49 protein-coding genes (1 of these 49 running past the window's edge) are annotated in these 57,671 nt (G+C 68.0%); 35 read left to right on the top strand and 14 right to left on the bottom strand.

Features of this window, described 5'->3' with window-relative positions; translation table 11 throughout:
* Both ACQ3HB_RS19630 and ACQ3HB_RS19625 read left to right on the top strand, forming a co-directional pair.
* On the top strand, positions 1-233 hold the 3' end of the coding sequence (locus ACQ3HB_RS19630; protein WP_430922458.1) for a hypothetical protein. The gene continues 841 nt to the left of window position 1, outside the view; the window shows 233 of its 1,074 coding nt (coding positions 842-1,074); its start codon lies beyond the left edge, outside the window; its stop codon occupies positions 231-233.
* Between the two features lie 71 nt (positions 234-304).
* Positions 305-2,065: a proline--tRNA ligase gene (locus tag ACQ3HB_RS19625; protein ID WP_430922457.1), complete on the top strand. Its 1,761-nt coding sequence runs from the start codon at positions 305-307 to the stop codon at positions 2,063-2,065.
* Positions 2,066-2,070: 5 nt separating this feature from the next.
* Here ACQ3HB_RS19625 and ACQ3HB_RS19620 read toward each other — a convergent pair whose 3' ends face one another.
* Positions 2,071-2,820, bottom strand: a complete 750-nt coding sequence (locus ACQ3HB_RS19620) for a response regulator transcription factor (RefSeq protein ID WP_430922456.1) — start codon at positions 2,818-2,820, stop codon at positions 2,071-2,073.
* The gene (locus ACQ3HB_RS19615) at positions 2,817-5,075 is read right to left on the bottom strand and encodes a sensor histidine kinase (protein ID WP_430922454.1); all 2,259 of its coding nucleotides are present in this window, start codon (positions 5,073-5,075) and stop codon (positions 2,817-2,819) included. The genes ACQ3HB_RS19620 and ACQ3HB_RS19615 overlap by 4 nt, the downstream gene beginning before the upstream one ends.
* 218 nt (positions 5,076-5,293) lie before the next feature.
* Here ACQ3HB_RS19615 and nusA point away from each other — a divergent pair, with 218 nt between their 5' ends.
* The 4 genes from nusA to rbfA all read left to right on the top strand — a co-directional run bounded on the left by nusA (position 5,294) and on the right by rbfA (position 10,326).
* Positions 5,294-6,295, top strand: a complete 1,002-nt coding sequence (nusA, locus tag ACQ3HB_RS19610; RefSeq protein WP_430922453.1) for a transcription termination factor NusA — start codon at positions 5,294-5,296, stop codon at positions 6,293-6,295.
* Positions 6,296-6,302: 7 nt separating this feature from the next.
* Positions 6,303-6,668 carry a YlxR family protein gene (locus ACQ3HB_RS19605; protein ID WP_430922452.1) on the top strand — a complete coding sequence of 122 codons (366 nt, stop codon included), beginning with the start codon at positions 6,303-6,305 and terminating at the stop codon, positions 6,666-6,668.
* 324 nt (positions 6,669-6,992) lie between these two features.
* Positions 6,993-9,773 (top strand): translation initiation factor IF-2, encoded by a 2,781-nt coding sequence (gene infB / locus ACQ3HB_RS19600; protein ID WP_430922451.1) that lies wholly within the window; start codon positions 6,993-6,995, stop codon positions 9,771-9,773.
* Between the two features lie 115 nt (positions 9,774-9,888).
* Positions 9,889-10,326: a 30S ribosome-binding factor RbfA gene (gene rbfA, locus ACQ3HB_RS19595; protein ID WP_430922450.1), complete on the top strand. Its 438-nt coding sequence runs from the start codon at positions 9,889-9,891 to the stop codon at positions 10,324-10,326.
* A 243-nt stretch (positions 10,327-10,569) separates the two neighbouring features.
* Here the strand turns inward: rbfA and ACQ3HB_RS19590 are convergent, their stop codons facing one another.
* The gene (locus tag ACQ3HB_RS19590; RefSeq protein WP_430922486.1) at positions 10,570-11,433 is read right to left on the bottom strand and encodes an HhH-GPD family protein; all 864 of its coding nucleotides are present in this window, start codon (positions 11,431-11,433) and stop codon (positions 10,570-10,572) included.
* Between the two features lie 224 nt (positions 11,434-11,657).
* Between ACQ3HB_RS19590 and ACQ3HB_RS19585 the strand changes: the two genes are divergently transcribed.
* The 6 genes from ACQ3HB_RS19585 to ACQ3HB_RS19560 all read left to right on the top strand — a co-directional run bounded on the left by ACQ3HB_RS19585 (position 11,658) and on the right by ACQ3HB_RS19560 (position 16,187).
* Positions 11,658-12,332: a nucleoside/nucleotide kinase family protein gene (locus ACQ3HB_RS19585; RefSeq protein ID WP_430922449.1), complete on the top strand. Its 675-nt coding sequence runs from the start codon at positions 11,658-11,660 to the stop codon at positions 12,330-12,332.
* Between the two features lie 274 nt (positions 12,333-12,606).
* Positions 12,607-13,548: a tRNA pseudouridine(55) synthase TruB gene (truB, locus tag ACQ3HB_RS19580; protein WP_430922447.1), complete on the top strand. Its 942-nt coding sequence runs from the start codon at positions 12,607-12,609 to the stop codon at positions 13,546-13,548.
* Positions 13,545-13,913 (top strand): hypothetical protein, encoded by a 369-nt coding sequence (locus tag ACQ3HB_RS19575; RefSeq protein ID WP_430922446.1) that lies wholly within the window; start codon positions 13,545-13,547, stop codon positions 13,911-13,913. Before truB ends, ACQ3HB_RS19575 begins: the two co-directional genes overlap by 4 nt.
* A 98-nt stretch (positions 13,914-14,011) precedes the next feature.
* The gene (locus tag ACQ3HB_RS19570) at positions 14,012-14,431 is read left to right on the top strand and encodes a hypothetical protein (protein WP_430922444.1); all 420 of its coding nucleotides are present in this window, start codon (positions 14,012-14,014) and stop codon (positions 14,429-14,431) included.
* The gene (locus ACQ3HB_RS19565) at positions 14,428-15,360 is read left to right on the top strand and encodes a bifunctional riboflavin kinase/FAD synthetase (protein WP_430922485.1); all 933 of its coding nucleotides are present in this window, start codon (positions 14,428-14,430) and stop codon (positions 15,358-15,360) included. The genes ACQ3HB_RS19570 and ACQ3HB_RS19565 overlap by 4 nt, the downstream gene beginning before the upstream one ends.
* A gap of 146 nt (positions 15,361-15,506) precedes the next feature.
* Positions 15,507-16,187 (top strand): hypothetical protein, encoded by a 681-nt coding sequence (locus ACQ3HB_RS19560; RefSeq protein ID WP_430922443.1) that lies wholly within the window; start codon positions 15,507-15,509, stop codon positions 16,185-16,187.
* Positions 16,188-16,247: 60 nt separating this feature from the next.
* Here the strand turns inward: ACQ3HB_RS19560 and ACQ3HB_RS19555 are convergent, their stop codons facing one another.
* Positions 16,248-16,904 (bottom strand): maleylpyruvate isomerase family mycothiol-dependent enzyme, encoded by a 657-nt coding sequence (locus tag ACQ3HB_RS19555; protein WP_430922442.1) that lies wholly within the window; start codon positions 16,902-16,904, stop codon positions 16,248-16,250.
* 22 nt (positions 16,905-16,926) lie between these two features.
* On the opposite strand from ACQ3HB_RS19555, the gene ACQ3HB_RS19550 reads away from it, so the two are divergent.
* The 8 genes from ACQ3HB_RS19550 (at position 16,927) to ACQ3HB_RS19515 (ending at position 26,698) form a co-directional block, all read left to right on the top strand.
* Positions 16,927-18,174, top strand: a complete 1,248-nt coding sequence (locus ACQ3HB_RS19550; protein ID WP_430922440.1) for an MFS transporter — start codon at positions 16,927-16,929, stop codon at positions 18,172-18,174.
* Between the two features lie 292 nt (positions 18,175-18,466).
* Positions 18,467-19,417, top strand: a complete 951-nt coding sequence (locus tag ACQ3HB_RS19545; protein WP_430922439.1) for a sugar-binding transcriptional regulator — start codon at positions 18,467-18,469, stop codon at positions 19,415-19,417.
* Positions 19,418-19,502: 85 nt separating this feature from the next.
* The gene (gene deoC / locus ACQ3HB_RS19540) at positions 19,503-20,534 is read left to right on the top strand and encodes a deoxyribose-phosphate aldolase (RefSeq protein WP_430922437.1); all 1,032 of its coding nucleotides are present in this window, start codon (positions 19,503-19,505) and stop codon (positions 20,532-20,534) included.
* Positions 20,535-20,543: 9 nt separating this feature from the next.
* Positions 20,544-22,085 (top strand): aldehyde dehydrogenase family protein, encoded by a 1,542-nt coding sequence (locus ACQ3HB_RS19535; RefSeq protein WP_430922436.1) that lies wholly within the window; start codon positions 20,544-20,546, stop codon positions 22,083-22,085.
* A gap of 61 nt (positions 22,086-22,146) precedes the next feature.
* Positions 22,147-23,007: an aldehyde dehydrogenase family protein gene (locus tag ACQ3HB_RS19530; protein WP_430922435.1), complete on the top strand. Its 861-nt coding sequence runs from the start codon at positions 22,147-22,149 to the stop codon at positions 23,005-23,007.
* 42 nt (positions 23,008-23,049) lie between these two features.
* Positions 23,050-24,630 (top strand): SDR family oxidoreductase, encoded by a 1,581-nt coding sequence (locus tag ACQ3HB_RS19525; protein ID WP_430922433.1) that lies wholly within the window; start codon positions 23,050-23,052, stop codon positions 24,628-24,630.
* 76 nt (positions 24,631-24,706) lie between these two features.
* Positions 24,707-25,336, top strand: a complete 630-nt coding sequence (locus ACQ3HB_RS19520; protein WP_430922431.1) for a DUF4232 domain-containing protein — start codon at positions 24,707-24,709, stop codon at positions 25,334-25,336.
* A 363-nt stretch (positions 25,337-25,699) separates the two neighbouring features.
* Positions 25,700-26,698 (top strand): malate dehydrogenase, encoded by a 999-nt coding sequence (locus ACQ3HB_RS19515; protein ID WP_430922429.1) that lies wholly within the window; start codon positions 25,700-25,702, stop codon positions 26,696-26,698.
* Here ACQ3HB_RS19515 and ACQ3HB_RS19510 read toward each other — a convergent pair.
* On the bottom strand, positions 26,695-28,329 hold the full coding sequence (locus tag ACQ3HB_RS19510) for a class I adenylate-forming enzyme family protein (RefSeq protein WP_430922428.1): 1,635 nt from the start codon (positions 28,327-28,329) through the stop codon (positions 26,695-26,697). The two genes, ACQ3HB_RS19515 and ACQ3HB_RS19510, sit on opposite strands and share 4 nt — an antisense overlap.
* Before the next feature lie 128 nt (positions 28,330-28,457).
* Here ACQ3HB_RS19510 and ACQ3HB_RS19505 point away from each other — a divergent pair, with 128 nt between their 5' ends.
* The 4 genes from ACQ3HB_RS19505 to ACQ3HB_RS19490 are packed head-to-tail and all read left to right on the top strand — an operon-like array spanning position 28,458 to position 33,182.
* Positions 28,458-29,084 (top strand): TetR/AcrR family transcriptional regulator, encoded by a 627-nt coding sequence (locus ACQ3HB_RS19505; protein ID WP_430922426.1) that lies wholly within the window; start codon positions 28,458-28,460, stop codon positions 29,082-29,084.
* Entirely contained in the window at positions 29,081-30,721 is a 1,641-nt protein-coding gene (locus ACQ3HB_RS19500; RefSeq protein ID WP_430922424.1) for an acyl-CoA dehydrogenase family protein, read from the top strand. The genes ACQ3HB_RS19505 and ACQ3HB_RS19500 overlap by 4 nt, the downstream gene beginning before the upstream one ends.
* Positions 30,722-30,774: 53 nt before the next feature.
* Entirely contained in the window at positions 30,775-31,443 is a 669-nt protein-coding gene (locus ACQ3HB_RS19495; RefSeq protein WP_430922422.1) for an ABC transporter ATP-binding protein, read from the top strand.
* Positions 31,440-33,182, top strand: a complete 1,743-nt coding sequence (locus tag ACQ3HB_RS19490; RefSeq protein ID WP_430922421.1) for a hypothetical protein — start codon at positions 31,440-31,442, stop codon at positions 33,180-33,182. Before ACQ3HB_RS19495 ends, ACQ3HB_RS19490 begins: the two co-directional genes overlap by 4 nt.
* A 177-nt stretch (positions 33,183-33,359) precedes the next feature.
* Here the strand turns inward: ACQ3HB_RS19490 and ACQ3HB_RS19485 are convergent, their stop codons facing one another.
* The 6 genes from ACQ3HB_RS19485 to ACQ3HB_RS19460 all read right to left on the bottom strand — a co-directional run bounded on the left by ACQ3HB_RS19485 (position 33,360) and on the right by ACQ3HB_RS19460 (position 38,651).
* Positions 33,360-34,220, bottom strand: a complete 861-nt coding sequence (locus tag ACQ3HB_RS19485; protein ID WP_430922419.1) for a MurR/RpiR family transcriptional regulator — start codon at positions 34,218-34,220, stop codon at positions 33,360-33,362.
* On the bottom strand, positions 34,201-35,103 hold the full coding sequence (phnE, locus tag ACQ3HB_RS19480; protein WP_430922417.1) for a phosphonate ABC transporter, permease protein PhnE: 903 nt from the start codon (positions 35,101-35,103) through the stop codon (positions 34,201-34,203). The genes ACQ3HB_RS19485 and phnE (ACQ3HB_RS19480) overlap by 20 nt, the downstream gene beginning before the upstream one ends.
* Positions 35,100-35,945, bottom strand: coding sequence for a phosphonate ABC transporter, permease protein PhnE (phnE, locus tag ACQ3HB_RS19475; RefSeq protein ID WP_430922416.1), 846 nt, complete (start codon positions 35,943-35,945; stop codon positions 35,100-35,102). The genes phnE (ACQ3HB_RS19480) and phnE (ACQ3HB_RS19475) overlap by 4 nt, the downstream gene beginning before the upstream one ends.
* Entirely contained in the window at positions 35,942-36,766 is an 825-nt protein-coding gene (phnC, locus tag ACQ3HB_RS19470; RefSeq protein ID WP_430922414.1) for a phosphonate ABC transporter ATP-binding protein, read from the bottom strand. The genes phnE (ACQ3HB_RS19475) and phnC overlap by 4 nt, the downstream gene beginning before the upstream one ends.
* A 3-nt stretch (positions 36,767-36,769) precedes the next feature.
* On the bottom strand, positions 36,770-37,747 hold the full coding sequence (locus ACQ3HB_RS19465) for a phosphate/phosphite/phosphonate ABC transporter substrate-binding protein (RefSeq protein ID WP_430922412.1): 978 nt from the start codon (positions 37,745-37,747) through the stop codon (positions 36,770-36,772).
* A gap of 214 nt (positions 37,748-37,961) precedes the next feature.
* Positions 37,962-38,651 (bottom strand): HAD family hydrolase, encoded by a 690-nt coding sequence (locus ACQ3HB_RS19460; protein WP_430922410.1) that lies wholly within the window; start codon positions 38,649-38,651, stop codon positions 37,962-37,964.
* 289 nt (positions 38,652-38,940) lie between these two features.
* Here ACQ3HB_RS19460 and ACQ3HB_RS19455 point away from each other — a divergent pair, with 289 nt between their 5' ends.
* From ACQ3HB_RS19455 to ACQ3HB_RS19430, 6 genes are all read left to right on the top strand, one after another.
* Positions 38,941-40,020, top strand: coding sequence for a hypothetical protein (locus ACQ3HB_RS19455; RefSeq protein WP_430922409.1), 1,080 nt, complete (start codon positions 38,941-38,943; stop codon positions 40,018-40,020).
* A gap of 424 nt (positions 40,021-40,444) precedes the next feature.
* Positions 40,445-42,016, top strand: a complete 1,572-nt coding sequence (locus ACQ3HB_RS19450) for an HNH endonuclease signature motif containing protein (RefSeq protein ID WP_430922407.1) — start codon at positions 40,445-40,447, stop codon at positions 42,014-42,016.
* 367 nt (positions 42,017-42,383) lie between these two features.
* Complete coding sequence (locus tag ACQ3HB_RS19445; protein WP_430922405.1) at positions 42,384-43,667, top strand: GAF domain-containing protein; 1,284 nt, start codon at positions 42,384-42,386, stop codon at positions 43,665-43,667.
* Between the two features lie 126 nt (positions 43,668-43,793).
* Complete coding sequence (gene exaC / locus ACQ3HB_RS19440) at positions 43,794-45,317, top strand: acetaldehyde dehydrogenase ExaC (protein WP_430922403.1); 1,524 nt, start codon at positions 43,794-43,796, stop codon at positions 45,315-45,317.
* Between the two features lie 258 nt (positions 45,318-45,575).
* Complete coding sequence (locus ACQ3HB_RS19435) at positions 45,576-46,019, top strand: DUF779 domain-containing protein (protein WP_430922401.1); 444 nt, start codon at positions 45,576-45,578, stop codon at positions 46,017-46,019.
* A 233-nt stretch (positions 46,020-46,252) separates the two neighbouring features.
* Positions 46,253-48,439: a DEAD/DEAH box helicase gene (locus ACQ3HB_RS19430; RefSeq protein ID WP_430922399.1), complete on the top strand. Its 2,187-nt coding sequence runs from the start codon at positions 46,253-46,255 to the stop codon at positions 48,437-48,439.
* Between the two features lie 37 nt (positions 48,440-48,476).
* Here the strand turns inward: ACQ3HB_RS19430 and ACQ3HB_RS19425 are convergent, their stop codons facing one another.
* Positions 48,477-48,728, bottom strand: coding sequence for a hypothetical protein (locus ACQ3HB_RS19425; RefSeq protein ID WP_430922398.1), 252 nt, complete (start codon positions 48,726-48,728; stop codon positions 48,477-48,479).
* A gap of 253 nt (positions 48,729-48,981) precedes the next feature.
* Positions 48,982-49,248, bottom strand: coding sequence for a glutaredoxin domain-containing protein (locus ACQ3HB_RS19420; RefSeq protein ID WP_430922396.1), 267 nt, complete (start codon positions 49,246-49,248; stop codon positions 48,982-48,984).
* A gap of 204 nt (positions 49,249-49,452) precedes the next feature.
* On the opposite strand from ACQ3HB_RS19420, the gene ACQ3HB_RS19415 reads away from it, so the two are divergent.
* Positions 49,453-50,481, top strand: coding sequence for a 6-phosphofructokinase (locus ACQ3HB_RS19415; protein WP_430922394.1), 1,029 nt, complete (start codon positions 49,453-49,455; stop codon positions 50,479-50,481).
* 122 nt (positions 50,482-50,603) lie between these two features.
* Here ACQ3HB_RS19415 and ACQ3HB_RS19410 read toward each other — a convergent pair whose 3' ends face one another.
* Positions 50,604-52,712, bottom strand: coding sequence for a S9 family peptidase (locus ACQ3HB_RS19410; protein WP_430922393.1), 2,109 nt, complete (start codon positions 52,710-52,712; stop codon positions 50,604-50,606).
* 199 nt (positions 52,713-52,911) lie between these two features.
* Between ACQ3HB_RS19410 and ACQ3HB_RS19405 the strand changes: the two genes are divergently transcribed.
* The 4 genes from ACQ3HB_RS19405 (at position 52,912) to ACQ3HB_RS19390 (ending at position 57,470) form a co-directional block, all read left to right on the top strand.
* Positions 52,912-53,751: an aldo/keto reductase gene (locus tag ACQ3HB_RS19405; protein ID WP_430922391.1), complete on the top strand. Its 840-nt coding sequence runs from the start codon at positions 52,912-52,914 to the stop codon at positions 53,749-53,751.
* A gap of 12 nt (positions 53,752-53,763) precedes the next feature.
* Positions 53,764-55,710 carry a DUF2207 domain-containing protein gene (locus ACQ3HB_RS19400; protein WP_430922389.1) on the top strand — a complete coding sequence of 649 codons (1,947 nt, stop codon included), beginning with the start codon at positions 53,764-53,766 and terminating at the stop codon, positions 55,708-55,710.
* A gap of 249 nt (positions 55,711-55,959) precedes the next feature.
* Entirely contained in the window at positions 55,960-57,138 is a 1,179-nt protein-coding gene (locus ACQ3HB_RS19395; RefSeq protein ID WP_430922387.1) for an inorganic phosphate transporter, read from the top strand.
* Positions 57,135-57,470: a peptidase gene (locus tag ACQ3HB_RS19390; protein WP_430922385.1), complete on the top strand. Its 336-nt coding sequence runs from the start codon at positions 57,135-57,137 to the stop codon at positions 57,468-57,470. Before ACQ3HB_RS19395 ends, ACQ3HB_RS19390 begins: the two co-directional genes overlap by 4 nt.
* The last annotated feature ends 201 nt before the right edge of the window (positions 57,471-57,671 follow it).

The following is a 57,671-nucleotide window of genomic DNA, read 5'->3' as shown; positions in this document are numbered from 1 at the left end:
AGGGCGCGACCACCGGGCGCGACCAGCAGAATCAGACGAACGGTTCGCCCGGTCAGCCCGGTCAACAGCAGCCGGGAGACGGCTCGAGCGGCACCGGTAAGTCCGAACTCGACAACAAGGTCGACAAGCTCAAGGACGCCGGTCAGGGGGCCGAGCAGGACAAATCCACCGAGGACGCGAAGAACCGTGGCCGCAACTCCGACAACGGGAGCTTCGCCGAACGCCCCTGGTAGCACCGATGCTGCGGGGAGGCCGCCGAATCGCGCGTGATCTGGTCGGAGACCGCGAGCGCTAGCATGGACGAGTGGTAACGCGTCTATCGAACTACTTCCTCCGTACCCTCCGTGAAGACCCCTCCGATGCGGAGGTGACGAGTCACCGGCTGCTGGTCCGCGCCGGCTACATCCGCCGACAGGCGCCAGGCGTGTTCGCGTGGCTGCCGATCGGGCTCAAGGTGAAGGCCAAGATCGAGACCATCATCCGCGAGGAGATGGCAGCCGCCGGCGCCTTCGAGGTGCACTTCCCGGCGCTCCTGCCGCGTGAACCCTACGAGGTCACGGGTCGGTGGGAGGAGTACGGCGACGCACTGTTCCGCCTCCAGGACCGCAAGGGCTCCGACCTCCTCCTCGCACCGACGCATGAAGAGGTCTTCACGCTCATGGTGAAGGACCTGTACTCCTCGTACAAGGACCTGCCCCTGTCGATCTACCAGATCCAGGACAAGTACCGCGATGAGGCACGTCCCCGGGCAGGCCTCCTGCGTGGCCGTGAGTTCACGATGAAGGACGCGTACTCGTTCGACTACACGGACGCCGGACTCGATGTGAGCTACCAGGCGCAGCGCGACGCGTACGAGCGCATCTTCTCGCGTCTCGGCCTCGAGTACGCCATCGTGCAGGCCGACGCCGGCGCCATGGGCGGGTCACGGAGCGAGGAGTTCCTGCACCCGACCGCGATCGGCGAGGACACCTTCGTGCGTTCAGCAGGCGGCTACGCGGCTAACGTCGAGGCGTACACGACCGCCGTTCCCGATGCGCTCCCCATCGAAGGACTCGCAGAAGCGCAGATCTTCGACTCGCCCAATACGCCCACCATCGCGACGCTCGTGAACCTGGCCAACGCCAACCACCCGCGCGACGACGGCCGAGCATGGACCGCGGCGGACACGCTCAAGAACGTGGTCCTCACGCTCAAGCACCTCGACGGCACGCGTGAGCTCATCGTCGTCGGCCTCCCCGGAGACCGCGACGTCGACATGAAGCGCGTCGAAGTGGCGTTCGCGCCGGCAGAGGTCGAGCCGGCCACGGAGGCGGACTTCGCGAAGCAGCCCTTGCTCGTCAAGGGCTACATCGGTCCGTGGTCGCCGCAGGGCGCCGTGCTCGGCGAGGAGTCCGCGACCGAGATCCGCTACGTCCTCGACCCCCGCGTCGTCGACGGCACCGAGTGGATCACGGGTGCGAACGTCGACCAGAAGCACGTCTTCGGGCTCGTCGCCGGTCGCGACTTCTCGGGTGACGCGTTCATCGAGGCCGCAGAGGTCCGTGCGGGCGATCCCGCACCGGACGGCTCCGGCCCCGTGGAACTCGCGCGCGGCATGGAGCTCGGCCACATCTTCCAGCTCGGCCGCAAGTACGCGGACGCTCTTGGACTCAAGGTGCTCGATGAGAACGGCAAGCTCGTGACCGTCACGATGGGCTCCTACGGCATCGGCGTGACCCGCATCCTCGCGACCATCGCCGAACTGAACAATGACGACCGTGGCCTCATCTGGCCGAAGACGGTCGCTCCGTTCGACGTGCACGTGGTCGCCACCGGCAAGGACCCCGCGGTCCACGCGATCGCCGAGCAGGTCGCCGCGGATCTCGAAGCCGCAGGCAAGGACGTCCTCTTCGACGACCGTCCCAAGGTCTCGCCCGGTGTGAAGTTCGGCGACGCCGAGCTCATCGGTGTGCCGACGGTGGTCGTCATCGGTCGCGATGCGGCCGAAGGCCTCGCCGAGGTCTGGGACCGCGCCGCCGGTACGAAGGACAAGCTGCCGATCGAGGGACTCGCAGCCCAGCTCTGACCCGCTCAGCCCGCGAGGGGTCGCATATGGCGAGTCTGGCCTGGTCCTGACGAGTCGTTCGTGACACCTCGCGGGCCGTTGGGGGCGGCGAGACGGTAGCCGGCGCCTCGGACGGTGTCGATCGCGGACTTGCCGATCTTGTTGCGCAGGTACCGCACGTAGACGTCGACGACGTTCGATCCCGGATCGAAGTCGTAGCCCCACACCCGTGAGAGCAGATCCTCGCGGCTGAGGATCTGATCGGGGTGCCGGAAGAACTCCTCCGCGAGCGCGAACTCGCGGGTCGACAGCTCGACGGGCACACCGCCGACGATGACGCGACGCTCGCGGAGTTCGAGTGTCAGATCACCGACCACGAGCATCTCGGTGGGGAGGGTGATGGCGCCGGTCGCCGTGTGGCCGACGAGCCGGCGGCGGATGCGCGCGAGCAACTCGTCGAAGCGGAACGGTTTGGACAGGTAGTCGTCTGCTCCGCCGTCGAGGCCGGCCACGACGTCACGAGCGGAGTCGCGTGCCGTGAGGATGACGACGGGCAGTTCGCTGCCGTCGTTCCGCAGGCGTTTCAAGACCTCGAAGCCGTCGACGCCGGGCAACCCGATGTCGAGGACGAGGAGATCGAAGTCGCCGCTCTCCGCGAGTTCGAGCGCGTCGGCCCCGCTCACGGCCACCGACGCGGAATGCCCTGCGGCTTGCAGGCCTTTGCAGACGAACGCCGAGATGCGGGCTTCGTCCTCGGCGACGAGGATGCGACTCACGGGGTGCCTCCTGGGTCTGTGCGATCAGGGTCTGTGCGTTCGGGGTCTGTGCGGGCCGGGTCTGGACGGGCCTGGTCCGGACGGTCTGCGTCAACACGGTCTGCGTCAACACTGCCCGGGTTCGGGTCGTCCGGAGCGGGCGGATTCGCCGACTGTACTCCGGATGTCCGCTGACCGGGAACCGGCGGTTCCGCAGCGGACCGCTTCGGTGCGGTCTGCGTCACCGGGATCGTCGGGCCTGCGCTCCAGGGGCGACCGGTGTCGACGAGCGGCGGGAAGTCGTCGTCGTTGAAGGGGCCCGCGGAGTACGGCCGCGGGACGGGCGCCTGGTAGGGCGGGGGAGCGGTGCGTGCCGGCGGGGATGTGTGTGCGGGAGGGGACGTGTGTGCCGGCGGAGCGGTGTGTGGCGGAGGACCGGCGAGGGCCGGTGGCGATGCAGGAGCAGCGGACGATGACGGTGCAGATGGCGCCGGCGCGGCAGGTCCACTGGCGTGCGCCACGGGTGCAGGCGCCGCCGGGACGGCATGCGCCGGGCCCGTCGGCGTCGGCGCCTCGTCCCGCGCGTGCTGCGGCATCGCATCGATCGTCCCGCCGGGAAGCGGTGGACCGCTCGTGGGGTCCTGCGGTTCGATCGCGGGATCCTGCTCGTCGTCCGGGGTGTCGAAGTCCTCGTCGTCCGTCGGGTCGACCTCGAGGGGAAGCCGGATGCTGAACACGGAGCCGTTCCCGACGTTCCCGTCGCCCTCGTCCATCTGCGCCCAGCCGCCGTGGGCCTCCGCGATGGCTTGGACGATCGCCAGGCCGAGACCGGAGCCGCGAACGCCCCGACCCTCCTGGGCCCGCGTGAACCGGTCGAAGATGCGTTCGCGGAGGTCCTCGGGCACACCGGGGCCCTGATCGGACACGGAGAGGACGAGCTGCGGGTCCGGACCGATCACCGGAACGCCCGAGCCGCCGAGCTCGTCCGTCGAGTCGTCCGTGCCAGCATCGGAGCCGCCGCCCGGGTCGCCGTCAGGACCGCCTTCACTCGAACCGTCACTCGAACCGCCACTCGAACCATCCTCGAACCGGCTCGAGATCGTGATGGTCGAGCCCACGGGAGAGTACTTGGCCGCGTTGTCGGCGAGTTGGAGCCACGCCTGCGCCATCCGGGCCGGATCCACTCCCACGATGAGCTCGGCTCGTTCGCCCAGCTCCCAGCGGTGGACCGGGGAGATCGCGGCAGCCTTGTCGAGGACGGCCATCGTGAGGTCGGCGACATCGGTGGGCACGCGTTGCAACGTGGCGCCGGCTCCGGCCGCGGAGAGTTCAGCGATGTCGCCGACGAGCGTGCTCATGCGGTCGAGTTCGTCGAGCGCGAGTTCCCTCGTCGCGGCGACCTCGACGGGATCGGCCGGGTCGAGGAGCTCGAGATGTCCGCGCACGATCGTGATGGGCGTCTTCAGCTCGTGGCCGACGTCGTCGAGCAGCTGCCGCTGGCTCGTGAACGCGTCGTCGAGCCGATCGAGCATGTCGTTGACGGTCGAGGTGAGCTGGGACACGTCGTCCTTGCCGACGACCGGGATGCGCTCGTCGAGATCGGATTCCGTGATGCGCGCCGCCGTGTCCCGCAGGAGGCGGATGGGGTGGAGGAGCCGTCCGGCCAGACGCCAGCCGACGAGACCGATGAGCAAGAGGGAGATCACCGCGACGATGACGTACACGCGGAACACCTCGCCGACGGCATCGAGCGCCGCGGTCAGATCGGTTGCGACGACGACGTGCCCGACGGCCGGGTCCCCGACGACCGTGACGGGAATGACGGCGTATCGGATCTCCCGGACGGTCGCGCCGTGGGTCGTCGCCGTTCCGAGCACCGTCGCTCCGGTGGCCTCAGAGGAGAAAGTGGCGATGAGGCGGTCGTCGCCGTCAAGCCGGAACCCGGTGGGGGAGGACGGGGCGATGGGCTCGGCGCCCGGCAGCAGTCCGACCGCTCCCTCGTCCGCTCCGAAGGAGGACCGCTTCAGGACGAGCGCGACGGCCTCCGCGGTCGTCGTCGGCGCCGTCGAGGAGTCTCCGGAGCCGGCCACGACGAACGCCGTCGCCTCCGCCGTCCTCGTCAGGTCCGCATCGATCGCGGCCACCGTCTGCTCGCGTTCCATGACGTAGGCGGAGAACCCCGCGAGCACCATGGCGAGCGTTGTGGCGAGGAGGATCGCCGCGAGGATCCTCACCCTCGTGTTCTGGAAGACGTGCTGGAGTTCGCCGAAGCGCATGCGGCCATTATGTCGGTCGCGTCTGGCAGTGGTCGAGGAGGAGGCACAGGGAACACTCACGTGCGTGGGACAGTGCGCTCGAACCGCCCGGGTGTACTGCCGATGGTGACGGAGGCGGATCCATCGGGTACCGTAGACAGACGGGTCCGGCTGTGCATCACCGGCGTTCCCGGCCGCCCAGAGGCGGCGAACGAAGAGCTGAATAGAGGAGACCATCGATGGACATTGATCTCAGTTTGCTGAAGTCGATCGAGCGGGAGAAGGAAATCCCCTTCGAAGAGCTCGTGGGAATCATCGAACAGGCCATCCTGACGGCATTCCTCAAGAACACCCCCGGCGCTGAAGAGGCCGGCCAGGGCTCCGTGGAGCCGGCACGCGTCCAGCTGGACCGGAAGACCGGCCACGTGGCCGTGCTCGTCCCCGAGTTCGACGACGAGGGCGTCCTCATCGGTGAAGCCGAGAGCACCCCGGACGACTTCGGTCGCATCGCCGCGTTCGCCGCGAAGCAGGTCATCAGCCAGCGTCTCCGTGACATCCAGGACGAAGCCGTGCTCGGTGAATTCAAGGGCCGCGAAGGCGACATCGTCGCCGGCGTCATCCAGCAGGGGCCCAACCCGCGGATGATCCACGTCGACCTCGGCACGATCGAAGCGATCCTGCCACCTGAAGAGCAGGTGCCCGGCGAGCTGTACCCCCACGGTCAGCGCCTCCGCGTCTACGTCACGGCCGTGACCAAGGGGCTCAAGGGTCCGCAGATCACCGTGTCGCGCACGCACCCCTCGCTCGTCCGCAAGCTCTTCGCGCTCGAGGTGCCCGAGATCGCCTCCGGTGTCGTCGAGATCGTCTCGCTCGCCCGCGAAGCCGGCCACCGCACGAAGATCGCCGTCAAGGCCAACGACCCGAGCATCAACGCCAAGGGCGCCTGCATCGGCGAACTGGGACGTCGTGTCCGTGCCGTGACCGACGAGCTCGGCAACGAGAAGGTCGACATCGTCGACTACTCGCCAGACCTCCCCACCTTCGTGGCCAATGCGCTGTCCCCGGCGAAGGTCACGAGCGCGTACGTCATCGACCAGTCGCTCAAGGCCGTCCGCGCCCTCGTCCCGGACTACCAGCTGTCGCTCGCGATCGGCAAGGAGGGCCAGAACGCCCGCCTCGCCGCGAAGCTCACCGGCGCGAAGATCGACATCCAGCCGGATTCGATCCTCGAAGCCGACTGATCGCCTGATGAACGCGCCACGGACTGCGCGGGGCGCCCGCACGAGCCGAGGCGCCTCCGGAGCGAAGCGTGCCGCCGCGGCCGCCGCGGAATCGTTCGACGGCCCCGTCCGCACGTGCGTCGGATGCCGGAAGCGCGGTTCACGCTCGGAGCTGCTGCGGGTCGTCGCGGGGGAGGACTCCCTCGTGGCCGACCCGTCCGCCACCGAGCCGGGCCGCGGTGCGTGGGTGCACCTCGACGCCGGATGCTTCGAGAACGCGGTGGCGCGGAAGGCCTTCACGAGGGCCTTGCGACTGGCCGAATCGCTCGACGCACGTCTGGTCGGAGCGTACGTCGTCGAGGTCGTGGAGCGCCGCAGCGGTCTCGCCGACTGACCACTGTCGCAATCCACCCCGGTGGGCGGCGAACACGCCGATCCGACGCTGGGAACCGCCCGCCGATCCCCGTGATTGGACCGGCCCGCTCAGCGGCGGGTGTACGATTGATGTTGTACCGACGTGCGTCACCGATGCGCTCGGACTTCCCATCGCTGCAGTACACCCGGCTACCGGGCTGTCGCTGCGCATGCCGGTCCTTCGACCAGGCATTCCGAGAGAACAGGCTGAACGGCTAATGGACAACTCATGAGCGGCTCGAAATGAGACCCGTCCACCACTAACGCTCGCCCCTGCCTGGGTGCGAGCTCAGACAGGAGAATTGTGGCTGCAAAACCACGCGTACACGAGATCGCATCCGAACTCGGTGTCGACAGCAAGGTCGCCATGGCGAAGCTCAAAGAACTGGGCGAATTCGTCAAGGGACCGTCATCCAGCATCGAACCCCCCGTTGCACGCAAGCTGCGTGCAGCACTCGAAGCAGAAGGCGTGAAGGCTCCGGCCCCGTCCGCTGCTCCGAAGGCCCCCGCCGCACGTCCGTCCGGCGCGCCGACCCCCGGTCCCAAGCCCGCGGCTGCTCCGGCGCCCGCACCGGCTCCGGCACCCAAGGCTGCAGAGCCCGCACCGGCTCCGGCCGCTGCAGCGCCTGCCGCTCCGGCACCCGCAGCACCGTCGGCCCCTGCAGCGGCAACGCCTGCAGCTCCGGCCCCCGCTGCTCCGGCACCCGCCGCAACCGAGGGCGACGCCTCCGGTGACGCGAGCAAGCCGAGCATCCCCCGTCCGGGCGCACCTCGCCCCGGCAACAACCCCTTCGCCTCCTCGCAGGGCATGGGTCAGCGCCCGACCGGCACGCCGCGTCCGGGCAACAACCCGTTCGCCGCGGCACAGGGCATGGGTCAGCGACCCAACCCCAGCAACATCCCGCGCCCGCAGGCTCCGCGCCCCGGCTCGCCCCGTCCGGGCGTCGGCCAGGGTCAGCGTCCCGGTGGACCCGGCCGTCCCGGTGGCGCAGGTCGTCCCGGCGGTGGCGGTGGCTTCCGTCCCGGTGGTGCCGGTGCAGGCGCCGGCGGCGGTTTCCGTCCCGGTGGCGCTCCCGGTGGAGCCCCCGCAGGCGGTGGCTTCGCAGGTCGCCCAGGTGGCGGCGGCGGTCGTGGTCGTGGACCCGGCGGTGGTACCGCTGGCGCCTTCGGTCGCGGTGGCGGCAAGAGCAAGGCACGGAAGTCGAAGAGGACGAAGAGGGCCGAATTCGAGTTGCGGGAAGCCCCTTCGCTCGGCGGCGTGAGCGTTCCCCGCGGCGACGGCAACACCATCGTCCGTCTTCGTCGTGGCGCGTCCATCTCGGACTTCGCAGACAAGATCGACGCCAGCCCCGGCAACCTCGTGACCGTGCTGTTCCACCTCGGTGAGATGGCGACGGCGACCGAATCCCTCGACGAGGCCACGTTCGACGTGCTCGGCGCGGAACTCGGCTACAAGATCCAGATGGTGTCGCCGGAGGACGAGGACAGAGAGCTCCTCGAAGGCTTCGACATCGACCTCGACCAGGAGCTGGAAGACGAGTCCGACGAGGACCTCGTCGTCCGTCCCCCCGTCGTCACGGTCATGGGTCACGTCGACCACGGTAAGACGCGACTCCTCGACGCCATCCGCAACGCGAACGTCGTCGCAGGTGAAGCCGGTGGCATCACGCAGCACATCGGTGCCTACCAGGTCGTCGCAGAGCACGAAGGCGTCGAACGTCCCATCACCTTCATCGACACCCCGGGTCACGAGGCGTTCACCGCCATGCGTGCTCGTGGTGCGCAGGTCACCGACATCGCGATCCTCGTGGTCGCGGCCGATGACGGCATCATGCCGCAGACGGTCGAAGCGTTGAACCACGCTCAGGCCGCAGGCGTCCCGATCGTCGTCGCGGTGAACAAGGTCGACAAGCCAGACGCCAACCCGGCCAAGGTTCGTCAGCAGCTCACCGAATACGGCCTCGTCGCGGAAGAGTACGGCGGAGACGTCATGTTCGTCGACGTGTCGGCGCGGAACAACACGGGTATCAAGCAGCTGCTCGACGCCGTGCTGCTCACCGCAGACGCGGGTCTCGACCTCCGGGCGAACCCGAACAAGGACGCCCGCGGTGTGGCCATCGAAGCGAAGCTCGACAAGGGCCGCGGTTCGGTTGCGACCGTCCTCATCCAGTCGGGAACGCTTCGCGTCGGCGACGCGATCGTGGCAGGCACGGCATACGGCCGCGTCCGCGCCATGGTCGACGAGAACGGCGACACGGTTGCAGAAGCCGGACCCTCGCGTCCGGTGCAGGTGCAGGGCCTCTCGAGCGTTCCTCGTGCCGGCGACACCTTCCTCGTCACCGAGGAAGACCGCACGGCCCGTCAGATCGCCGAGAAGCGTGAAGCAGCAGAGCGCAACGCCCAGCTGGCCAAGGCCCGCAAGCGCATCAGCCTCGAAGACTTCACCCGTGCACTCGAAGAGGGCAAGGTCGAATCGCTCAACCTCATCATCAAGGGTGACGTGTCGGGTGCCGTCGAGGCGCTCGAGGAATCGCTCCTCAAGATCGATGTGGACGACAGCGTGCAGCTGCGCATCATCCACCGCGGTGTGGGTGCCGTCACCGAGTCCGACGTGAACCTGGCGACGATCGACAACGCGATCATCATCGGATTCAACGTCCGCCCCGACCCGAAGGCACGCGACCGTGCTTCCCGCGAAGGTGTGGACATCCGGTTCTACTCGGTCATCTACAACGCACTCGAGGACGTCGAGCAGAGCCTCACCGGCATGCTCAAGCCCGAGTTCGAAGAGGTGCAGTCGGGTGTGGCCGAGATCCGCGAGGTGTTCCGTTCCTCCAAGTTCGGCAACATCGCCGGTGTCATCGTCCGCTCGGGAACCATCACGAGGAACGCCAAGGCTCGCGTCATCCGCGACGGCGTCGTGGTCGGCGACGCCCTGGCGATCGAGTCGCTGCGTCGCTTCAAGGACGACGTCACCGAGGTGCGCACGGACTTCGAAGCCGGTATCGGCCTCGGCAAGTTCAACGACATCCAGATCGGCGACGAGATCGAGACGATCGAACTCAAGGAGAAGCCGCGCGGCTAATCCGCCCGGCTGATCCCCGTCGCTCTCCTTCGGGAGGGCGGCGGGGATTCCTGCTTGTATTGTGTGCAGCATCCGTCGGGCGTTCGTAGCCCGACGGTCATCAGAGGAGAACGAGATGGCAGAGAACCCCAGGGCTCGGAAACTGGCCGACCGCATCAAGGAGATCATCGCGAAGCGTCTCGACAAGGGGATCCGCGATCCCCGACTCGGCTTCGTCACGATCACCGACGTCCAGGTGACCGGCGACCTCCAGCACGCCAACATCTTCTACACGGTGTACGGCACCGAGGAGGAGCGCGAGGGCACGAAAGCCGCCCTCGAGTCCGCGAAGGGCCTGCTGCGCAAGGAGGTGGGCGCGAACATCAACTCGCGGCTCACGCCGAGCCTCGACTTCTTCCTGGACGCGATCCCCGAGAACGCCCAGCACATCGAGGACCTGCTCCGTGAGGCCCGCAACCGCGACACCGAGGTGGCCGGGCTCGCCCAGGGCGCCGCGTACGCCGGCGACGAGGACCCCTACGTCAAGCCTCGCGAGGACGACGAAGAAGCCTGAGCAGCAGCACGCTTCGCGCAGAAGCCCCGCCCCGTGGTCATCCATGGGGCGGGGCTTCTGTGTTGGCGCTTCGACAGGCTCAGCGTCCGGCGGTTGGTGGGCCGAGCGCCCCGGACTCCGGTGCCTGAGCCTGTCGAAGGGGGTCAGCGTCGGCACTTCGACAGGCTCAGTGACCGGTGGTGGTTGGTGGGCCGAGCGTCCCGGACTCCGGTCCCTGAGCCTGTCGAAGGGCTGTGACCTCGACTACTCGTGGGGGAGCGCGTAGCCGTCGGGGGAGCGGACGGCGAGACCGTCGGAGACGAGCCCCGCGATGGCGCGCGTGAGCTGTTCGGCATCGCCCCAGACCGTGGCCAGTTCCGTCTCGGGGACGGGGCGGTGCGTCGATCGCAGTTCCGCCATCACGAGGCCCCGGACCTGTCGGTCGCTGCCCGCGAACGCCTTCTGCTTGGCCTTCACCGGTCCCGTGTACTCGGGGTAGCCGGCGGCGCGCCACGCGCACCGGTCGACGAGCGGGCACTGCTCGCAGAGCGGCGAACGCGAGGTGCAGACGATCGCGCCGATCTCCATCAACCCCGCGTTGAACACCGCCGCCTCCGCGACGTCCTCGGGGAGGAGCGCTTCCATCGCGGGGAGGTCGCGTTTGGCGTTCGGCGGCCCCGGTTCCGCGTCTCCGTCGAGCGCTCTGGCGATGACGCGGCGGATGTTCGTGTCGACGACCGGATGCCGTCTGCCGTACGCGAACGTCGCGACGGCTCTGGCCGTGTAGTCGCCGATGCCGGTGAGCGAGAGGAGGTCGTCGACGTCGTCCGGCACGACGCCGCCGAACCGTTCGGTGATCTGGGTCGCGGCGGCGTGCAGCCAGAGCGCACGACGCGGGTAGCCGAGTCGGCCCCAGGCGCGGACGGCCTCGGCGGGCGGAACGGCGGCCAGGTCGGCTGGCGTCGGCCATCGGTCGAGCCACTCCTCGAGGCGGGGGATGACACGGCTCACCTGCGTCTGCTGGAGCATGAACTCGCTCACGAGCGTGCCCCACGCGGGGAACCCGGGCCTCCGCCAGGGCAGGTCGCGGGCATTCTCGCGGAACCAGTCGTTGACGAGCGGGGCGATGGGGCCAGCGAACGCGTCGAGGTCCGCGGCTTCGGGAGGAGGCGTCGCTTCGGAGGGTGAAGCCGCTTCGGAAGGTGAAGCCGCTTCGGAGGCGTGGCGCGCATCGATCGGCTGGGCGTCTGGATCGGTGTGCACGGATCAAGCCTACGAGGGTCTGGACAGGTGTCGCTCACCGGCGTGCTGCTCACCGGGACGGTCGCTCCGGCCCGGAGTAGGCTCGGGACATGAGACTCGTGAACACGCCGCGCGTCGAACTGCTCCGCACCGTGGGCAGCGACATCACCAGGCACTACCCCGTCGGGCGCATCATGCTGGCCGTCGACGGTGTGAGCGGGTCCGGCACGAAGGAGTTCGCCGACGGTCTCGCCGACGTGCTCCGCGAGACCGGCCGAGCCGTCTACCGAGCCTCGATCGACGACTTCCACAAACCCCGCGAGGTCCGGTACGCCCGCGGTCGAGACTCCGCCGAGGGGTACTTCCTCGACTCCTTCGACTACTCACTCTTCCGTCGCGTCCTCGTCGAACCCTTCCGTCTCGGCGGCAGTGCGGGGTTCCAGCTCGTCGGCTTCGACGAGCGACGGAACACGGAGGCGCAGGCCCGCTGGACGACGGCGCCACAGGACGCCGTCCTCATCGTCGACGGTGTGTTCCTCCACCGGCCCGAGATCCGCGGCATCTGGCACTCCTCCGTGTGGCTCGAGGTGCCGCTCGAGATCGCCTATGCGCGGCTCCATGAACGACTGGGCGTCGACGCGGACCCGTATGCGGCGTCGAACGCCCGGTACGTGGGCGGGCAGCGGCTCTACCAGGCCGACGACGACCCCCGCCGCTTCGCGGGCGCACTCGTCGACAACAGCGACGAGGACCACCCGAAGCGGATCTTCGCCGACTCGTGTTGAGTTCGGGCCGTGTCCGTGGGTCCATCGCCCGGTCACTGGGCTGCGCCCGGTCACTGAGCTTGTCGAAGTGTGGAGCCCATCGAGCACAACTCCTTCGATTCTGACTCGGTGCCGACCGGCAGTCCCGGAATTCCGGGCATGCGAGCAGCTCGGAGCACCGGATCGAAGGAGTTGTGCTCCAGTGCCCTTCGACTGGCTCGGGGAACGGTTCATCGAGGAGGGGAGGCAGTGCCGTGGACCGGGGGCGGCACCCGGTGGCTGGTACCGTTGCCTGGTGGCAGATGAACGTACGGTCGGCGGAAGCGTGTCGCAGACGACGGCACCCGGAATCCTCCTGATCGACAAGCCGCAAGGCTTCACGAGTCACGATGCGGTCGCCCGCGTCCGTCGCCTCGCCGGCACCCGCAAAGTGGGCCACGCCGGCACGCTCGACCCCATGGCGACCGGCCTGCTCGTCCTCGGGACGCGGTCGGCCACGCGGTTGCTGACGTTCGTGGTCGGGCTCGACAAGGAGTACTTCGCCACGATCCGGCTCGGCCAGGAGACGTCGACCGACGACGCGGAAGGCGATGTGACCGTCACCGCGGACGCATCCATCACCGCCGCAGTCACGGAAGCGGCCATCCGGGCCGGCATCGCGCCGCTGACGGGCGACATCGAACAGATCCCGAGCACCGTGAGCGCCATCAAGGTCGACGGGAAACGGGCGTACGCGCTCGCTCGCGAAGGCGTCGAGGTCACATTGAAGTCCCGCGCCGTGACCGTGAGCGCATTCGATGTGCTCGACATCCGCCGCGACGGAGAGCTGCTCGACGTCGACGTGCGCGTCGTCTGCTCCTCCGGCACCTACATCCGCGCCCTCGCGCGCGACCTCGGACGTTCCCTCGGGACGGGCGGGCACCTCACGGCGCTCCGTCGCACCCGCATCGGTCCGTTCCGCATCGAGGACGCCTCGGCGCTCGAGGAGCTCGACCCCGTGGCATCGCTCCACACGCCGACAGCCGTCGCGACCGCGCTCTTCGGCGCCATCGAACTCACCCCGCAGGAGACGATCGACCTCGGCCACGGCAAACGGCTGTCCAGGCCGCTGCCCGAGGGCCACACCGGTCCGATCGCTGCAGTCGCCCCCGACGGCCGACTCGTCGGACTCGTCGAAGCCCGCGGTGGGACGCTCAAGTCCGTCGTCAACTTCCCGATCGAGGAGGGCGCAGCATGATCGAGTGGTTCGCATTCGCGCAGATCGCCGTCGCCGTCCTCGCCGGGCTCCTCTGCGTGGTCCTCGGTCTCGCCGGACGAGTGCCGAACGACCTCACGATGGGGGCGACCGCGCTCGTCGAGGTCCTCCTCATCGCCCAGCTCGTCGTCGCGATCGCCGCCCCGGCGTTCGGCAACGCGGCCACGGGGAGCGTGCCGGAGTTCTACGTGTATCTCGTGTCCGCAATCATCCTGCCGCTCGCCGGCGGATTCTGGGCGCTCGTCGACCGGAGCCGCTGGAGCACCGTCGTCCTCGGGGTCGTGTGCCTCGCCGTCGCGGTCATGCTGTACCGGATGCTGCAGATCTGGACGGTGCAGGGAGCGTGAACACGACCGCGGATCGTTCGGAGCGGCTCGATGCTCTCGCACGTGCAACGTCACACGGGGACCGGCCGCCCCTCCCGGTCGCATAGAATCGACAGGTTATGGCTGACACGTCAACTGCTCCCGCCCGTCCTCGTCTGAGTGGTATCGGCGTGGTGCTCGTCGCCGTCTACGGCATCCTCGCCCTGGCCGCGACCGGGCGCTCGTTCTTCCAGATCGCAACGAAATTCGATGAGGCGCCCGTCGCGTACGTGCTGTCAGCACTCGCCGCGGTCGTGTACATCGTCGCGACCGTCTCGCTCGTCGCCCGAGGGGACGTCTGGTACAAGGTCGCGTGGATCGCGATCTCGTTCGAACTCGTCGGGGTGCTCGTCGTCGGCTTCCTGAGCCTCTTCGACGCGAGCCTCTTCCCGCACGACACCGTGTGGTCCTACTTCGGGCGCGGCTACGTGTTCATCCCGCTCGTGCTGCCGATCCTCGGCCTCTGGTGGTTGTCGAAGCATCGGCGCCGCACGGCATGATCACCTTCACCGAGCTCGACGAGATCCCGGACGATTTCGGGCCCTCCGCCGTCACGATCGGCAAGTTCGACGGTGTCCACGCCGGGCACCGGGCCGTCATCGCCGCCCTGTTGCAGGAGGCGTCCGACCGGGACCTCACCTCGGCCGCCGTCTCGTTCGACCGCAACCCGCTGAGCCTCATCGCCCCGGATGCGTGTCCAGCCTCCCTCGTGAGCAACCCGCAGAAGCTGTCGCTGCTCGCCGAGACCGGCGTCGACGCGACGCTCCTGCTCCGGTTCGACAACGCTCTCGCCCAGCTCACGCCGGAGGAGTTCGTCACCACGATCCTCGTCGGCGCCCTGCACGCGAGGATCGTGCTCGTGGGGGAGGACTTCCGGTTCGGACATCGAGGGGCCGGCGACGTCCGGACGCTCGAATCGCTCGGTGAGGTCTACGGCTTCTCCGTCCGCACCATCCCCGACGTCCGGCCGGCCAACGGTCGTCGTGTGTCGTCGACGTGGATCCGCGAGCTGCTGGGCGAAGGCGCCGTCGCTGAGGCCGCACGGCTCCTCGGGCGTCCGCCGGCTGTGCGCGGCATCGTTGTGCACGGTGCGAAGCGCGGGCGAGAGCTCGGGTTCCCGACCGCCAACCTCTCGCCGGAGTCGCAGGGGCTCATCCCCGCCGACGGCGTGTACGCGGGCTGGCTCACCTGGAAGGGCAAGCAGCTGCCCGCCGCCATCTCGGTCGGTAACAACCCGACGTTCGACGGTGTTCCGCAGAAGCAGGTCGAGGCGTACGTGCTCGACGAGACCGAGCTCGACCTGTACGACGACGAGGTCGAGGTGTCCTTCGTGGAACGCATCCGCGGCATGGTCGCGTTCACGGGCATCGAGCCGCTCATCGTGCAGATGACCGATGATGTGGAACGAGTGCGTCGAACGCTCTCCTGAGCACTCCTGGTCCGCTGAGCATCCCCAGGCCAATCCGGAAGCGCTCGGGGTTGGGGTACTGGTGTGGCTGCACCAAGGCGGTCGATCAGCCCGATATGCTGGCGGCAGCTGCGCGAAGGGCGCAGCGCTTCACGGGGGAATCTCACATGCGTTCACGTCGTTTCGTCCTGCCTGCGATCATCGCCGGCCTCGCTCTCCTGACCGGCTGCGCGCCGCAGGCGGCCGCACCGAGTGCGTCGCCGACGAAGACGGCCGCAGCGCCCAGTGCTACTCCGACGCCGACTCCGGCCGACGCGGTCGCATCGCGCGTCGTCGTCCACTCGCAGACGGTCGACGTCGTCGCGGAGGACGGCTCGACGATCGCCTCGGTGCGGTACTTCGATCCGGCCACGGACATGGTCGCGGCGCTCACGAAGGCGTTCAAGGCCGAACCCGTCGTGACTCCGGATGCGGGTGGGAACGAGACGCCGTCAGGCACGCGCTACACCTGGGGCGGCTTCGCGATCGTGGATCGCGACGTCGAACAGGCCGAGCCGTATTCGCCCGCTCTCGCTGCGTTCTGGGACACCGCGGATGTGAATGGAGTCCGCGTTGAGACGGTCGACGGCATCGCCGTCGGAGACGCGGCAGAGCCGCTCGCCGAAGGACATCCGGACGGTCTCTTCCGCAACCCGAACAACGGCGAACTCTCCGTGCGCGTGGATGTCGCGTTGTTGCCCCTGAACGCGGACTACGGCGACAAGCCGTCATTCGCGGTCGCCCTCGTCGGCGTGACCGATGGTCCGGTCGCCCGGATGATCGCACCGTCCGGGAACTGGGGCGTCTAGCGGGTTCGTTTGGTCGAGCCAGCCGCGTGATGGTCCTGCTCCCAAGCTCGCTTGAGTGGCTCAGGCGAGTTTGGGAGCAGGAGCGGGGCCCGGGGCGAGCACGCGGGTGTAGCCGTCGTCGATGGCACGCCTGCCGAAGATGAAGAGGACGATCGTCTCAGCGGTCGCCTCGAGGTCAGGACCGTCGCCGATGGACCAGCCGGCGTCCGAGGCGACGAGCGTGCGGTGTCGGACCGTCAACCGCACACGACGCGGCGCCATCACGAGACCAGCTTGAGCGACCCGGTGCGTGACGTCCGGGGCGACGGGCAGATGGGCGAACGGGTGCGCGATGTCGTACCCGTGCACGACCGACTCGGTGAGCTCACCCGCATTGGTTCGGCCACGACCCGCACGCTTGTCGGCCTCGGTCGTGCGCAGCATCGCGAGCAGCTCCGAGGTGCTGTGGGCCGCCGCGAGCTCGAGAGCGATGCCGTCCATCGAGTTCATCGGGTTGAGGTGGCGTTTCCGCACACTCTCCCGGACGATGTCGCCGGCGAACTCGAGTGACGGTGTCCCGACCCGCCAGACCAGGTGGGCGAGCGCGTCCTTGACCCGCCAGCCCTCGCACAGGCTCGGCAGTTCCCAGACCCGGGGCGGAGCGGCAGCGAGGATGTCGCCGAGAGCACCGAGCACCTCGGCGATCTCGGAACCGCGCACCGTGGCAGTCGATCCCATGGGGTCAGCCTAGACTGGATCGGTGAAGCGTACTGGTGTCCCGTCCCTGTGGCGGGGCCGGACCCTCGCACTCCTCGGCGTCCTGCTCGTCGCAGGCAACCTGAGAACGGCGGTCGCCGCCCTCTCGCCGATCTTCGCGGAGATCGACGGCGACATCGGCGTGGGGTCCCTCGGACTCGGTCTCCTCGGCATGCTGCCGCCCCTGTGCTTCGCTCTGTTCGGTGTGTTCACGCCCAGGATGGTGCGGCGGTTGAGCCTCGAACCGGTGCTCGTCATCGCGCTGCTCACGCTCGTCGCCGGGCACTTCATCCGCGCGGCCGCTCCGAACTTCGTGGTCCTCGCGCTCGGCAGCGCCGCCTGTTTCGCGGGCATCGGCATCGGCAACGTCGTCCTGCCCCCGCTCGTGAAGAAGTACTTCCCCGACCGAGTCGGCCTCGTGACCTCGCTGTACGCGACGGTGATGTCGTTCAGCACGTTCATCCCGCCGCTCATCGCCGTGCCTGTCGCCGACGCGACTTCGTGGCACCTGTCGCTCGGCCTGTGGGGCGTCCTCGGCGTCCTCGCCGTGTTCCCGTGGCTCACGCTGCTCCTGCAGGAGCGCAAGCGGAAGCGCCTCGCCGACCCCGACCTCGACGAGGCGAGCCCGGCGGACCGCGTGCTCGTCCACCACTCGCCGATCGCCTGGGCGGTCGCCGCCGTCTTCGCGACCTCCGCGCTCAACGCGTATGCGATGTTCGCCTGGTTGCCGCAGATCCTCCGTGACGTCTCGCACGTTTCGGCGTCCGAGGCCGGCATCCTGCTCTCGCTCATGGCTGCGATGGGCGTGCCCGCGAGCCTCCTCATCCCCGTCCTCGTCTCGAAGATGCGGAACGTCGGCGTGCTCGTGTACATCGCGAGCGTGTGCTTCCTCCTCGGCTACGGCGGCCTCATCCTCTGGCCGACGACCCTCACCTGGCTGTGGGTCGCGTTCATCGGGCTCGGACCGCTGCTCTTCCCGCTCGCGCTCATCCTCATCAATCTGCGCACCGCGACCCGTGACGGAGCAGTCGCGCTCAGCGGCTTCGTGCAGAGCGCCGGGTACACGATCGGTGCGGCGGGTCCGCTCCTCGTGAGCCTGCTCCACGAGGTCACGGGCGGATGGACGATCCCGCTGCTGTTCCTCACGGTGACGGGGGTCGCGTGCGCGTTCGCGGGTGTGCTCGTCGGCAAGCCGACGACGATCGAGGCCGATCTCGCGGCACGCGCTCGCCGTCATCCGCGCGACCGCTGACCAGGTCGGGCAGCCCGACTGCACCCGCCCCGAGAGCGGCTGAGCGCGATGCGCTCGCGTGAGCGCGGGGTGGTTCCGACCCGCGCTCACGGCGTCGGGGCGCGCTCGCGCGAGCGCATCGCGCTGCCGGGTGCGCAGATGCGCGGTGTTCTCGGACGGCCATGCTCATATGAGCAGTAGAGGCAACGAACGTTGATGATGGGCGATCGACCGGCCTAGGCTGGTCTCGTCGGGCGGCGCCAGCAGCACCAAGCAGCCGCACCGACCCACCAGCGCACGAGGGAGACAGCACGTGATCGAGAGCGACGAACTGCTCGCCGTCCGCGCCGCGGAGCTCTACTACGACGAGACGAAGACGCAGGACGAGATCGGCGGTCTCCTCGGCATCACCCGATGGAAGGTCGGACGCCTCCTCGCCCAGGCCCGCGAACTCGGGTACATCCGCATCGAGATCGTCCATCCCCGTGCACGTCGGCTCCCGCTCGAACGCTCCCTGCGGGAGCGGTTCGGACTGAAGGACGCCGTCGTCGTCCCCGCTGCGAACTCCCAGGCCGAGCTCAACGAACGCGTCTCGCGCGCAGCCGCCGACTATCTGAGCGCGCTCCGCCCTGTTCCGCGGACCCTCGGCGTCAGCTGGGGTCGCACGCTCCGCGACGTCGCAGACCACCTCGCAGACGGTTGGGCCTCCGGCATCACGGTCGTCCAGATCAACGGCGGCGTCAGCCTCAACCAACGACTCGGGACGGCTGCCGCAACGGCCGCGCGGATCGCCGACAAGGCATCGGGCGAGGTCCGACTCCTGCCGAGCCCCGCCATCCTCGAGCGCCTCGAAACGAAGCTGAGCATCGAGTCCGACCGCACGGTCGCCGAAGTCCTCTCCGCGGCCGCCAACGCCAACGCCTACCTGTACGGCGCCGGGGTCGCAGGCCCGGACTCCGCGCTCGTCAACAGCGGCTACCTCACCCCGAAGGACGTCGAGGTCCTCGTGGCGCGTGGCGCGGTGGGCGATGTCGTGGGCCGGTACATCGACGCGGAGGGCATGATCGTGGACCCGTCGCTCGACGACCGCACGGTCGGACTCGGCCTCGAAGCCCTGCGCGCCGCAGAGACGAGCATCGCGGTGATCGCCGGCGCCGAGAAGCACGCGATCGCTCGGGCCGTCGTCGGCAGCGGTCTCTGCACGGTCCTCGTGACCGACGAGCGGACTGCGACAGCGCTTCTCGCGGACGGAACCGAATCGTGACGGCACGACGGCCTCACCCCACGGACTTCCCCCAGACTCGAACACCCCACCACCCGGAGCACGCAGCGCTCGGAAGGACCACAGCATGACGACACCACCAGGAGCACTCGTGGCGAAGCACACGACGCTCGAACGCTTCGACGGCCCCGTCACGGACGCCAGCCTCCGCCGGTACCTCGACGGCCTGTCGGGCGTCGACGCCGTCGGCCTGGAGCAGCGGGCCGCAGACCTCGGGACGCGCTCGATCAAGACGACGTCGAAGGCCTGGGCCCTCGACACGATCATCAAGCTCATCGACCTCACGACCCTCGAGGGCGCCGACACCCCGGGCAAGGTGCGCTCACTCGTCGCGAAGGCGATCACGCCCGATGCGGGCGACGCAGGTACGCCCCGCGTCGCCGCCGTCTGCGTCTACGGCGACATGGTGCCCGTGGCGATCGACGCCCTCGGCGCCGCCCACACGCAGCCGGGCGCGCATGCTGCAGCCGGTGAAGCGGCTGGGATCAACGTCGCCGCCGTCGCCACCGCGTTCCCGTCCGGCCGCGCATCACTCGCCGTGAAGCTCGCCGACACGACCGATGCCGTCCAGGCCGGCGCGGATGAGATCGACATGGTGATCGACCGAGGCGCGTTCCTCTCCGGTCGCTTCGGGCAGGTCTTCGACGAGATCGTCGCCGTGAAGGACGCCTGCCGCCGTCCCGACGGCACGTCCGCCCACCTCAAGGTCATCCTCGAGACCGGTGAACTGAACACCTACGACAACGTCAAGCGCGCCTCCTGGCTCGCGATCCTCGCGGGCGGCGACTTCATCAAGACGTCGACAGGCAAGGTCGCCCCGGCCGCGACGCTCCCCGTCACCCTGCTCATGCTCGAGGTCGTCCGGGACTGGCACCGCCTCACGGGCGAGCAGATCGGCGTGAAGCCGGCCGGTGGCATCCGCTCCTCGAAGGATGCGATCAAATACCTCGTGACCGTCGCTGAGACCGTGGGGGAGGAGTGGCTCCAGCCGCACCTGTTCCGCTTCGGGGCGTCCAGCCTCCTCAACGACGTCCTGCTCCAGCGGCAGAAACTCTCCACCGGGCACTACTCCGGCGCCGACTACGTGACCATCGACTAGGACCCCACCATGAGCTTTCTCGAATACGCACCAGCACCAGAGTCCACCGCCGTCCTGAACCTCCGCAAGGAGTACGGGCTCTTCATCGACGGCGAGTTCGTCGAAGGCACGGGCGGCACCTTCGCCACGATCTCCCCCTCGACCGAGCAGCACATCGCCACCGTCTCCGCCGCGAGCGAAGCCGATGTCGATCGCGCCGTGGTCGCCGCCCGCCGCGCCTACGACCGTGTGTGGTCGAAGATGTCCGGGGCCGACCGCGGCAAGTACCTCTTCCGCATCGCGCGCCTCGTCCAGGAACGCGCTCGCGAGCTCGCCGTGGCCGAGAGCCTCGACAACGGCAAGCCCATCAAGGAGAGCCGCGACGTCGACGTGCCGCTCGTCGCCGCATGGTTCTTCTACTACGCGGGGTGGGCCGACAAGCTCGACTACGCCGGCCTCGGCGCGAACCCGCGGGCGCTCGGTGTGGCCGGGCAGGTCATCCCGTGGAACTTCCCACTGCTCATGCTCGCCTGGAAGGTCGCTCCCGCGCTCGCAGCAGGGAACACGGTCGTCATCAAGCCCGCTGAGACGACGCCGCTCACGGCGCTCATCTTCGCCGAGATCCTCCAGCAGGCGGAGCTCCCCGCCGGTGTCGTCAACATCCTCACCGGTGCCGGTGCGACGGGCGCCTCGATCGTCCGTCACCCCGATGTCAACAAGGTCGCGTTCACGGGCTCGACGGGCGTCGGTCGCGAGATCGCGAAGGCCATCGCCGGAACCGACAAGCGTGCGACGCTCGAACTCGGCGGCAAGGCGGCGAACATCGTCTTCGACGACGCGCCCATCGACCAGGCGATCGAGGGCATCGTCAACGGCATCTTCTTCAACCAGGGCCACGTGTGCTGCGCCGGATCCCGCCTCCTCGTGCAGGAGAGCATCCACGACGAGGTCGTGGACCGACTGAAGCGCCGCCTCGAAACCCTGCGCGTCGGTGACCCGCTCGACAAGAACACCGACGTCGGCGCCATCAACTCGGCCGCACAGTTGGCACGCATCCGCGAGCTCAGCGACATCGGGGAAGTCGAAGGCGCCGAGCGTTGGAGCCCCTCGTGCGATCTGCCGGAGAACGGCTTCTGGTTCCCGCCCACGATCTTCACGAACGTGTCGACGAGCCACCGCATCGCCCGCGACGAGATCTTCGGACCCGTCCTCTCCGTCCTGTCCTTCCGGACCCCGGCTGAGGCCATCGCGAAAGCCAACAACACGCCATACGGCCTGTCCGCGGGCATCTGGAGCGACAAGGGCAGCCGCATCCTCGCCGTCGCCGACAAACTCCGCGCCGGTGTCATCTGGGCGAACACGTTCAACCGCTTCGACCCCGCGAGCCCCTTCGGCGGCTACCAGGAGTCCGGCTACGGGCGCGAAGGCGGTCGTCACGGCCTCGGCGCGTACCTCGCTCCGGCCGGCCCGAGCTCGTCGATCACCAGCGCTCCAGCGGCCGTCGCAGCTGCTGACTCGAAGCCGGCAGGCAAGTCCTCCAGCTCCTCCAGCAAGAAGGGAGCACGCGCATGACGCGTCTCGCCATGCTGTTTCCGGTGAAGGACAAGACCTTGAATATGAAGGGAGCGCGCGCATGACGCGTCTCGCCATTCCGAAAAGGTACAAGCTCTACATCGGAGGCAAGTTCCCCCGCAGCGAATCCGGAAGGACGTACGAGGTGACCTCCACGAAGGGCGCGTTCCTCGCGAACGCCGCACAGGCCTCGCGGAAGGATGCCCGTGACGCGGTCGTCGCAGCGCGCGCAGCCGTCTCCGGCTGGTCCGGCGCCACCGCCTACAACCGCGGTCAGGTGCTCTATCGCATCGCCGAACTCCTCGAAGGGCGCCGCGCGCAGTTCGTCGACGAGATCGTCGATGCCGAGGGCGTCTCCACTGCCGCAGCGGCGAAACAGGTGGACGCGGCGATCGACCTGTGGGTCTGGTACGCAGGTTGGGCCGACAAGTACACCCAGGTCGTGGGCGGGGCGAACCCCGTCTCCGGACCGTACTTCAACCTCTCCGTCCCCGAGCCGACCGGCGTCGTCGCGATCGTCGCTCCGCAGGGTTCGTCCCTGCTCGGCCTCGTGAGCGTCGTCGCCCCCGCGCTCGTCGCCGGCAACACGGTCGTCGTCGTCGCATCGGAGAGTCTGCCGCTGTCCGCGATCAGCCTCGCCGAGGTGCTCGCGACGAGCGACGTCCCCGGTGGCGTCGTCAACATCCTCACGGGGTCCGCGGGCGAGATCGCGCCGTGGCTCGCCTCGCACGCCGACGTCAACGCGATCGACCTCGCCGGCGCAGGTGCACTCGACTGGATCGACCTCGAGATCGCCGCAGCGGACACGCTCAAGCGCGTCCTGCGACCGGACGGCGGAGCGGTCTCCGTGCCCGCGAGCCTCGATCGCATCACCGCGTTCACCGAGGTCAAGACCGTCTGGCACACGAAAGCGCTGCTGTAAAGGCGGTGCCCGGAGGCGGCGACCCGGCGTAGCGTGGCACCCATGTCACCTCGTCGCGTCCTCGTCACCGGAGCAACCGGCTACATCGGAGGCCGTCTCGTGCCCCGTCTCCTGGAGGCGGGGCACGATGTCCGTGTGCTCGTCCGTTCCCCGCAGAAGCTCACCGACGTGCCCTGGCGGGATCGCGTCGAGGTCGTCGAGGGCGATCTCGCGGATGCTCAGGCGGTCGCGAAGGCGTGCGAGGACATGGACGTCGTCTACTACCTCGTGCACTCGATGGGCGGGAAGGGCGACTTCGAAGCCATCGAGCGGGAAGCGGCCGAGCACGTCGCCGCAGGTGCCGCAGCAGCGGGTGTGCAGCGCATCGTGTACCTGAGCGGGTTGCACCCCGACGGCGTGAAACTCTCCAAACACCTCCGATCCCGCACCGAAGTCGGTCGGATCCTGATGGACTCAGGCGTACCGACGATCGTCCTGCAGGCAGGGGTCGTGATCGGCTCCGGGTCCACCTCGTTCGAGATGATCCGCCACCTGACCGAAGTGCTCCCGTACATGCCGGCGCCGAAGTGGGTGCGGAACCGCATCCAGCCGATCGCCGTGCGGGACGTGCTCTACTACCTCGTGGAGAGCGCGGACGTGCCGGACGATGTCAACCGCTCCTTCGACATCGGCGGTCCCGATGTGCTCCGCTACGGACAGATGATGAACGGGTACGCGCTCGAGGCCGGTCTCAAGCAGCGACCGATCGCCTCGCTGCCGGTCTTCACGCCGTGGCTCGCTTCGCAGTGGGTGAACCTCGTCACGCCGATCCCGCGTCGGCTGGCGGTGCCGATCATCGAATCGCTGCAGGTCGACTGCGTCGTGCGGGAGCACGACATCGACGCCGTCATCCCGCCTCCTACCGAGGGGCTGACCGGGTATCGTCGTGCGGTCCGACTCGCGCTGCAGCGCATGCGCGACGGGGAGGTGGAGACGAGTTGGCGGAACGCGACCGTCGAGGGCGCTCCGAGCGATCCTCTCCCGAGCGACCCGGACTGGGCGGGCCACACCGTCTACACGGACCTGCGCGAACGCAAGACGACGTCGAGCGCGGACAGCCTGTTCTCGGTCATCGAGAGCATCGGCGGGGTCAACGGCTGGTACTCGTTCCCGCTCGCCTGGGCGTTGCGCGGCTGGGCGGACAAGCTCGTGGGCGGGGTCGGGCTCTCTCGCGGTCGAACCGATCCGCACACGTTGAGCACGGGCGATGCACTCGACTTCTGGCGGGTCGAGCACCTCGAACGCGGCCGACTCCTCAGGCTGCGGGCCGAGATGCGCCTGCCCGGGCTCGCCTGGCTCGAGATGAGTGCGACCCCGGTCGACGGAGGCTCCGTCTACCGCCAGCGAGCGATCTACTTCCCCAAGGGCCTCGGCGGACGGCTGTACTGGTGGGCGATCCTGCCCTTCCACGGAATCATCTTCAACGGGATGGCGAACCGGATCACCGCTGCCGCCGTCGCGCTCGGGGAGAGCCCGAAGCCGTCGAAGGCGATGGAGACGGTGTCCGCGGAGGAGCACGCCGCGGTCGACGACGCCGAGGCGAAGCGCGGCGGCCCCGTGGTCGAGGCGCAGGACACGCACTGACCCGAGTGCTTCTGCTCCGCGGGGTCTGTGTGGTGCGGTCTGTTCCGCGACAGGTGTCGTCCGCTAGCGTGGGGCGATGCGACGACGCCGAGTGTCAGCCCTGATCCTGCCGATGATCGTCGGTGCCCTCCTGCTCGCCGGATGCGCGAGCGGATCCGGTACGGGCGCCGGGTCGGTGACGCCCTCCGCGAGCACATCGGTATCGACGACCCCGACTCCGACGGCGACGCCCACGGGTTCGGCCGGCGGCGGGGCCGATCCGAATGCGCCGGCCGGTCAGTGCGCGGACAGTGCGCTCGCCGTGACGGTGACGGAGTTCGACGCCGGTGCCGGCAACATCTCGTACGACGTCGCGTTCACGAACACGGGGACCAGCGCGTGCGTGCTGCGCGGGACGCCCGGCGTCTCGGTCGTCGGCGACGGCAACGGGACGGAGCTCGGGAAGCCTGCACGACAGGACTCGGCGGCGGAGCCCGAGGACGTGAACATCGCACCGGGTGCGGCGGCGCACGCGGTCCTGCGGGCGGTCAACATCGGCACCGACGGCGGTCCGTTGAGCGATTGCGCTCCTGTCGCGGGCGATGGCTACCGCATCTACCCGCCGCACTCCTTCACTGCCGTGTTCGTCGCGTCGCCCGGCGTTCCGGCCTGCACGAGTGACGACCTGTGGATGAGCATCGGTTCCGTGCAGACGCAGGGCTTCTAACGGCTCGCGGTTCCGGTCACTGAGCTTGTCGACGTGTGGGGTCGGTGGTGTGTGCCCTTCGACAGGCTCAGGGACCGGTTGTCGGGTTCCTGTTCCGGTCACTGAGCTTGTCGAAGTGTGGGGTCGGTGGTGTGTGCCCTTCGACGGGCTCAGGGTCCGGTTGTCGGGTTCCTGTTCCGGTCACTGAGCTTGTCGACGTGCGGGGTGCCGGTGCGTGCCCTTCGACGGGCTCAGGGTCCGGTTGTCGGGTTCCTGTTCCGGTCACTGAGCTTGTCGACGTGTGGGGTCGGTGGTGTGTGCCCTTCGACGGGCTCAGGGACCAGGAGGAGCGCTTGTGGCCGGCCGCTCGGGATAGCATCGAGCATGGGCACTTCAACCGTCGTCACCGTCACGGGAGCGGGCGGCCAGATCGGCTACTCGCTCCTCTTCCGCATCGCTTCCGGGCAGCTGCTCGGCTCCGACCGGCCCGTCTCGCTCCGGCTCCTCGAGATCCCGCAGGGTGTCGGCGCCGCTGAGGGGACCGCGCTCGAACTGCAGGACGGGGCGTTCCCGCTCCTCGACCGCGTCGACGTCTCGACCGACGCCGCAGAAGCGTTCGACGGCACGAACGTCGCCCTCCTCGTCGGCGCCCGTCCGCGTGGGCCGGGCATGGAGCGTGCCGACCTGCTCGCTGCCAACGGCCAGATCTTCGGGCCGCAGGGTGCGGCGATCGGATCGAACGCCGCGGACGACGTACGTGTGCTCGTCGTGGGCAACCCGGCCAACACGAACGCGCTCATCGCCGCCGGATCCGCGGCCGGGGTCCCGGCAGAACGCTTCACCGCGCTCACCCGCCTCGACCACAACCGTGCCGTCGCCCAGCTCGCCGCCAAGACCGCCGCACGGGTGCAGGACGTCGACGGCGTCATCATCTGGGGCAACCATTCGGCGACGCAGGTCCCTGACCTCTCGCACGCGACCGTCGAAGGTCGTCCAGCTCTCGAACTCGTCGACGAGTCGTGGATCGCCGAGGAGTTCATCCCTCGAGTCGCGAAGCGCGGTGCCGAGATCATCGCCGTCCGGGGGTCGTCCTCGGCAGCCTCAGCGGCCGCCGCGGCCATCGATCACGTGCACGACTGGGTGAACGGCACCGCGACGCTCGCCAATGCCGATCGCTGGACCTCGGTCGCCCTTCCGTCCAAGGGGTGGTACGGGGTTCCGGAGGGGCTCGTGAGCTCGTTCCCCGCGCGCTCGGTCGGCGGTCGCTGGGAGGTCGTCGAAGGGCTCGACATCGCACCGGTCTGGCAGGAGCGGATCGATGCCTCCGTCGCCGAACTCGTCGAGGAGCGTGACGCCGTCCGCGAGCTGGGCTTGTTGCCCTAAGCCCGACTGGACAGCGGCGCGTCGGTCGATGCTTCAGCCGTCACGCCCGGAGTCGCACTCGGCTGCACGCCGCCGTGCTGCACGCCGCCGAGTTCCGCACGGAGCACGTGCTTGGTGATCTTGCCGGATGGCGTCCGGGGGAGCGATGCGCGGAGCACGAGGTCCCTCGGAATCTTGTACTTCGCCAGGCGCTCGCCGAGGAACGCACGCACCTCGTCGAGTTCCACAGTCGCTCCCTCGGTCCTCACGACCACAGCGACGATCGTCTCGCCCCAGTCCGCGTGCGGCCGCCCGATGACGGCCGCGTCCGCGATCGCGGGGTGTGCACGGAGTGCTTCCTCGACCTCGGGGGAGAAGACGTTCTCGCCGCCCGTGATGATGACATCGCGCAACCGGTCCACGATGAACAGGTACCCGTCCTCGTCGACCCGCGCGAGGTCGCCGGTCCGGTACCAGTCGCCGTCGAAGGCGGCCGCGGTCGCCGCGTCGTCGCCCAGGTACCCGAGCATGCGCGTGTCGCTGCGCATCCACAGTTCGCCGACCTCGCCGGCCGCGGCGTCGCGTCCGTCCTCCGTCACCACGCGGACGTCCACGCCCGGCATCCCGGCCGCACCGATCGCGCCGGCCTTCTCCAGTTGCTCCTCCGGATACAGGGCGGTGCCGACGGGACCCATCTCGCTCATGCCGTAGACCTGGGTGAAGGATTCCGAGCCGTAGGCCCGCTGCAGGAGTCGGACCGAGTCCGCCCCGAGCGGTGCGCCTCCGTAGGCCCAGAGTCGAACCGAGGAGAGGTCGAACGAGGTGAGCTCGATGCCGTTCGCCGTGGCCACCTGGATGGGTGCGAGGTAGGCGATGGGTGCGCCGAAGAACGCGGTGACCCGCTGCTCCTGCACGACCTCGAGGAATCGGATGGGGTGGTACTCCTTCAACAGGACGGTCGTGCCGCCGAGGAACACCATCGACAGGAACCAGTTGTTGAGCGGTGAGGCGTGCCAGATGGGCATGGTGATGAGGAATCGATCGTCGCGCTGCAGGCCGACAGCGGCCGTCGTGTACGCGGGCACGGTCGCGAGGCCTCGATGGGTGTGCAGGCAGCCCTTGGGGCTGCTCGTCGTGCCCGAGGTGTAGAGCACCTGGGCGACGGCGTCCTCGTCGACGTCGATGCCGTCCCACTCGTCAGCATCGGTGACGAGGGCGTCGAAGCGTCCGGTGCCGTCATCGGCCGTGGTGAGCCAGGTCGCGACGCCGGATGCCCGTGTCTGTGCCGATGTCGCCGCCGCCGATGCCGTCTCCGCGGTCTGCGCGAGGTCCACGTCGACGACGCCGACCGAGATCGACGCGTGATCGAGGACGTACGCCACTTCGGGGGAGGTGAGCTTGTGGTTGATCGGGACGAGCGTCGCGCCGGCCCGCCACACCCCGAATGCCGCGATCACGAACGCGGGCGTGTTGTAGGTCATGACTCCGACGCGATCGCCGGGTCGGACGCCCGCGTCGCGGAAGACGGATGCTGCCCTGCGGGACGCGGCGAGCAGCTCGGCGTAGCTCAGCGCGTCGCCGTCCGCGGTGACGATCGCATCCTTCGTCGGGAATTTGCGGGTCGTGCTCTCGAGCATCCAGGTCAGGTTCATCGGTTTCCTCACGTCGTTGTGGGTGTGCGATCGGGGTCGCGAACTTCATTGAATCATGATTCAATTCTTGAGGGAACCCCGTGACCCCTCGCGTCCAGCGAGCGGAGCGGGCAGGCGGGAGGCGCGACGTGGCGTATCGGACGACGGAATCGACGAGGCAGGCGAGGGCTGATCGGTCCAGGGCGCTCCTCGATGCGGCGAGCTCGATCGTGGCGGAGTCCGGCTTCCGTGCGGCGAGCGTCAAGGCGGTCTCCGCACTCGCCGGAGTGAGCGCCGGAACCGTCTACACCTACTTCGACACCCGTGAGCACCTGCTCGCCGAGGTGTTCCGCGAACACGCCGCCGGTGAGCTGCTGGCCGTTCGGGAAGCGGTCGACGTCGTCGAGCATGCGGGTGCGACCGCTCAGCTCGGTGCGCTCGTCGAGACCTTCGCCCGACGTGCCGTCCGAGGTCGTCGACTCGCGTGGGCGCTCCTCGTCGAGCCCGTCGACGAGCTCATCGACAGCGAACGGCTCCGCTATCGCCGTGCCTACGCGGACACGCTCGAAGCCATCGTGCGTCGGGGTGTGGCGTCGGGCGACTTCGCTGCTCAGGATGCACGCGTGAGCGGTGCCGGACTGACCGGCGCGATCGGCGAAGCGCTCACGGGTCCGCTCTCGCCGTTGGACGCGGGCGAGGTGACGACCGACGAGCTCGTGTCGAGCATCCTGGCGTTCTGCCTGCGGTCGGTCGGGGCGACGGAGGCCGGGCGATGAGCGGCACGCACGACGTCGTGAACCAGGTCGAGCCGCGTACGGACGTCAACGAGTTCACGACGAACACGCCGCTCGTCGAAGCGGTCGAGCGGTACGACGCGGGCTGGGCCGTCCTCGAGCTCGAACGGACCGGAGCGCTCGTCGGCACGGCGTCGTTCCAGCACGATGCCGAGCTCGCGAACACGCACGAGCCGGAACTCGTCCCGTTCGACCGCACGGGGCATCGCATCGACGAGGTCGAGTACCACCCGGCGTACCATCGCATCATCGGCGACGCCGTCGCGGCTGGCGCGCACACCTCGGCGTGGGCGGACCCGCGGCCGGGCGCCAACGTCGCACGTGCGGCGACCTTCATGCTCTTCGCACAGGTCGAGCCGGGCCACGCCTGTCCGATCTCCATGACCCACTCGGTCGTCCCTGCGCTCGCCGTCGACGACGGGCTCGCCGCAGAATGGCTTCCTCGGGTGCTCAGCCGTGAGTACGATCCCGTCCTGCACGCGGGCAAGCGCTCGGCCCTGTTCGGCATGGCGATGACGGAGAAGCAGGGCGGTTCCGACGTCCGCGCGAACACGACGCTCGCCGTCGACGCCGGTGACGGATCGCATCGGCTCACGGGCCACAAGTGGTTCTGCAGTGCGCCCATGTCCGACGGGTTCCTGGTCCTCGCGAAGACGGGAGCAGGCCTCAGCTGCTTCCTCGTGCCCAGAGTCCTTCCCGACGGGACACGCAACACGTTCCTCATCCAGCGGCTGAAGGACAAACTCGGCAACCGATCGAACGCGTCGAGCGAGATCGAGCTCGACGGCACGATCGGGTTCCTCCTCGGTGAGGACGGCCGCGGCGTCCGGACGATCATCGAGATGGTCGCGCGGACGCGGCTCGACTGCGTCTACGGCAGCACCGCCGGGATGCGGCAGGCGACCGCGGAAGCGCTGTGGCACGTTCGTCGACGCGCGGCCTTCGGGGCGCTGCTCGTCGACCAGCCGGCGATGACGGCCGTCGTCGCCGATCTGGCCCTGGAATCGGAGGCTGCGACGGCCGTGTCGATGCGGCTCGCGCGCGCTCATGACGCCGATGCGCCGGAGGCCGATCGGTCGTTCCGCCGTCTCGCGACCGCTGTGTCGAAGTACTGGATCTGCAAGCGCGGACCCGGGCATGCGGCCGAAGCGCTCGAGTGCCTCGGCGGGAACGGCTACACGGAGGCGTTCCCGCTCGCTCGTCGCTACCGGGAGCAGCCGGTCATGGCGGTCTGGGAGGGTTCGGGCAACGTCATCGCGCTCGACGTGCTGCGAGCGATCTCCCGGGAGCCGGAGTCGCTCGACGCCTTCGACGCCGAGGTCGGACTCGCGGCCGGGGCGGACGGCCTGCTCGATGCGCATCTGGCCCGGACGAGTCGGCTTGCGAGGGAGGTCGCTGCGCTCGCTGCGGCTCCAGAGACCGCTGCGGAGGCCGCCGGCCAGGCGCGACGACTCGTCTCCTCGCTCGCGCTCTCCCTGCAGGCGTCGCTGCTCGTGCGGACGGCGCCGGCCGCAGTCGCGGAGGGCTTCGTTCAGGCGCGACTCGGTGCATCGCGCGGGCTCCTCCCCGGCGAGCTCCCGGCGGGCCTCGGGCTGCGGGAGATCCTCGCGCGGGCGTGAGACGTGCGGGCGCCGATCGGAACATCGACCGGCACCCGTGCGAGGATGGCGGCATGGGGAGAAGTGGTTCGGGGAAGCAAGCAGGTCGTTCGGCGCTCGTCGACGCGCGGGCGGTCGAGGCGACGATCGACGACGAGGTGCTGCTGTCGCCGACGGACGTCTCGGTCGCGGCAGGGCGCGCCCTGGCCGTCCGCGGTCGCAACGGGTCGGGCAAGACCACGTTGCTGCGGATCCTGAGCGGGCGGCTCCGCCCGTCGAGCGGGTCCGTCGCCATCGACGGTCGTGTGGTCGACGATCGTGATCGGGTCATCAGACGTTCGGTCTCCGCCCTCATCGGGACTCCTGCGTTCGCACCGGACCTGACGGTCCGCGAGCACCTCCGCTACATCTCGACGACGTGGGGCGTCACCGGGGACGCCGCGGACGACGCATCGGATGCGCTCCTCGAAGCATTGCGCATCGACACGCTGTCCCGGCGCTTCGTGCATGAACTCTCCTCCGGGCAGTCGCAGCTCTTCGCCCTCGCGACAGCGCTCGTCCGACCATTCGACGTCCTGATCCTCGACGAACCCGAGCAGCGCCTCGACGCCGAACGCCGTGCGGTCGTCGCCGATCGGGTGAACCTCGCCAAAGCAGACGGGGCCGCGATCGTGTTCGCCAGTCACAACGCGGAGCTCATCGAGCGGATCGCCGACGACTCGATCACCGTCGAAGCCCCGTGAGCGATCTGACCAGTCGCGCCGCGGACCGCCGGACCTTCCGGAGCGCCCGATCGGTGCTCGCCGGACGCAACGGACGACCGAGCATCGCCGACATCGCCTATCTCGCCTACGCGGGCGGGCTGGCCGTGCTCATCGCAGGCGCTCCACTCGTCCGCTTGGCGGTCATCGGGCTGCTCACGCCGGAAGCGTTCACCGCCCTGGGACAGGATCGGTTCGGGGTCGGTGCTTCGATCGTCGCGGCGCTCGCCGTGCTCCTCGTGGCCTCCGGCGGCTCCGTTCGTGGGCCCGTCGTGCCGAGGCCGTCTGCCGTGCAGTTCCTCGCGGATTCGCCGTTGCCCAGACGGATGACGTTGCGTCGTCCCTTCGTCCTGTCATCGCTCGCGCTCGTCGTCGGTGGATTCCTGATCGGCGGGATCGTCGCGATCTCCCGGCTCATCGGCGGCGGCGGCGCGGCGAGCGATCGTGCCGGCTCCGGTGACCCCGCGACCCCGGCCACGGTCACGGCCGGGACCGATCCGCAGTACACGATCAGCGCCGACGGAGACTCGGCGAGCGTGAGCATCCTCATGGTCGGAGGTCCACCGCCGACGGCCGAGACCGTCATCCCGTTCCTCGTCGGTGTCGTGGCCTTCACGGCGTTCCTGGCCGTCGTGTGGCTCGCCGCGCAGCGTCGCGCCCGCGGTGTGGTCTGGGGGCTCGCGGGAGCCGCGGTGCTCACCTCCGCGATCGCACTCCTCACCCCTTCCGTTCTCGCGTTCACGCCGTGGGGGTGGATCGGTCTGTTGTGGGCACAGCTCGTCGGCGGTGTTGTCGGGCCGGTTGAAGCGGGCGGTTCGTTCGCGTTCGTCGCCGGGAGTGCACTCTGGTGGCCTGCCGTCGCCCTCGTGCTCGTCGCGCTCGTCGTGTTCGCGGTCCCACGCCTCCTCGACGGACTCCGGAGCGCCGACCTCCTCGAGCAGTCCCGCAGATGGCAGTCCGTCGCCGTCCTCGTGCAGACGGGCGATGCCGCTGGAGCGGCTGGACACCTCCGCCCACCGCCCAGCCGTGGTCGTCGCATCCACCTCCCGATGCCTCGGTCCCTCGCGCTCGCAGCCGTCCTCCGTTCGATCGTCGGGCTCCTGCGATACCCGGTGCGGGCAGTGGTCGGAAGCGCCGTGCTCCTGGCTTGCGGGTTCGCGGTGGCGGCGTCGATGAACCTCCCCGACGGCGTCGGGTGGGTCCTCGCGGTTCCCCTCGGACTCGTCATCTTCCTCGCGATCGGCGTCTGGTGCGACGGCGTCAGGCAGGGTGTCGCGAGCGCGGGCACGCCGACCCTCTACGGACGCACGCCGACAGAGCTCGTCCTTGTGGCATCGATCGCTCCGTTCGTCGCTGCGCTCGTGCTCGGCGGCATCGGCGCGGCCATGGCCATCGTGTTGTTCGGCGCTCCGATCGCTGGACTCGTCTGGTGGTGTGCGCTCGTCGTGTTCAGCGTCGTCCTGCGGGTGTTCGACGCGGCGAAGGGCCCGCTGCCGATCGGGTTGCTCATGCCGGTGTCGACCCCGGTCGGTGACGTCTCGCACCTCAACGTGCTGCTCTGGCAGTCCGACGCCGTGCTGCTCGCGCTCGTCGTCGGTGGTGGACTGACGGCGTTCGCTCCAACGATCGAAGCGTTCGGCTACGTCTGGTTGTTGGCGGCGACCCTCATCGTGGGGCTCATCGCGTCGTATCGCCTGCAGAAGCTTTCCGCGCCGGCGTGATGCAGGTGCCTCTCCCGTCGCAGTCGTCCATCCAGACGCTGACTCGCCGGAGACGAAGCTGCACGAGAACAGGAGAAGCGCGCGAGGAGAGGACAATTCACCCGAAATCGTCCTTCCTTCGGGCGGTTCTCCTCGTCTCGTGCGGCGAAGCCGGGCGGGTGCGCGGGCCTGGATGCCCTAGTCGCTCAGGTTCTCGCTCAGGATGTCGAGCACGATCGATCGGCTCGCCCGCGACACCTCGCCGAGGCGTGACGCGACGACGTCGACGAGCGCTTCGAGCAGGACCGCGTGCGGGATGCGGGAGGTGTGCTCGAGTTCGTGCCGGAACGAGCCGGATGCCGGTGCCACGACGAGCGTCACATCCGCGATCGACACGAGCGGCGAGCGACTGAACGAGGTCACGGCGACCAGCTTCGCGCCGGCCGCTCTGACCGCGTTCGCGGAGCGGAGCGTCGAGTCGTTCGCTCCGCTGCCGCTGATGACGAGGCCGAGGTCGTTCGCGCCGAGTCCACGGGCCGCGATCTGCTGGCCGATGGGGTCGGCGACGAACTCGACCGGCCGGCCGACCGCGGTCAACCGCATCGCGACATCGGTCGCGAGGGGCGACGACAACCCGTTCGCGATGGCGAGCACCCGTCCGGCTCCGACGATGCCGTCGACGGCCCGGTCGACCGTTCCGTCGTCGAGGAGGCTCGTGATCTGCGGAAGGCTCAGTGCGAGGGCGTCGACATCGGCCCGGATCCGCCCGAGTGCCGTCGAGCCGTAGTCCTGGTCGCGCCCGGGCGCCTGCGCGAGTTCCCGGGTGAGTGCGACCCGGAGCTGCGGATACCCGCGGTACCCGAGGGTCTGACACGTGCGGACGACCGTCGATCGCGCGACGCCCGCACGATCCGCGAGTTCCTGAGCCGTGATCTCGACCATCCCCGCGGCATCCTGCAGGATGAGGTCGACGACCCGGCGTTCGCTCGGCTGCAGAGCGTTGAGGACGGACGCGATGCGCGTCGTGGGCCCTGCTTCGTCAGTTCCCGACCAGTTCACGGACCGGCACCCCCTCGGTGATCCGGCGCCGGAGGAATCCGGAGACGGCGTCGATCGACATGGTGACGACGATCACCACCAGAAGCAACATACCGACAGTGGACCACTCGCGGTACTGCGTGTAGGAGGTGAGCATGTCGCCGATCCCTCCCACGCCGATGAGACCGAGGACGGCAGATGCGCGGACGTTGATCTCGAAGCGGTACAGCCAGAACGACAGGAAGTCGGGCGTGACCTGGGGCCAGACGCCCCAACGGATCGCCTGGCTCGTGCGCCCTCCTGCGGCTCGGACGGCTTCGATCGGACCTGGGTCGACGCCCTCGATCGATTCATACCCCCACTTGCCGAGGGTTCCGACGCTGCCGACGGCGAGCGCGAGTGCGCCGGTGAGTGGAGTGAGGCCGGTGACGGACAGGATGATGATGGCCGTGATGATCTCCGGCACTGCACGGATGACGCTGAACAGGATGCGGAGGAACCATCGGCTGGGTGCAGGACCGAAGCCGCGGGCGGCGAGGAAGCTGAGCGGTGTGGCGACGATGATGCCGAGGAAGGTGCCCACCCACGCCATCTCGAGCGACCGCCAGGTCTGCAGGAGCGCTTCGGGGAGCTTCGACCAGTCGGGGTTCGAGAACATGAGCCACGTGTAGCGGACGATCGCCGCCGGGAGCTCGGCGAGGCGACCCCACGCGATCTCGATCGACCAGAACGACGCGACGACGATGAGCGTCACGACGACCCAGGCGACGGTGACGGCCGGATGCCGTGGTTTCGGAGGGATGCCAGAAATGCCGGGGACGCCTGTGCCCCGTCGCCCGCCCGGCGATGTCGGGTGGTTCGGAGGGGTCGGCGGTGTCGCCCGGGCCGGTGCGGTGGCGGTCATACGAGTCGCTTTCTGACAGCGGCGGAGATGAGGTCGATCGCGACGACGATGACGAGGATCTCGAGGATGATGAGGGCGAGCTGGTCGTACCGGTAGTAGGTGCGCACGGCGTCGATCAGGAGACCGAGGCCACCGGCGCCGACGAGCCCGAGGACGGCCGACGCCCGGACGTTGAGTTCGAGGACGTAGAGCGATTGCCCGATGAAGGCCGGCCACACGTCGGGGAGCGCGACGGCGCGATTGATCTGGAGTTGCGTGCCTCCGGCGGCCCGCCCGGCTTCGATGGGCCCGGCATCGTTCGCTTCGATCGCCTCGGAGACCATCTTCACGACGATCCCGATCGTGAAGAGGACCATCGCGATGATGCCGGGGAGCGCTCCGACACCGACCATCGCGACGAGGATCGAGGCGTAGAGCAGTTCCGGGATGCTCCGAACGATGTTGAGGATCGTGCGGAGGACGCCGCGACCGATGCGATTCGGGTTCGTGAGCCGTGCCGCCCACAGGCTGAGCGGCAACGACACGATGACGCCGATGGCGGTCGCGATGACGGCCATCTGAACCGTCTCGACGAGCGGTGCGACGGTGCGCGGGAAGAACGACCAGTCCGGTTGCAGGAGTCGGAGCACTTTCTCGGCTCCGTTCATCCAGTTGCGGGCGATCGCGTCGAAGCCGAATGCGATGCCCCACTGCGGGCTCATCGCGACGGCCGTGATCGCGAGCACGACGGCGAGGGCGGCCCACGGCTTCCATCGGCCCGCGGGGCGGGGCGGTGGAACGATGGCACGAGCGGCTGTTGTCGTGGCTGCTGCTTCGGTGCCGACGGCTGCTGGCGCGCTCATGCCTCGAGCACGTCCTCGCGCTGCACCGAGCGTCCGTAGATCGCTGCGAAGTCGTCATCCGTCGCGGTCGCTGCAGGTCCGTCGTAGACGATCTCTCCAGCACGGAGACCGATCATGCGGGAGCCGTACCGACGGGCGAGATCCATCAGATGCAGGTTCGTGAGGACCGTGATCCCGAGGTCCTCATTGATGCGCTTGAGGTCCTCCATCACGCCGCGTGCCGTTGGCGGATCGAGGCTCGCTACCGGTTCGTCGGCGAGGACGAGCCGTGGTTCCTGGCTCAGCGCTCGTGCGATGGCGACGCGCTGCTGCTGACCGCCGGACAGGCTCGATGCGCGATCCCACGCCTTGCCGAGGATGTCGACGCGATGGAGTGCCTCGAAGGCGATCCGTCGATCCGTTGCCGTGTAGGCGCCGAGCAGCGTCCGCCATGTCGGTGTGTGTGCGAGACGGCCGACGAGCACATTGTTGAGGACGCTCGTCCGCTTCGCGAGGTTGAACCCCTGGAAGATCATGCCGATGTCGCCGCGCAGTCGACGGAGTTCCCTCGGTCGTGCGCTGTGCAACGGGGTCCCCCCGACTTCGAGTGTTCCGCTCGTCACCGGTACGAGGCCGTTGATGGTGCGGATGAGACTCGACTTGCCCGAACCGGAGAGGCCGACGACCGAGACCATCTCGCCCGCGGCGACGTCGAGGTCGACGTCACGGAGCGCGGTGACCCCGTTGGGGTAGCGGACGGTGAGACTCCTGGCCCGGATGGACCACGGCGCGGAGGCCGGAGCAGCAGCCCCGGCCTCCGCACCCGACGTGATGTCGGTCATCGATCAGACCAGTCCGAGCTTCTTGGCGGCGCGGGCGACGACATCGAGGGTCGACGGGTCCGCGGGTGCGAGCTTCGTGATCGAGTAGATGGAGGTGAGGACCTTGCTGCCCTCGTCCGTGTTCGAGTAGTCCTCGAGGGCCTTGGTGATCTTCTCCTGCAGCTTGGGGGAGAGGTCGGAGGAGACGGCGACGCCGTCGTTCGGGATCTCGTCCGTCAGCGCGAAGACCGTGACCTTCTGGCCGACGTCCGGAACGTCCTTCTTCACGATGTCGCGTGCGTCCCAGAAGCTGAAGCCGACTTCGGCGTCACCGTTGTACACGGCGAGCACGCTCGCGTCGTTCGCCGTGACCGGCACCTGCTGGATGTCGGTGTCGGTGTTCAGACCGGCCTCCTTGAGCGCGAGGATCGGGTAGATGTAGCCCGCGGGCGAACCGGGGCCGAGGACGGAGACCTTGGCGCCCTTCATCTTCGTGATGCTGTCGAGGCCGGCGGGTCCCTTGAGAGCGTCGGCTCCGTTGCAGAACATCTTGCCGTCGCGCTCGACGGGGGTGTCCTTGCAGTACTTGTCCGGGTTGTTCGTCATGAACTGGCCCGGGTAGGTGATGTTGCCGTTGCGTTCGGTCTGGAGGACGACGGATGCGTTGTACATGTCCTTCGCCTGCCACAGCTGCAGGGAGGGGAGGAAGCCGATCTGCGCCTGGCCCGCCCCCATCGCCTCGACGGCCGCCTGATAGTCCTTCGACACGACGCCCGTGACGTCGATGCCGAGTTCCTTCGTCAGGTAGTCGGTGAGGGGTTTCGCGGTGTCGACGAGCGCGCCCTGGTCCTGCGAGGGGACGAGTGCGAGGACGATCGACGTCGGGTCGGCCTTCGGTGCTGCGGTGTCGCCTGCGGTCGAGCTGCCGGATGCGCAGCCGACGAGGGCGAGCGCTGCGGCGACGGTCGCCCCTGCGATGGTGAGGTGCTTTCTGGAGATCACGGTTTCTGCCTTTGTTGAGAGGGGTGAGGAGGTGGAGGGTGAGGAATTGGTCGCTGTCCGGTTCCGGTCGCTGTGTGGTTCCGGTCGCTGAGCCTGTCGAAGTGCTCTGTTGCTGTCCGGGCCCCGGTCGCTGAGCCTGTCGAAGCGCTCTGTTGCTGTCCGGGCCCCGGTCGCTGAGCCTGTCGAAGCTCTCGACTGCCGCGTGGCCCCGGCGTCAGTCCACGCCGATGCCGAGCCAGTCGAGGATCGCGGGGTACAGCTCGTCGAGGTGCGTCGCCCGGAAGTCCGGGGTGACCTCGAGAGCATCATCGGCCGACGCGACGAGTGCCGTTGTCGCTCCGCGCCGTTGGGCAGGTTCGAGGTCGTTGGCCCAGACGTCCCCGATCGCGAGCACTCTGCCGACCGGCAGCCAGCGATCGAGGATGGTGTGGAGCCCGTCGGGCTTGCCGACCGATGTGTGCACCTCGTCGAAGAGTTCGCTGATGCCGAGGACGTCGAGTGCTTCGGGGATTCGGATGTCCGGTGCGTTCGTCGCGAGGATGAGGTGTGCGGAGCGTCTGGCTTCGGCGAGGAACGCGACGAGTCCGTTCGGTGCGTTGATCTGCGCGTCGGGAGTCGCGAGGCGTTCGCGGCTCGACAGGTAGGCGTCGCTCAGCTGGGTTTCGTCCGCGCCTCTGGACAGGGCCAGCTCGCGGACGAGGGCGTAGCCGTCGATCGCGTCCGTCCCCGGGACCCGACCGGAGGGGTGCGCCGCGAGGCCGGCGGTGAGTTCGTGGAGGAGGGAGTCTGCTCGGTCTGCGGGGAGCGATGCGGCGACGCCGTTGGCGTAAGCGAGCACCGGTCCGTGACCGAGGGAGATCGTCCCGTCGAAGTCGAAGACCAGGGTGTTCGTGCGCGTACTCACTCGGTGGTGTCCTTTCGTGGGGCTGGGCTTGAGCCGGGTTGGGCCGGGGAGGGGCCGGGATTGGGCTGGGGTGTTTCGGCGACGTCGACTCTGGAGCCGTCATGCCGTTGTGGGTGTGCCGTCCGGATCACTCTGTGGACGATGCGTCCAGAGTAGGAGTCGAAAATGGACGAAACGACCACTCCAGATGAACGAGCGGTGAATTCCGATCGCGGTGAGACGGCGGATGCGCGAGTCACGGCCGTCCCAGGTGCGCCGACCGTTCACCGCCTCTGCGTACGATGTGCGGATGGCGAACGATGAGACCTCCGGTGATCGACATGCGCAGCTGCTCGAGGTCGCCGCGATGTTGCACGTGAACGCTGCGCGTGCGGCGCATGTGGCCGAGGTGGACGTGGACGCTTCAGGGACCGCTGCGACCACTGTGACCGCTGCGACGACTGTGACGACTGCGACGGTGAACTCGACGGGCGATGCTGTCGGCATCGGATCGGCGGCGGTCGCGGCCTCCGCGTCGGCGAGTGGGCCGCTCGACGCTCGCGCCGTGATCACTGACCGGTTGCCGTGGTTGGTCGAGCAGATCCGAATCGATGCGGCGGGTGGTCGACTCTCGCGATGGGGTCTGTCGACGGTCGTCGACGAGCATGCGGGGGTCCCGGTCCTGGACCGTGCGACGTTCGAAGCGCTGCACGCCGTCGCCGGACTCGGGGAATCGGATGGCATCGCCTGGCCGATCGGGAACGCGGGACTGCTCCACGTCTACGGGTATCTGCTGTCCGAGGTTCCGACCCCGTGGGGTGCCAAGCGTGATCGTTGGGTGAGTGGGGATGTGGCTCGGGTGTTCGGGGAGGATCCGACGTACCTCACGCCCTGGTACGGGATGGGGGATGGGGTCGGGCCCGCTCCCGTGACTGTGGGGTCGATCGCTGGTCGGACGATGCTCGCGCACGTCGAACGAGTCGTCACCTCGGCGCTCGCGATGTCGAAACGCGCTCGGGTCGTCTTCGTTCGTGACGAGCGCATCGATCCCGTGGTCGGGCTTGGTGCTGGTTCTGCTGGTGCTGGTGCTGCTGCTGCTGCTGCACTTCCCTCGTCTGCTGCTGCTGCCGCTCGTGAAGGGACACCTGTCGATGCGATGCGGACCGTTGTGGTCGTCCGGGACGACATGGCGCCGGCGGCTCTCGCGTATGGTCGGGTGTCATTCGACGGTGCGGGTCGTCTCGTCGGGCTGCGCCCTGTGACGGTCTTCCCCATTGCATTCCCCGATGCGATGGCGCTCGACGCGCTCGCTTCGGCCGCCTCCCGCCTCCGCTACAACGCGGCGTTCCCTGATCTTCCTCCGCGCACGGCCCTCCCGCTCGGCTCCTGATCCTCTGGCACTCCGTTCCCTGAGCCTGTCGAAGGGCCAGTCTTCCGGACGCCGCACTCCGGTCCCTGAGCCTGTCGAAGGGCAAGCCTTCCGGATGCCGCACCCCGGTCCCTGATGTCGAAGGGCAACCCTCCCGCACGCCGCACCCCGGTCCCTGAGCCTGTCGAAGGGCGGCCCTCCCGTGCGCTGCACCCCGGTCCCTGAGCCTGTCGAAGGGCAGCCTCCCGTGCACCGCGCTCCGTTCCCTGAGCCTGTCGAAGGGCAAGCCTTCCGGATGCCGCACCCCGTTCCCTGAGCCTGTCGAAGGGCAACACTCGACGGATCAGATCACCGCATCTCGGTGACACTCGTTGGGAAAACATCCCAGATCAGCGCGATATTCGACACGTGTATCAGTGTCGGTGGTCGATGCGATGATCTTTCCATGACCCTCACCGCCCCACCTACCGCGACCGGCTCGGCCGAGCCCGGCGCGTTGGCCGCGGTCGATGCGTCCCTCGGCCGGTTGCACGCGGTGTGGGATGGCGCCCGGCCCGCCTTCGGACGTTCGGCTCCGGCTGCTGGTGCGGCGATTGCGGGATCGAGTGGTCTTGCTGCGGTGGAGCTCGAGTCCATGGACGACCTGGGGTTGCTCCGGGTCGGTGAGGAGCTCGGTGCGCTCCAGCACGCGCTCGATGCCGCCCAGGCGGCGTGGGCGGGCACGGTTGCTGCGCGTTCCGGGAAGGAGCGTGGCGGTGACGGGCTCGCGAAAGCACACGGGTATTCGTCTCCGGTGGCGTTGCTTGCGGACCGGTGGCGGATCGTCCCGGCCCGTGCTGCCGTGCTGGTGGAAGTGGGGTCTGCGGTGGTGCCGAAGCGGACGTTCCTGGGTGAGGTGCAGGAGTGTGAGTTCCCGGCGATCGCGGAAGCCATCCGACCGAGCTTTGTCGTGCCGGATGCGACTGGGGCTGCCCCGGTTGTGACACTGACTGTGGACTCCGCGGCGGTGATGGTCCGTGAGCTCCGTCTCGGTGCCCGCGTCGCCACCACCTTGAAGACCGCCGCGGTGGAGCGGGTCTTGGTCGAGCACTGTTCCGGGGTGTCTCCTGGGGATGCGAGGAAGGCTGCGGTGCGTGCGCGGATGATCCTTGACCAGGACGGCGCCCAACCCCGGGAGCAGATGCTGCACTCACGCCGGTCGTTGCGGATCCTGGAACTGCCGGGCGGGATGACGAAACTCACCGCGGTCCTGGATCCCGCGTCGGCGATGTGGGTGCGTGGCGCGATCGATGCCGTCGTCAGTACAGCCCTCCGCACCCCACACTTCGTCGACCCCGCAGATCCCGCCGGGAGTGGAAGCGGCGCTTGCCCAAGCGGTTCATCGGCCTCCGACACTGGCACATCCTCCGACACTGAACAGGACCCAACCATTCCTGCTGACATGCCCGAGCCCCGCACTCTCGAGCAGCTCCGTCTCGATGCCCTCGTGGACACCTGCCGCCACGTCGCCGGCTGCACCGAAGCCGCCACCCAGCTCGCACCCGTCAGCATCGTGATCCGCATGGACCTCCACGACCTCACCGACGGTATCGGGGCAGCCCACATCGACGGCATCACCGAACCCATCACCGCCAACACGGTTCGGCGTCTCGCCGGGGATGCGAACCTCATCCCCGCGATCCTCACCGGACCCTCCCAGGTCCTCGACCTCGGACAAAGCAGACGCCTGTTCAGCACCGGTCAGAAGATCGCCCTCGCCGAACGCGACGGCGGCTGCGCCTGGACCGGATGCCCACACCCACCCGCCTACACCCAAGCGCACCACATCACCTGGTGGTCAACCGGCGGCACCACCAACCTCAACAACGGCATCCTGCTCTGCTCACACCACCACCATCGGGTGCACGCCGACGGGTGGGACATCCGGATCCGTGACGGGTCCCCGTGGTTCATCCCACCAGCCCACCTCGACCGGACACGCACCCCCCCGACGCGGCGGCAACCTCCACCCCCATGACACCGGATAACCCACACCCACCCACCCCAGAACCCAACCCTTCGACAAGCTCAGGGACCGGGCCATGCCCACAGACGCCCCGCCCCGGTCACTGAGCCTGTCGAAGTGCTAGACCCCCACCACCCAGACCCCACCCCTCCACAAGCTCAGGGACCAGCTCCCCGCCCCGGTCACTGAGCCTGTCGAAGTGCCTGACCCCCACTGCACGACCCCCACTGCGCAAGGGCGACCTCACCGAACCCCGCACGTAGACTGAATCCACCTCCGAACCGATCGATGATGATGGGCGGTGCACTCGATGACCAGTCCTTGGCTCGCCACTGGCCTGACATCGGCGAGCGCCCGAACACGCTCATCACCGTCCCTCGTGGCACCGTCTGCAGCATCGCCCGATCTCGAAGCCTCACCGGACGCCACCGTCCGACGTCTGGTCCGCGAGTCCTGGGAACGATCGGCCGAACACCACCTCGACCCCGACAACCTCCTGCCTCCGCTCGCGTTCGACGACACGGAACTGCGCGAACATCGCCTTGGCCATCCACTCGCCGGTGTCCTGCCGGTCATCCGACGCCTGCTCGTCAAGGACGCGGATGACGACTCCGGGATCCTCGTGGCGGTCGGGGACGCCATGGGTCGACTGCTCTGGGTCGATGGTGACCGCCAACTCCGACGCCGTGCGGAGGGCATGCTGTTCGTCGAAGGCGCAGGCTGGTCCGAGCGCGACGTCGGAACGAGCGCACCGGGAACCGCATTGGAACTCGACCACGGCATCCAGATCCACGCGGCCGAACACTTCAACCGGCTGGTGCATCCGTGGAGTTGTACGGCAGTGCCGGTCCACGATCCCGAATCGGGCCGCATCATCGGTGTCATCGACATCACGGGTGGAGCGCAGGCCGTCGCTCCGCACGCACTGCCGTTGATGGAGGCGACAGCAGCGGCCGTCGAATCGGAGATCCTCGTTCAACGGCTCCGCGCTGCGAACGATCGAAGCAGGCAGGCCCGATCATCGCGCCGGACCACGATCACTCCACCACGTCCGGTTCGCAGCACGCTCCAGGTCCTCGGTCGAAGTACAGGTCTCCTGACGGCTCCACCGCTCGCCGCAGCCCATCCCACAGCACTCAGCCCACGCCACGCGGAGATCCTGACGCTCCTCGCCTGGCATCGACAGGGCCTTTCAGCTGAACGGCTGGCCGATCTCCTCTACGAGGCGGACGAAGCCTCGGTCACGTTGCGAGCGGAACTCGTTCGACTCCGCAAAGCGCTCGGCCGTGTCGCACCCGGTCTGGTCCCGGAGTCCCGTCCGTATCGGGTCACAGCGGCACTCGAACTCGACGTCCACCAAGTGTTGTCGTTGCTCGATCGAGGTGCTCATCGAGCGGCTCTCGCTGCGTATCCCGGGCCCGTGCTTCCTGAATCGATCGCACCCGGCGTCGTCGAACTTCGTGAAACGGTCGCGCATCGTCTCCGTGAAGCGATCCTCACCGATGCTTCCTCCGACGTCCTCTTCCAGTACGCGACCACTGTTGCTGCGCCTGACGACATCCACGTCTTCACGGCCTGCCTCCGTCTGCTGCCGCCCCGGTCGCCCAAGCGTGCGGGCCTCGTCGAACGCATCGAACTGATCGAAGCCTCCTTGCGCTCCTGAAGCGGTGCGATCCCAACAGCATCAGGGCGCACCGCGATGCAACATGTTGCAACGTCCGCCGACGTACCGTTCACGTGTGCCCGCCTCTCCGGACGGGCCACGACAACGACGTCGAGAAGGAGCAACATGACCGTCTACGCGAACCCAGGCACGGCGGGTGCCGTGTTCAGTTACGCACCCCGGTACGACCACTTCATCGGAGGCGAGTACGTCGCACCCGTGAAGGGCCAGTACTTCGACAACCCGAGTCCGGTCAATGGACAGGTGTTCACGGAGATCGCCCGAGGAACCGCAGAGGACGTGGACCGCGCCATCGAGGCGGGCTGGAAGGCCTTCCCCGCGTGGAGCAAGACGAGTGTCGCCGAACGAGCGGTGATCCTCAACACGATCGCCGACCGGATGGAAGCCCACCTGGAGGAGATCGCCGTCGCCGAGAGCTGGGAGAACGGCAAACCGGTCCGGGAGACCCTCGCAGCCGACATCCCCCTCGCGATCGATCACTTCCGCTACTTCGCGGGCTGCATCCGAGCCCAGGAGGGCGGCATCTCCGAACTCGACCACGACACGGTCGCCTATCACTTCCATGAACCGCTCGGTGTGGTGGGCCAGATCATCCCGTGGAACTTCCCGATCCTCATGGCCGTGTGGAAACTCGCTCCCGCACTCGCCGCAGGCAACTGCGTCGTCCTGAAGCCTGCGGAGCAGACGCCGGCCTCGATCCACCTCATCGTCGACCTCGTGAAGGACCTCCTTCCACCCGGAGTCCTCAACGTCGTCAACGGCTTCGGCATCGAAGCAGGAGCACCGCTCGCTTCACATCCCCGGATCCGGAAGATCGCGTTCACGGGCGAGACGACGACCGGACGCCTGATCATGCAGTACGCGAGCGAGAACCTGATCCCGGTCACGCTGGAACTCGGCGGCAAGAGCCCGAACGTGTTCTTCGAGGACGTGGCGAGGGAGAAGGACGCCTACTACGAGAAGGCACAGGAGGGCTTCAGCATGTTCGCTCTCAACCAGGGTGAGGTGTGCACGTGTCCGAGCCGAGCACTCGTCGCACGCTCGATCTACGACGGCTTCGTCGGAGATGCACTGACTCGCATCGGCAAGATCAAGCAGGGCAATCCGCTCGACACCGACACGATGATCGGAGCACAGGCGTCGAACGATCAGCTCGAGAAGATCCTGTCCTACATAGACATCGGGAAACAGGGCGGAGCGAAACTCCTCATCGGCGGTGAACGAGCCGACCTCGGGGGAGACCTGAGCGGTGGCTTCTACATCCAGCCGACGGTGTTCGAGGGGACGAACGACATGCGGATCTTCCAGGAGGAGATCTTCGGACCCGTTCTCGCGCTCACGAGCTTCGACACCTACGACGAAGCGATCTCGATCGCGAACGACACGCTCTACGGTCTCGGCGCCGGTGTGTGGAGCCGTGAGGCGACAACGCTCTACCGCGCGGGTCGAGCGATCGAAGCCGGACGAGTGTGGTCGAACACGTATCACCAGTACCCGGCGCACGCAGCGTTCGGTGGGTACAAGCAGTCCGGCATCGGACGGGAGAACCACAAGATGATGCTCGACCACTACCAGCAGACGAAGAACCTGCTCGTCAGCTACGCGGAAGGGCCCATGGGCTTCTTCTGAGCGAGAACGCCGTGCCCGGTCACTGAGCGTGTCACGGCATGCCCGGTCACTGAGCGTGTCGAAGTGCGCCCTTCGACAAGCTCAGGGACCGGGGCGGTTCAGGGACCGGGGCAGTTCAGGGACCAGGGCGCATCAGGGACCGGGGCGGCCCAGCTCAGGGACCGGGGCGGCCCAGCTCAGGGGCTGACCACTCGCCGACCGGCGTACACTCGGCACCATCCAGGTTCCACTCCAACGAAGGAGGGACGGCAGGCCATCATGAACGACCTCACCGCACACGGCAGCACCTCGCAGGACCAGTCCGAGACCGACGACACTCCGCAGGAACGCGTCGACGTCACCGAGTCCGCAGCAGTACTGCTCCGTGAACTCGCAGCCCGGTACGGGCCGCTCATGTTCCACCAGTCGGGCGGGTGCTGCGACGGCAGCTCGCCCATGTGCTATCCCGTCGGAATGTTCCGGACGGGAGCAGCCGACATCCTCCTCGACACACTGCAGGTGGACGGCATCGAACCGGTCGAGGTCTACATGTCGAGGTCGCAGTTCGAGTACTGGAAGTACACGCACCTCACGATCGACGTCGTCCCTGGTCGGGGGAGCGGGTTCAGCGTGGAAGCACCGACCGGTCAACGCTTCCTCATCCGCTCGCGCATGTTCGACGACACGGAACTCGAACGGCTCGGACTCGTCGACACCGCCTGATCCAGATCTCCTCGCCATCACGCTTACCCAACATCTGTCCTCCGACACGCGTCGTCGGAGACCACACCGCGCTCCGAGCATCGATGTCGTAGAATGAACGCACGCCCGCTGGGAACCCGCCCCGATCCGCGAACAGTGCAGCATGTTCCGCACCGCGTTGATCGGCAGGAGACCTGGCGCCCGTGTCTTCCGGCCCTCTGGCCGCTGAGGCTTTTCGACTGCTCAGGAGGAGCATGCCGTACACCGGCCAACGCCGTTCATCGGGCCGCTCAAGCGCCCGTGGTTCCGCAACGCGTGGATCATCCACCCGCGGATCGTCGTCACGTCACGATGACGAAGCCCCCATCATCCCGATCCTCGCACGGAAGGTCCGGGAGGTGGAGGCCAAAGCCCAGAAGGGCAAGGTCGGCCCCACCAACCGCACCAAGTACCAGGTGATCGCCTTCCTCGTCCGTGAGGAACGAGCGAAGGTCAAAGCCGACACGACGATGAGCGATTCGACGCGAGCGGAGCTGCTCAAACGGCTCGACGGCGTCGCCACGATCCTCGCGAAGACCGCTGCACGGGACACCTCGCTCATCCAGCTCCTCGAAGCGGATGCGGCGACGAGTCCGGTTGCCCAGCGCATGCGGCGCGACTGGCTCCTCGAATCCGGTGCCGAGCTGAGCGCCGATGAACTGATCATCACGGTCGAGAAGCCCGCCGTCGAACCAGTGGTTCCGGCGGAGCTCGCCGAGAAGCAGGTCATCCCGCAATCCGTGAAGGCCCGTCAGCTCGCGAACCCGTTCCTCGCCCCCGACTTCAGCCAGGCGCAGCCACAGACGACGTCACGTCGTCGCCTCGACAGCTGGGAACTCATGGCTCCGCTGTACAAGGCGTTCGAACTCGGTTCCGGTGGGGGAGCCGCTTCGATGGAGCTGCCCGAGGCTCCGAAGATCGACCGGCTCTCGCCGCGCGGTCTCGAGATCATGAAGCACCAGGCCCGTTTCGTCGAGGCCGTCAAGGAAGGTCACCGCAGCTTCCTCCTGGCCGACGAACCCGGGCTCGGGAAGACCGCACAGTCGGTGCTCGCCGCATCGGTCGCCGATGCGTACCCGCTGCTCGTGATCGTCCCGAACGTCGTGAAGATGAACTGGGCGCGTGAGGTCGAACGCTGGACGCCGAACCGCCGTGCGACCGTCATCCATGGTGACGGAGCGACCCTCGATGCGTTCGCCGACGTCATCATCGTGAACTACGAGGTGTTGGACCGTCACCTCGCGTGGCTCGGAACACTCGGTTTCCGCGGCATGGTCGTGGACGAAGCGCACTTCATCAAGAACCTCCACTCGCAGCGTTCGCAGCACGTGCTGTCGCTCGCGAACCGCATCCGCAAGGCGACTCCAGGCGGCGATCCGCTGCTCCTGGCCCTGACGGGTACACCCCTCATCAACGACGTCGAGGACTTCAACGCCATCTGGCAGTTCCTCGGCTGGGTGAAGGACGGCAAGCCGACCGCCGAACTCATGGAACGCCTCGAGGAGACTGGACTCACGCCGGCCGATCACGGCTTCTACTCCGCAGCTCGATCCGCCGTCATCGACATGGGCATCGTGCGGCGCAAGAAGATCGATGTCGCGAAGGACCTCCCGGCGAAGCTCGTCGCGGACCTCCCGGTCGAACTCGACGACGAAGCGAGCCGTTCCATCCGCGAGGCCGAGAAGGAGCTGGGCCTCCGACTCCGGAACCGCTACGTCAGGGTCATCGAAGCCCGCGGCGAGAAGGTCGACGGCCTCCACGATCCCAACCTCGAACTCATGCGGATGGTCGCACAGGCGGAACTCGACGAGTCGAAGGCTGCCGGCGGCACCGAGAACGTCTTCACGATGATCCGCAAGATCGGTCAGGCGAAGGCGATCCTCGCGTCGGACTACACCGCTCAGCTCGCGCGTTCCGTGGGCAAGGTCGTGTTCTTCGCGAAGCACATCGATGTCATGAATGCTGCGGAACAGCTGTTCGCCGGTCGTGGCCTCAAGACGGTGTCACTGCGCGGAGACCAGACCGCTCAGGCCCGTCAAGCCGCGATCGATGCGTTCAACACCGATCCTGAGGTTTCGGTCGCGGTGTGCTCGCTCACCGCAGCCGGTGTCGGCGTCAATCTGCAGGCGGCGTCCAACGTGGTCCTCGCGGAGCTGTCCTGGACGGCCGCGGAACAGACTCAGGCAATCGACCGCGTGCACCGGATCGGTCAGGAAGAGCCGGTCACGGCATGGCGGATCATCGCTGCGCACACGATCGACGCCAAGGTCGCCGAACTCATCGACAGCAAGCAGGGCCTCGCGGCCCGTGCGCTCGACGGCAGCGATCAGGACGTGGCATCGGTCGACTCGGTGCAGCTCAACGCACTCATCCACCTGCTGCGGGAGGCGCTCGGAGCCTGAGTTCCGGAGACCCCGCGGTCAGCGATCCAGCAGCCCGTCACCGTTCGTCGGTGTCGGGCTGCTCCGATTCCTGGCCGGTTTCGTCAGAACGACTGGCGCCGTCAGAACTGGTGCCTCGGAGCGGATCGTCGCGAAGCAGATCGTCGGTGCTCCCGGCTGCAGAGGCCTCACTCGATTCCGCATGACGACGTTGCTCGCCCTCGTGCGCATGGGCGACGACGTACCCGAGTACAGCGACGATGATGACCGAGCCGACGCACGCGACGACCACGATGATGGTGTTGAGCAAGACATCCCCCAATGTCGAATGCGCTCAGCCTAGCGACGTTCAGGTGGTCCTCCTGACCGCATCGGTCACGCAAGTGGGTGCGCCCATGAGCGCGGATCTGCTCATCTGCGCGGAATATCGGGAGGAGAAGCTCGGAATCCAGCCCGGATCCAGCCCGGATCCGGGTCGGATCCGGGTCGGATCTCGGCTGAGCTCGAGACGGTCGAGCGGACCAGTGGTCGCCCGCCGTGACTGCTGCCGCTGCCTCGACGACTCAGACGCTGAGGCGGGTCTTCACTTCGGCGAGTGACGGGTTCGTGGCCGTCGTGCGGTCCGGGAAGATGATCGTGGGAACCGTCTGGTTGCCTCCGTTGACAGATGCGACGAGCTCGGCCGTCCCGGGGACCTCTTCGATGTTCACCTCGGTGAAGGGGATGCCGGCACCGTTCAGCTGGTGCTTCAGGCGCTGGCAGTATCCACACCACGAGGTCGTGAACATCGTGATTGCGCCTGCGTCAGGGGTGAAGTCGTTGCTGTCCATGGAAAAAGCCTAACGCGACCGTGCCGATGAACCTCCCTGAGCGTCGAAGCGGTTCCGCATCGCATCGCACCGCGCTGTCCTGCATCGCATCGCACCGCATCACAGTGCACGGAACCGAACCGTCCTCTCGGAGACGGTATTCTCATGGGAACGATCTGCGGTACCACGATGCGTGCCCGAACCCGATGAGGAACTGAGTCGAATATGAGAATTGGCGTGCTCACGAGCGGTGGCGACTGCCCCGGCCTGAACGCAGTGATCCGTGGTGCTGTCCTGAAGGGCACCAAGATCCACAACCAGGAGTTCGTCGGGATCCGGGACGGCTGGCGAGGCGTCGTCGACGGTCTCACGATGCCGCTCGACCGACACAGCGTCCGGGGTCTGTCCCGTCAGGGCGGAACGATCCTCGGCACGAGCCGCACGAACCCGTTCGAAGGCCCGCACGGAGGCCCGGAGAACGTCCAGCACACGCTCGACCGTCTCGGCATCGACGCGCTCATCGCGATCGGTGGCGAAGGGACGCTCGCAGCGGCGAAGCGGCTCACGGACGCGGGGCTCAAGATCGTCGGCGTCCCGAAGACGATCGACAACGACCTCGACGCGACCGACTACTCGTTCGGTTTCGACACGGCGGTGGAGATCGCGACGGAGGCCATCGACCGCCTCCGCACGACCGGTGAATCGCACAAGCGCTGCATGGTCGTCGAGGTCATGGGCCGTCACGTGGGGTGGATCGCACTGCACGCCGGCATGGCAGCAGGAGCACACGCCATCCTGATCCCGGAGCAGCCGCAGTCGATCGAGCAGATCTGCGAGTGGGCCGACAGCGTCTACAAGCGAGGCCGTGCACCCGTCATCGTCGTGTCGGAGGGCTTCACGCTCGACACCATGGAGACCGCTCACTCGGAGAAGGGGCTCGACGCGTTCAACCGTCCTCGCCTCGGCGGCATCGCCGATGTCCTCGCTCCCGCGATCGAGGAGCGCACGGGCATCGAATCGCGTGCGACCGTCCTGGGTCACCTCCAGCGCGGTGGCGTCCCGAGCGCGTACGACCGAGTGCTCGCGACTCGACTCGGCATGGCTGCGATCGACTCCGTCATGGCTGAGGAGTGGGGCACGATGATCGCCCTCCGCGGGACGGACCTCGTCAACTGCCGGTTCGAGGAAGCCCTCGGCAAGCTGAAGACCGTTCCGGACGCTCGCTACGAGGAAGCCGCGATCCTCTTCGGATAGGCAAGCGTCCGGTCCCTGAGCCTGTCGAAGGGTGCTTGTGTGTGGGGCACTTCGACAGGCTCAGTGACCGGGCTCTTGGTGGCGGAACCCTGGTCCCTGAGCCTGTCGAAGGGCGTTCCGTTCTAGCGGCCGAGGGGCTCCGCATCCGCGAGACCGAGGACGTCGAGCAGCCACGACAGCTCGTACGCACGTTCGCGCCACGAGTTGTAGCGTCCGCTGACCCCACCGTGTCCGGCGCTCATCTCCGTCTTGAGCAGTGCGGGTGCACCGACGTCACGCAGACGAGCCACCCATTTCGCCGGCTCGACGTACAGCACACGAGTGTCGTTGAGGCTCGTGACCGCGAGGATCCTCGGGTATGCGACTCCCTCGCGGACGTTCTCGTACGGCGAGTACGCCTTCATGTACGCGTAGACCTCGGCGTTGTGGAGGGGATCGCCCCACTCGTCCCACTCGATGACGGTGAGCGGAAGCGACGGATCGAGGATGCTCGTGAGCGCGTCGACGAACGGAACCTCGGCCAGCACACCTGCGAAGAGTTCCGGAGCGAGGTTCGCGACGGCGCCCATGAGGAGGCCACCGGCACTGCCTCCCTCGGCGACGAGGCGCTCCGGAACCGTGTAGCCGGCCTCGATCAGGTGACGGGCGACATCGACGAAGTCCGTGAAGGTGTTCTTCTTGTGCAGGAGTTTGCCGTCCTCGTACCAGTGACGGCCCAGCTCACCGCCCCCGCGCACGTGCGCGATCGCGAAGGTCACGCCGCGGTCGAGCATCGAGAGTCGAGCGATGGAGAACGACGGGTCGATCGACGCCTCGTACGAGCCGTAGCCGTAGAGGTGCAGTGGACCGGGGGTGTCGAGGCCACGACGACGAACGATCGACACGGGGACTCGGGTTCCATCGGCGGCCGTCGCCCACTCGCGACGCTGCTCGTATCGTGAGGCGTCGTAGTCGCCGAGCACGACCTGCTGCTTGCGGATGTGGCGCTCACCCGTCGCGACGACGAGGTCGACGACGGTCGACGGAGTCAGCATCGAACCGAAGCCGAAGCGGAGGACGGGCTGCGACCATTCGGGGTTCCCGGACCAACCGACCGTGTAGAGCGGTTCGTCGAAGGCGACCTCACTGAGCGAACCGGCAGCGACGTCGAGCAGGCCGATGCGAGTGAGCCCATCGCGGCGATAGGAGACCGTCGCGACGTGGGCGAACGCCTCCACGTCCTCCAGTCGGAGTGCATCGCTGTGGGCGAGGAGCACTCGACGGTCCCCCGTGGGGTCCGCCGCGGAGACCTCGACGAGTTCGAAGTTGACCGCATCGGCGTTGTGCAGGATGAGCAATCGATCCGTGCCGTCGACGACGGTGTGCTCGACGGAGTACTCGACGCCCTCGACCTTCGGCCAGACGATGCGTGGTTCGGCTCGCAGGTCGTCCGCGGGGACGATCGCGGCCTCGCTCGTGATCGACGAGCCGACTTCGATGATGAGGAACGCGCGGCTCCGGGTGAAGCCGGCACCGACCCAGTAGCGGTCGTCGTCCTCGTGGAAGAGCTGGACGTCATCGCTCTGCGGGGTTCCGACGGTGTGGAGCCACACGGTGTCCGGCCGCCACGACTCGTCGACGGTCGTGTAGATCACGGACGCGCCGTCGGGGGAGAACTCGGCGCCCGAGGATGTGCCCGTGATGGTGTCGTCGAGTTCCGCGCCGGTCGCGAGATCGCGGATGCGCAGCGTGTAGCGTTCGTCGCCTTCCGTGTCGACGGCGAACAGGAGCCTGGTTCCGTCGTCGGAGACGTCGAAGCTGCCCAGCGAGAAGAAGTCGTGCCCGTCGGCCTCGAGGTTGGCGTCGAGGAGGATCTGCTCATCGGGAGCACCGCCCTCCGCGGGAAGCGTCGGAGGCGTCCAGTCATCGGGGGAGGAGACCGGGACCCGGCACTGCAGCCCGTACTGCTGGCCTTCGATGCTGCGCCCGTAGTACCACCAGTCGCCGGAGCGGCTGGGGACCGAGAGATCCGTCTCGAGCGTGCGGGACTTGATCTCGTCGAAGATCGTCGCGCGGAGCGATGCGAGGTGCTCCGTCTCCTGCGCCGTGTACGCGTTCTCCGCTTCGAGGTGCGCGATGACCTCCGGCGACTCCTTGTCGCGCAACCACTCGTACTGATCGATGACGGTGTCGCCGTGGTGGGTTCTCTCGAATGGTTCGACGCGGGCGCGGGGCGGAGTGAGCTTCGTCATCCTCCAACGCTATCGGCTGATGTGCTCCCACCGGCCGTTGCAGGGCGCGATCGGCGCTACGCCCAGAGCGAGCACAGAGCGAGCACGGAGCGAGCAGAGCGCGAGCAGAGAGCGAGCGCAGAGCCAGCAGAGCCTCGTGTCCACGCCACTCCCAGCGCACATGGAGACGAGGAGTCGCCTGTGGGCGTACATTCGAGCCATGACGACCATTCCTGCCTACGAGCTCAGCGACGGATCCAGCCTTCCCGCAGTGGGGTTCGGAACCTATCCGCTGCGCGGCCGAGAGGGCACCGATGCCGTGCTCTCCGCCATCGACCTCGGCTACCGCCTCCTCGACACCGCCGTCAACTACCGCAACGAGGACGCCGTCGGCGCCGCTGTCCGCGAGACCAAGGTTCCGCGTTCGGAACTCCTCATCGCCACGAAGCTCCCGGGTCGCGACCACGGGTACGAGGAGACGATCTCCTCCTTCCACGGTTCGCTGCAGGCGCTCGGCCTCGACAGGATCGACCTCTACCTGATCCACTGGCCGAACCCGAGCGTCGACAAGTTCGTCGACTCCTGGAAGGCGATGATCCAGCTGCAGCAGGAGGGTCTCGTCCGCTCGATCGGCGTCTCCAACTTCACGCAGGCCTTCCTCGACCGCCTCAAGGCAGAGACGGGAGTCCTCCCCGCCGTCAACCAGGTGGAGCTGCACCCGTACTTCCCGCAGACCGATCTGATCGCCTACCACGAGGACAACGGGATCCGAACGGAAGCGTGGAGCCCGCTCGGCAAGCGGTCCGCACCGTTCGACGAGGACCCGGTGGCGCAGGCAGCGAAGGCGCACGACATCTCGCCGGCGCAAGTCGTCCTGCGGTGGCACCACCAGCGCGGTGTGCTGCCGATCCCGAAGTCGGCGACGCCTGAGCGTCAGCGCGCGAACATCGACATCTTCGACTTCGAACTGACCGCTGACGAGGTCGCGGCGATCACGGCGCTCGGCCGTCCGGATGGACGACTCTTCGACGGAGACCCCAACACGCACGAGGAGATGTAGCAGACTGGTCGGGTGCAGCGCAGCCGAAAGCCCCGATTCCTCAGCGCCCTCCTCTGGTCCGTCCTCGTGGTGGGCGGAGCGATGTTCGGCCCGGCGTTGCTGGGAGCCGGACCCGCTGCCCATGCGGCCGGTCCGGCCCACGCCGCGAAGACCGACGTCGACGATTTCACGTTCTCGTCGTTCGACGGCGACTACACGGTGTCGAAGGGCGCAGGCGGAGTGGCCGAGCTCCGCGCCGTCGAGACGTTCGTCGCGGAGTTCCCGGACTTCGAGCAGAACAAGGGCATCATCCGAGCGATCCCCGACGTCTTCAACGGTGCTCCGCTCGACACGAAGATCGTCTCGGTCACCGACGAGAACGGTATGGCAGTCCAATGGGACGCCGACAAGGGCGGCGACTTCATCGAGCTCGCACTCGGGACCGACGACTACGTGACGGGGACGCACACGTATGTGATCACGTACACGCAACGGAACGTGGTCGGCGCCTACCAGGACACCCACGCGGACGAGTTCTACTGGGACGCACCCGGCAACGGCTATGGCCAACCATTCGCCTCCGCAGCCATGACCGTGCACATCGCGCCGGATATCACGGGCTCGCTGACCGGGAACGCCGCCTGTTACCGCGGTTCGCAGGGCGACACCGCGAGATGCGACATCGCCAACGGAACCGACGGCGCTGCCGGGACGGACGGCACCAACGGAACGGACAGCGCTGACGGGACGAACACGAGCAGCAGTCCCGACGCCGGCTCCGTCTTCACCGTCAGCCCGGTGCCGCTCCAGCCCCACCAGACCCTCACCGTGGCGATCGGTTTCAGGCCCGGCACGTTCACGCAACCCGAACGACCACGCGATTCGCCCGTGTTCACGGCTGTCCCGGTGGGGCTCGCCGGGTTGTCCGCAGCGGGCGTCATCACCCTCGGCGTCATCCGATTCCGGAAGTGGCGGGATCACCCCGGTCGCGGCACGATCATCGCCGAGTACTCGGTGCCGAAGGACCTCAACCTCCTGATGGCGGGCGACCTCATCGGCCGTGCGAGCTCATCGATGGCCGCGACGATCGTCAGCCTCGCCGTCCGCGGCAACCTCCGCATCCTCGACTACGCGGTCACGGAAGAGGGTGCGAAGACGGCGAAGCGAGGCAAGTCGTTCTCACTCCAGTACCTCAACGCGGACGGGACCGACGAGCAGGAACAGGCCGTCCTGGCGATGCTGTTCCCCGATGAGGACGAACCGATCCGCGAGATGGGTGTCGTCGACACGGCCCTCGGAACCGCGGTGACCGCGGAACTCGCCCGGGTGAAGACGCTCGCCGTGGAGCGCGGCTTCCGTCGCAACGTGTCGTCGGTCGTGTCGTGGCTGATCGTCGTGGTGCTCGCCGCCGTCGGCATCGGTTCGTTCGTCTTCCAGGGGATCGCCGGTGACGTCCACGCGTCCAGTGGAACCACCGTCTTCGCGATGCTCGCGTGCGGCGCCGCGGTCTTCATCGGTGTCGTGCTCGCGATCGCCCCGCACCCGCTCACCGCCGCCGGGGCGGAACGCCGTGACTACCTCGAGGGCATGCGGGTCTACCTGAAGCTCGCTGAGGCGGACCGGTTCCGGATGCTCCAGAGCCCGGACGGTGCCGAACGCATCGACGTCGGCGATCCCGGTCAGGTCGTGAAACTGTATGAGAAGCTGCTCCCGTTCGCCGTCCTCTGGGGCGTCGAACGCGACTGGGTCAAGGAGCTCTCGATCCACTACGAGCAGATCGGTGTGACGCCGGGATGGTACGCCTCCGACCGTCCGTTCGCGGCTGCGGCGTTCGCCGATTCGTTCTCCGGGTTCTCTGGCGAAGCAGCGAGTTCCACGGCGTCCTGGTCGTCGAGCGGGGGAGCGAGCTCGTCGGGTGGATCGATGGGCGGCGGTTTCGCGGGCGGTGGCGGCGGTGGCGGCGGCGGTGGCGGGCGCTGACGGCCGATCCACCGGCAACCGCGCGGACGCTGCCCGCCGGAGGCGTTCCGTGAGCTCCCCGGCGGGTCGGCGCGGTCAAGTTGACCTCGACGCGAGTGGGTGTAAGTATCGTGTACGGCGGGTTAACCGTCCTCGTCTTCCACATGAATCCCCACTGAATTCCTGCACCGGGGAGTGGTGTGTCCATCGGGCGCCACAGCGGGAGACGAGCAACGTGCCTGAACTGCTCCGCCTCAGAGAAAGACGCCAGTGGAACTCGTTACCCTGACTGTCGTGCTGGTCATCGCACTGGCTCTGTTCTTCGATTTCACGAACGGGTTCCACGACACCGCGAACGCGATGGCGACTCCCATCGCAACGGGGGCGCTGAAGCCCAAGACGGCAGTGCTCCTGGCCGCGATCCTCAACCTCGTGGGCGCGTTCCTCTCCACGGAGGTCGCGAAGACCATCTCGGGCGGACTCATCCGCGAGGGCCAGGGCGGCATCCAGATCGGTCCGGAGCTCGTGTTCGCGGGTCTCATCGGAGCCATCGTCTGGAACATGCTCACCTGGCTGCTTGGTCTCCCGTCCAGCTCCAGCCACGCCCTCTTCGGCGGCCTCATCGGTGCCGCAATCGTGGGTGCCGGCCTCAACGCGATCGACTTCGGCGTCGTCCTCTCGAAGGTCATCCTGCCCGCACTCGTCGCGCCGGTCGTCGCCGGTCTCGTCGCGTACGGAGCGACGAAGCTCGCCTACGCGATCACCCGTCGCTACGACGGCAAACCGGACGGCCGCGACGGCTTCCGGTACGCCCAGATCTTCTCCTCCTCCCTCGTCGCGCTCGCCCACGGCACCAACGACGCCCAGAAGACGATGGGTGTCATCACGCTCACGTTCATCGCGGTCGGGCTCCAGCCGGTCGGCACCGGGCCGGAACTGTGGGTCATCGTCGTCTGCGCGCTCGCGATCGCGTTGGGCACGTACATGGGCGGTTGGCGCATCATCAAGACCATCGGAACGGGCCTCACGGACGTCAAGCCGGCGCAGGGCTTCGCCGCTGAGACGAGCACCGCGGCGACGATCCTCGCCTCCAGCCACCTCGGCTTCGCGCTCTCCACCACGCAGGTCGCCTCCGGTTCCGTCATCGGCTCCGGTCTCGGTCGCCGTGGTTCGAAGGTGCGTTGGGGCACCGCGGGTCGCATCGGCCTCGGCTGGCTCATGACGCTGCCCGCCGCCGGCATCGTCGGTGCACTCGCGGCAGCCGTGGCGCACCTGGGCGTGTGGGGCATCATCATCGACGCCGTCGTGGGTGTCGGCGTCATCCTCACCATCTTCCTGATCTCGCGTCGCAACGAGGTCAGCCACCACAACGTCGTGAGCGAGGTCGCCGCGTCCGGCAAGGCCGTGAAGATCAAGCGGAATCCGAAACCCAAGAAGGTGAAGAAGTGATCGACTGGGCTGCTTTCCTCATCGTCGCCGTGACGTCGTTCATCGGTGCGACGGCCGTCGTGAGCCTGTACTCGTTCGGGCTGCGGCTCCTGACGACCGCTGGGCGGGTTCCCGTCGTCTCCCCGGCGGAGTTCACCGATGCGATCACCGTCATCACGCCGGAGGAAGCCGCACGGGCCGCGAAGCGAGCCGCTAAGGCCGCGAAGAAGAACCCGCTGACCGACGGCCAGAAGCTTGCTGCTCGCATCGGCGCATACGCCTGCTTCACGCTGAGCGGAGGCGCCGTCCTCTACGGCATCTATCTCATCGTGCCGTTCTTCCACCAGGGCTGAACGCTTCGCCCGTCGGTGGCATCGGGCGTCGCTTCACGCGATGCATCCGTCCTGGAATCGCGCGAGACTCCCGAAACGGCATTGCCTCTCGAAACGGCTGTGCCTCCTGAAACGGCTGTGCCTCCTGAAACGGCTGTGCCTCCTGAAACGGCTGTGCCTCCTGAAACGGCTGTGCCTCCTGAAACGGCTGTGCCTCCTGAA

It is taken from the genome of Plantibacter lichenum (assembly GCF_050587525.1).
GTDB lineage: Bacteria > Actinomycetota > Actinomycetes > Actinomycetales > Microbacteriaceae > Plantibacter.
The sequence above is the reverse complement of the archived record's forward strand: the minus strand, read 5'-3'. Positions and strand labels throughout refer to the sequence as shown.

Coding starts and splice junctions, on each gene's coding strand:
- ACQ3HB_RS19430 (WP_430922399.1), top strand. CDS start 46,253: ATGCCGTACACCGGCCAACGCCGTTCATCGGGCCGCTCAAGCGCCCGT.
- ACQ3HB_RS19515 (WP_430922429.1), top strand. CDS start 25,700: ATGGGCACTTCAACCGTCGTCACCGTCACGGGAGCGGGCGGCCAGATC.
- ACQ3HB_RS19565 (WP_430922485.1), top strand. CDS start 14,428: ATGATCACCTTCACCGAGCTCGACGAGATCCCGGACGATTTCGGGCCC.
- ACQ3HB_RS19435 (WP_430922401.1), top strand. CDS start 45,576: ATGAACGACCTCACCGCACACGGCAGCACCTCGCAGGACCAGTCCGAG.
- ACQ3HB_RS19520 (WP_430922431.1), top strand. CDS start 24,707: ATGCGACGACGCCGAGTGTCAGCCCTGATCCTGCCGATGATCGTCGGT.
- ACQ3HB_RS19605 (WP_430922452.1), top strand. CDS start 6,303: ATGAACGCGCCACGGACTGCGCGGGGCGCCCGCACGAGCCGAGGCGCC.
- deoC (WP_430922437.1), top strand. CDS start 19,503: ATGACGACACCACCAGGAGCACTCGTGGCGAAGCACACGACGCTCGAA.
- ACQ3HB_RS19575 (WP_430922446.1), top strand. CDS start 13,545: ATGATCGAGTGGTTCGCATTCGCGCAGATCGCCGTCGCCGTCCTCGCC.
- ACQ3HB_RS19500 (WP_430922424.1), top strand. CDS start 29,081: ATGAGCGGCACGCACGACGTCGTGAACCAGGTCGAGCCGCGTACGGAC.
- ACQ3HB_RS19450 (WP_430922407.1), top strand. CDS start 40,445: ATGACCCTCACCGCCCCACCTACCGCGACCGGCTCGGCCGAGCCCGGC.
- nusA (WP_430922453.1), top strand. CDS start 5,294: ATGGACATTGATCTCAGTTTGCTGAAGTCGATCGAGCGGGAGAAGGAA.
- ACQ3HB_RS19555 (WP_430922442.1), bottom strand. CDS start 16,904: ATGGGATCGACTGCCACGGTGCGCGGTTCCGAGATCGCCGAGGTGCTC.
- ACQ3HB_RS19455 (WP_430922409.1), top strand. CDS start 38,941: ATGGCGAACGATGAGACCTCCGGTGATCGACATGCGCAGCTGCTCGAG.
- ACQ3HB_RS19405 (WP_430922391.1), top strand. CDS start 52,912: ATGACGACCATTCCTGCCTACGAGCTCAGCGACGGATCCAGCCTTCCC.
- ACQ3HB_RS19570 (WP_430922444.1), top strand. CDS start 14,012: ATGGCTGACACGTCAACTGCTCCCGCCCGTCCTCGTCTGAGTGGTATC.
- ACQ3HB_RS19585 (WP_430922449.1), top strand. CDS start 11,658: ATGAGACTCGTGAACACGCCGCGCGTCGAACTGCTCCGCACCGTGGGC.
- ACQ3HB_RS19420 (WP_430922396.1), bottom strand. CDS start 49,248: ATGGACAGCAACGACTTCACCCCTGACGCAGGCGCAATCACGATGTTC.
- ACQ3HB_RS19410 (WP_430922393.1), bottom strand. CDS start 52,712: ATGACGAAGCTCACTCCGCCCCGCGCCCGCGTCGAACCATTCGAGAGA.
- ACQ3HB_RS19525 (WP_430922433.1), top strand. CDS start 23,050: ATGTCACCTCGTCGCGTCCTCGTCACCGGAGCAACCGGCTACATCGGA.
- phnC (WP_430922414.1), bottom strand. CDS start 36,766: ATGACCGACATCACGTCGGGTGCGGAGGCCGGGGCTGCTGCTCCGGCC.
- phnE (WP_430922416.1), bottom strand. CDS start 35,945: ATGAGCGCGCCAGCAGCCGTCGGCACCGAAGCAGCAGCCACGACAACA.
- ACQ3HB_RS19560 (WP_430922443.1), top strand. CDS start 15,507: ATGCGTTCACGTCGTTTCGTCCTGCCTGCGATCATCGCCGGCCTCGCT.
- ACQ3HB_RS19415 (WP_430922394.1), top strand. CDS start 49,453: ATGAGAATTGGCGTGCTCACGAGCGGTGGCGACTGCCCCGGCCTGAAC.
- rbfA (WP_430922450.1), top strand. CDS start 9,889: ATGGCAGAGAACCCCAGGGCTCGGAAACTGGCCGACCGCATCAAGGAG.
- exaC (WP_430922403.1), top strand. CDS start 43,794: ATGACCGTCTACGCGAACCCAGGCACGGCGGGTGCCGTGTTCAGTTAC.
- phnE (WP_430922417.1), bottom strand. CDS start 35,103: ATGACCGCCACCGCACCGGCCCGGGCGACACCGCCGACCCCTCCGAAC.
- ACQ3HB_RS19510 (WP_430922428.1), bottom strand. CDS start 28,329: ATGAACCTGACCTGGATGCTCGAGAGCACGACCCGCAAATTCCCGACG.
- ACQ3HB_RS19615 (WP_430922454.1), bottom strand. CDS start 5,075: ATGCGCTTCGGCGAACTCCAGCACGTCTTCCAGAACACGAGGGTGAGG.
- ACQ3HB_RS19495 (WP_430922422.1), top strand. CDS start 30,775: ATGGGGAGAAGTGGTTCGGGGAAGCAAGCAGGTCGTTCGGCGCTCGTC.
- ACQ3HB_RS19535 (WP_430922436.1), top strand. CDS start 20,544: ATGAGCTTTCTCGAATACGCACCAGCACCAGAGTCCACCGCCGTCCTG.
- ACQ3HB_RS19530 (WP_430922435.1), top strand. CDS start 22,147: ATGACGCGTCTCGCCATTCCGAAAAGGTACAAGCTCTACATCGGAGGC.